This window comes from Allobosea sp., assembly GCF_017308075.1.
Lineage (GTDB): Bacteria > Pseudomonadota > Alphaproteobacteria > Rhizobiales > Beijerinckiaceae > Allobosea.
The window spans coordinates 393234-450904 of the sequence record NZ_JAFKFX010000024.1; the positions used below are offsets into that span (position 1 = coordinate 393234).

Sequence of the window (57671 nt, forward strand, 5' to 3'; positions counted from 1 at the left end):
CGTTCGGACGCTCGGACCGGACGATCATCAAGCCGAACCCCGCGGGAAGGCGGGCGCCGCCACCCTCGCGCCCCGACCCGCAGCCCGTCAGGCCTGGCTACCCCGTGCCCCCGGCCTCGCCCCATGGCTATGGCCCGTCGACCGCGCCGCAATATCCATCCGGCGCGGCCGGCTCCCCGGGCGTGCCCGGCACCGGCGAGGAATGGCTCTCGGCGCCGCCGCCCCGGCCCAGCGCGGCATCGCCGCCCGGCCATATCCCGCAGGCCCTGCCGCGGCGCGAACAGATGCTCACGCCCAATGCCAATCCGATGCTCAAGGCGGCCGGCCCGCTTCTCCTGCTGCTCGGGCGCCTGCGCGCCTCGCTGAGCAGCGCCCCGGCCACCCAGATGATCGGCCAGGTCGGCGAGACGATCGAGGCCTTCGAGCACGAGGTCCGGGCCGCCGGCGCCTCGCCCGAGCAGACGCGCACCGCCAAATACATCCTCTGCGCCTTCGCCGACGACATCGTCCAGAACATCCCCGGCGAGGATCGCCATGTCTGGACACAGTACAGCATGCTCTCGCGCTTCTTCGGCGAACGCACCGGCGGCGTGCGCTTCTTCGAGGAGCTGGAGCGCGCCAAGCGGGACCCGTCGGTCAATTACGACCTGCTCGAATTGATGCATGCCTGCCTGGCACTCGGCTTCGAGGGCATCCACCGCACCTCGGCCGGCGGCGCCGCCAATCTGCAGATGATCCAGCGCAGCCTTTTCGAGACGCTGCGGCGGGTGAAGCAACCCGATCCGGAATTGTCGCCGCGCTGGCAAGGGCAGGCGCTGGTCTCGCGTCTGGCCGGGTTCAGGATCCCGGTCTGGTCGGTCGCCGCCGTCGCCGCCGTCGCGGTGCTCGGCCTCTATTTCATCTTCCGGGCCCTGCTCGGCGGCAATGCCGAGGCCTCGGCCTCCGCCTTGCTCGCCGTCCATCCCAAGGGCGAGCTTTCGATTGTCCGGAAAGTCTTCGCCAAACCGCCGCCGCCATTACCGCCGCCGGCGCAGCAGCCCAAGATCTGCGCCACGGTGCGCCCGCCGATCACCTGCCAGGTCACGCCCAATCTGATCATCGTCCGGCTCGTCGACATCACCCTGTTCGAGCCCGGGCAGGCGGTGGTGCGCGACGAGTTCCGCCCGCTGATCGAGCGCATCGCCGCAGTGCTGAACGAGGAAGGCGGGGCGATCAAGGTCGTCGGCCACACCGACAGCCAGCCGATCCGCACCGCGCGCTTCCCCTCCAACCAGCAATTGTCGCTGGAGCGCGCCAAGGCCGTCGGCGAGCTCCTCAAGACCAGGCTGAACCGGAAGGAGCGGATCAGCATCGAGGGCAAGGGCCCCGACGCGCCGATCGCCAGCAATGCCACGCCTGAAGGACGCGCCAAGAACCGCCGGGTCGAGATCCTGATCCAGCGCGAAAGCTAGAGACCGAACGAGCACCGCGAGACCTGCCAAGAGGGAGATCGACACGAAATGAGCGTCGCGATCTGGCTCAGGATCGTCGCAATCGCAGTGGGCACGCTGGCGCTCGCCCTGCTGATCTGGTTCGGCGGCCCCTTCGTCGCGATCGGCGAAGTGCGTCCGTTCGAGCCGCTCTTCGTGCGCCTGCCGCTCGTCCTGCTTCTCGCGATCGGCGCCGGCGTCTGGATCGCCATGATCCTCATCCGGCGGCGCAAGGCAGTGGCTGCGCTGAGCGAGGCGCTGGCCAAGGAGGAGAGCGCGGCCGGCGATGGCCCGGCGCTCGGCTCGGCGATGCGCGATGCGCTCGCGACGCTGAAGCGGGCTCGCGGCAAGGATGGCGGCGACTATCTCTACGACCTGCCCTGGTATGTGATGATCGGCCCGCCCGGCGCCGGCAAGACGACGGCGCTGGTCAATTCCGGCCTGAAATTCCCGCTGGCGCGCGGCGGCCAGGCCCCGGCGGCGGTCGCCGGCAATGGCGGTACGCGCTATTGCGACTGGTGGTTCGCCGAGGAAGCGGTGCTGATCGACACCGCCGGGCGCTACACCACCCAGGACACCGACGCCAAGGCCGAACGCGCGGGCTGGCTCGCCTTCCTCGACCTGTTGAAGCACAACCGCCCGCGTCAGCCGATCAACGGCGTCATGGTCGCGATCAGCGTCGAGGATCTGCTGACCTCGACGCCCGAACAGGTTGCCGCCCATGCCGAGGCGATCCGCGCCCGCCTGCTCGAGCTGAACGAGCGCCTGAAGATCGATTTCCCGGTCTATGCGGTCTTCACCAAGGCCGATCTGATCGCCGGCTTCAACGAGTTCTTCGGCGGGCTCTCCGAGCCGCAGCGCCGCATGGTCTGGGGCCACACCTTCCAGACCCTCGACAAGACCCGCAACATGATCGGCGACGTTCCACCGGAGTTCGACGCGCTGATCGAGCGCCTGAACCAGCGCCTCTCCGACCGCCTGCAGGACGAGCCCAACCCGACCGCACGCGCCCAGCTCTTCGGCCTGCCGAGCCAGATGGCGGCGCTGAAGCCGATCATGGTCGACTTCCTCGGCCGCGTCTTCGAACCGACGCGCTACCAGCAGAGCGCGACGCTGCGCGGCTTCTACTTCACTTCGGGCACACAGGAAGGCACGCCGATCGACCAGTTGATCGGCGCGCTCTCGCGCAATTTCGGCAGCGAGCATGCCGGCGCCGGCAGCTTCTCGGGCCGTGGCAAGAGCTATTTCCTGACCGATCTGATCCAGAAGGTGATCATCGGCGAGTCCGGCTGGGTCTCGACCGATCTGCGCGCCATCAGGCGCTCGGCCCTGTTGCGTGCCGCCGGCTTCACCGCGGTGGCGCTCGCCGCAGTGACCCTCACCGGACTGTGGTGGACGAGCTATGCGCGCAACAGCGAGCTGATCAACCAGACCAATTACGCCCTTGCCGACTACCGTTCGAACGCCGCCCCGGTGCTGCAGGAAACGACGATCTCGGAACGGAATTTCAGCCTTGTCCTGCCGCTGCTGCACAAATTGCGGCACATGCCGGCCGGCTACGCCAACAAGGACGAGCCGACCCCCATCGCCGCGACCTTCGGTCTGAGCCAGCGCGAGCGCCTGCAATCGGCGACACAGATCAGCTATCAGGAGGCGCTGGAGCGGATGCTGCGCTCGCGCATCATCTTCCGGCTCGAAGAGCAGCTCGAGGCCAATGCCAACAATCCCGGCTTCCTCTACGAGGCGCTCAAGGTCTATCTGATGATCGGCGGCCGGGCGAAGCTCGACCGCGATCTCGTCCTCGCCTGGATGCGGCTCGACTGGGCCGAGAACCTGTTCCCGGGCGCCGCCAACGCCAAGGGCCGCGAGGCGCTGGAAGAGCATCTCACCGCGCTGCTCGATCTCGACGAGGGCGCCGAGCCGCTGGTCAAGCTCAACCAGACGCTGATCGAGAGCAGCCAGCAGACACTGCGGCGGATGAGCATCGCCGAGCGCGCCTATGAGTTGCTGCGCACGCAAGGGCGCAACGCCAACCGCGACTGGGTCGCGGCGCAGCGCGGCGGCTCGGATGTCCGGCTCGTCTTCGAGGGGGTCTCAGGCGAGGATCTCGATACGATCCGGGTGCCCTATTTCTACACCTATGACGGTTTCCAGAACGCCTTCGTCGACCGTCTCGGCGATATCGGCGAGCGTATCGAGAAGGAGCGCTGGGTCCTCGGCGAGAATGTCGACCAGGCCGCGATCAATTCGCAATATTCCAGTCTTTTCCAAGATCTTATGAAGCTTTATTCACGCGATTTCATAGCGTCGTGGCAGCGCGCGCTGCGCCGGTTGAAGCTGCGCCCGCTCAATGCCGACAAGCCGAAATACGTGGCGCTCTCGGCGATCGCCGCGCCGACCTCGCCCTTCAAGCAAGTGCTGGAATCGGTTCGCGACGAGACGCAGCTGACCAAGGAGCGCGCCGCCCGCCGACCGACCGCCGCGCAGGCGGCGGCGCAAGCCGGCAAGGAGGCCGCAGCCAAGACGCTGGAGGAGCGGGCCAATGCGGCGCTCGGCCGACTCGGCACTTCCCTGCCGCTGAGCGCGCCGGGCGTCGACCGGGTGCTCTCGGCCGGCAGCGAGGCGCTCGGCGCCAATATCGAGGCCGGCTTCAAACAATACCATGTCCTGGTCGACGGCGATCTCGGCCGCCGGCCGGTCGACCAGGCGCTGCAGATCTTCGCCGAGATCAACCAGAACCTCGCCATGGCGGCGACCACCCCGGCCCAGTCGGCGGCGGCGAACGCGGCGATGGTGCCATTGATCGCCTCGCTGCGCGGCAACTCCTCGCGCTACCCTGCCCCGTTCGATGCGATGATCGTCTCGGCGGTCAATGATTTCGAGGGCGACGCCACCAGCGCCACCATCTCTCTGCTGCGCCAGGCGCTCGGCGACGAGGTCAGCCGCACCTGCACCAATCTTCTCGCCAATCGCTACCCCTTCACCAAGGGCAGCACCCGCGACATCGCCCTCTCCGACTTCGCGCAGCTCTTCGCGCCCGGCACCGGCGCCATGGACAAGTTCCTGAAGGAGCGGCTCGACCCCTATATCGACAAGTCCGGCGCGCAATGGAGCTGGCGCGCCGACAGCCGCGTCGCCCGCTCGCTCTCGCCGACGACCTTGCGCGAATTCCAGCGCGCCAGCGACATTCGTGAAGCCTTCTTCCCGACCGGCGGCAACCTGCCCTCCTTCCAGATGGTGGCGGTCCCAACCGCCCTGTCCTCCGACGCTTCGGGCGCCAAGCTCGAGATCAACGGCTTCACAGTGGCGAGCCAGCAGGGCGTCAACACGCCGACCCCGGTGATGTGGCCGGGCGCCGGGCTGGCGCGGACCTCGATCACCCTGACGCTCGGTGGCGGCGCCGGCAGCAACAATGCCGGCGGCATCTTCGGTGGCGGCTTCTTCTCGAACAGTCCGACCCCGGCCGCGCCGAGCGAGGTCAAGCTGTTCGAGCGCGATGGCGTCTGGTCGTTCTTCCGGCTGCTCGATGCCGGCTCGGTGCTGCGCCAGGGCGACAATGTCGTGTTCACGCTCGCCTCCGGCGGCCGACAGGTCGGCTACCAGTTCGGCGTCGGCTCGCTGAAGAACCCGCTGGTGCTGCCGGCGCTGCGCGAAATCCGCTGTCCGACGGGGATTTGAGCCATGGCGTGCGGGCTGTTCGGAAAACTGCCGGGCAAGCGCGACTTCATCGCCCTGGGGGCGCCCACGGCCTTTCTCTCGGTCTACGAGCCCTGGCTCCAGGGCGGGCTGACCGCGAGCCGGCTCGATCTCGGCGCCGGCTGGCAGGACGCCTTCCTCAACGCGCCGATCTGGCGCTTCTGGCTCGGCTCGGCCTATGGCGGCAACACCGTCGCCGGGGCCTTCATGCCCTCGGTCGACGGCATCGGCCGCTATTTCCCGCTCACGGTCTTCGCGGTCGCGGGTCCGGGCACGGCGATCCCGCCGCCCGAGACCGACCCGCAGGATGCCTGGTTCGACCACGCCGAGGATTTCCTGCTGAATGCGCTGGAGCCCGAAGCGAGCTTCGAGGCCGTTGCCGAGGCATTGGCCCGGTTGCCGGTTCCGAACGACGAGCTGAAGGCCGCCCCGCCGGCCGACATGGTCAGGCTGTCCGACGGCACGATCGTCAGCGCGCTCGACCCGGCGACCTTCCCGGCCCGCCTGGCGGCACTGCGGGTCGAGGACCATACGCGCTCCTATGCCCATGCCTGCTATCTCTGGACCGTCGGCGGCGAGAATTTCGAGCCGCTCGCCTTGGTCGGCCAGGCTCTGCCGAGCCCTTATCTGTTCAGCGGCCTGCTGACCGGCCGCTTCGACGCCTTTCTCGGTGCGGGAGCAGCGTCATGAACCATGCCGGCCCAGCCCCTCCCTTCGAGACCGGCGCGATCAGCCATCCAGGCCGTGTGCGCAGCCATAACGAGGACAATCTCGTGACGCGGCCCGAATTCGGGCTCTGGGCCGTCGCCGACGGCATGGGAGGACACGAGAACGGCGCCATGGCGAGCGCGACGGTCGCCGCCGCGCTCGACGGCATCGGCCCCGCCATCTCAGCCGCCGACCTTCTGGCACGGCTGGAACGGAGCGTGCTCGCCGCCAATGCCGAGCTGCGCCGCCGGGCCCACGAACAGGCGGGCGCGACCATGGGCTCGACCCTCGCCGTACTGCTGGTTCACGGCAGTCATTTCGCCTGCCTCTGGTCGGGCGACAGCCGAATCTACCTCGTCCGCCACGGCTACATCACCCAGATCTCGCGCGACCATACCGAGGTGCAGGACATGATGGATCGCGGCCTGCTCAGCGCCGAGGAGGCGCGCAACTGGCCGCGCCGGCATGTGATCACCCGCGCCATCGGCGTGCACGATCTGCCCTCCCTCGACATCGACCATGGCGAACTCGAAGGCGGCGACACCTTCGTGCTCTGCTCCGACGGCCTGACCGGACATGTCGAGGATGACGAGATCCTGCGCGCCGCATCCGGCGCTGATGCCCAGGGCGCTTGCGACGCACTGCTCGCGCTGACGCTGGAGCGCGGCGCGACCGATAATGTCACCGTCGTGATTGTCCGCTATCATCAGGATCGCCGCGTACAGACGCGCTGGATGCCGAACATGCGTCAGCCGAAGAACGAGGCCACATGACCGATTCCGAGCGCACGATCATCATGCCGCGCAACGGGCTTTCGGTCGGCACGCGGCTGAACGGCATCTATGAGATCGAGCGCCTGATCGCGGTCGGCGGCATGGGCGAAATCTACAAGGGCCGCGCCATCCAGACCGGCGACGCGGTGGCGATCAAGATGGTCCGCCCCGACATGGCGCAGGACGAGGCGGTCGTCACCCTGTTCCGCAAGGAAGCGGCGGCGCTGCACAATGTCTACAACGAGGCGATCGTCCGCTATTACGTCTTCACCGTCGATCCCGCGACGCAGGCGACCTATCTCGCCATGGAGTTCGTCGACGGGCAGTCGCTGTCGGAGCGGCTCAGGCAGGGAGCGCTGCCACCGGAGGAGGTCGACCTGCTGCGCCGGCGCATCGCCAGCGGCCTGCATGCCGCGCATATGCTGGGGATCACCCATCGCGACGTCTCGCCCGACAACATCATCCTGCCCGGCGGCCAGGTCGCGCGCGCCAAGATCATCGATTTCGGCATCGCCAAGTCCAGCCTGCTGGGCGAAAAGACCGTCATCGGCACCGGTTTCGCCGGCAAATACAACTATGTCTCGCCCGAGCAGCTCGGCCTGTTCGGCGGCGAGGTCACCGGCAGATCGGACATTTACAGCCTCGGCCTCGTCCTCGCCGAGGCACTTGGCGGCCGGCCCCTAGACATGGGCGGCACCCAGATGCAGATTCTGGAGAAACGTCGGCGCGTGCCGGACCTAGCCGCGGTCGACAAGAGCCTGCGGCCGCTGCTGGCCCGCATGCTGGCGCCCGACCCCAAGGATCGGCCCGCCGATATGGCGGAGGTCGCGTCCTGGCAGCTGAAGGGGCAGCGGAATGCCGCCGGCGGTGTCGGAGGCGGCAGCCTTGCCTGGAAGGCGCTCGCCGGTGCGGCCGCCTTCGCCGTGCTCGCCGTTGGCGGCTTCCTCGCCTGGCAGCTGCTCGGACAAGGCGGCCGCCCGCCGACAGCCCCTGACCCGCCCGTGCTCGCCGGCCGCAGCGATGCGCCTCCCGCGCCGAGCCTGCAAGGCGTGGCTCCGGAACCGCAACAGACTAGCCCGAACGAAACGGCAGCGTCCCCGCAGCCGCCAGCCGGCAGCTTCGCCTCCGAGCGCCAGCAGCCGCAGCAACCGCCCTCGCAGCGCCCGCCAGCCCCCGCCTCCAACCCGGCGCCCACGCCTGCGCCCGCGGCACCGTCTCAAACTACGGCGCGAGCGGAAGCTCCGCCGACTCTGGGCCCGCCACCGGCAGCCCAGATCCAGGTCCCGCCTCCGGCCCGGTTGCCGCCGGTCGCCATTCCTCCTCTCACCTTTCCCCCTGCCGCCACCCCGCCGGCCGCGGAGAACAAGACGGCGACCAATATGGTCGACCAGCCCCCCGCAGAACGCGAGCCGCGCACGCCGGCGGAACGCATCGAGCGCTATATCGCGACCTACGATGGCGGCGCCTGCTTCTTCCTCTGGCCGACCTCGGTCGGCGACAGGCGCGCCGCGATCGAAGGCTTCGGCAGTTCCGCGCCGCCCTTCGTCGCCTTCGACGGCGCTTTCAAGCGGGCGCAGGGCTTCGAGGCGCAGATCAGCCTCCGGTCGATCACCACGGCGCAATGTCCGATGGTCGATTTCCTGCGTCAGCTCGGGCGCGGCATAGATCGCAGCCCTGTCATGCAGATCGGCGCCTTCACCATGAAGAGCGGCGACACGCTGAGCGGCACGGTCGAGAGCGATCCGAAGCAGAACCTCGCTGTCCTGCTCGTCGGCGATGACGGGCTTGTCTACAACCTCGCCAGCTTCACGCGCCGCGAGGGCGGCAAGGCGAGCTTCACCCTCAAGCTCGAATCGACGGCTGCTTCAGGCGCTCCGGTCCGTCCGCAAGCCGTCATCGCCCTTGTCAGCCAGGCGCCGCTGCCTTCGCTCGCTGGGCCCAATCCAGCGCCGGCCGGTGACGTTTTCCCGAGCTTGCGGCAAGATGTTTCGCGCCTCGGCGGCAGGATCGGCGTCGGCATCAAATATTTCAGGATCGAGTGAACGCAGGCGCATCAATCCCGGGCACTGCGATCTGCGACGACGACCGGAACCCTGATTCCGCGGGCCGGCCAGCCGGGGCCGGTTCCTAGCGTGATGGGCTCCGCGCCGGAGCCGGCGGGGCGGCACCGCCGCGCACCACCTTGTAGCGGTCGAGGCGCACCTTGATCATCTCGTTGAACTTCTTGTGCACCTCCGAGACCGAGAGCGTCTTGGTCTCGCCGCCGGCCTCGGCATAGAAGATCGGCCGGTTGGCCTGCGCCGGACGCGGCAGCAACTCGGCCGCGCTGGCGCCGGGCGTCTCCTCCATGGTCTCGATGAAGGTCTGCGCCGCATCCGGGCCGAGGAAGTGGATCAGGTAGATCTCGCCGCCGGTGAGGTGGCGCCCCATCGCCTTCTCCAGTCGCAGCGTGTCACGCTTCAGCATCTCGGCGGCGAGCAGGGCCGAGAGATAGGGCTCGCGCCTGAGGTCGAGGATGCGCTGACGCTCATTGGCGTCGGCGACCACGAATTGCCGGCCATTGCGCGTGACCAGCGCAGCCTCGGCCATCATGCCGTGCTTGCGGCCGAACTCGAAGACGACGCCGAGCCAGGTCTGCTCGATGAACTGGTAGAGCCCGGTCGCCGAGGAGGTCTTCGCCTGGACCGTGGTCGAGAATGAGGATTCCTTGTCGGCGACCGCCATCAGCAGGGTCGGGTCCGCCCCGACGACCCGCCCCGCCCGCACGATGATGTCGACCAGATGCCGGCGGATGCGGATCGGCCCGAAGGTCAGGATCTGGTCGGGATCGCCGCCAATGGTGATCGGCGCCCGCGGCAATTGCTGGCGCGGCACGGCTGCCGGAGCCGGCACGGCACCGGGCCTGGCAGGCAGCTTCGGCGGCACCAGCAGGATGTTCGAAGGCGGCAGCACCGGCAGCGGCAAAGCCGGCACCTGCGGCGATGCCCCGGAGGCTTCGTCCGCCGACTGTTCGGTCAGAGCCGCCAGCGAGGGATCGTTGCTGAGCGCAAACTGCGTCGCCTGCCGCGCCGCTTCAAGATCGCCCTCGACCGAGGACAGGATCAGCGAGGGGCGCATCGGCGCCTGCAGCGAAGGCGCGTCGACCGTCTCGGCGGGCGCGAAATCGGGATCGGGAGCCGGCGCCGGAACTGGTGTCAGCGTCGCAACCGCCACGCCCGCCATCACTGCCACGACGACGCTCCCGGCGCCCGCCAGCGCCAGCAGCCGGGTCCGGCCTGCGCCATCCGCCGAAATCGCCGCGCCCTGCGACGCTTTACGCGGCAAGGCACTCCGCGCGGCGCCCGCAATGCCCGGCGCCGGGACCAGGCCGGCGCCGCCCGCCACTGCCTTGTGGGCGGCCGCGAACCAGCCGGCCCCGTCCTTGGCGGCGGCTTCGAGCTCTCCGACCATCCGGCGGGCTTGCTCGCTCGAGATGCCCGCCTCGCGTTCCAGCGTCGCCGCCGCCTTGGGCCCCTGCTCCGCCAGCAGCCTGATCGCGAAGAACCAGAGCTGCAGCGAGGTCCGGCGGCTCTCCAGCGGCGTCCCGGCACAGGGCGAGACCAGGAAATTGCAGTGCCCGCAGGCATAGGCACGCAGCTTGAGCCGCGGCACGAAGGCGGAAACCCGGCCGCAGGCGGGACAGGCGATATTGATGCCGCCCCGGCTCGCCTGCATCATCGCCTCGAGGCAGGCATCCTCCCGGAACGCGGCCTGGAACTGCTTGAAGCGCTGGCTCATGCCTCGCTACCGCCGGCGATATCGGCCGCGCCCGCGAGCCCGCGGCCCGACAGCTGCCCTCTGCTCGGACAAGGCAGAAGGATACGCGTGGAACGGGCCAGCGACAATGTCAGCCCGCCAGCAGGCCGAGCCGGGCGACGTCGCGCAGATGCATTTCGACCTCCTCCGCCGTCGCGCGCCGGGGGAGGTCCGCAGCGTCACGCCCCGCAGCATGCGCCTCGGCCAGGAAGGCGTTCATCTCGGCCAGCAGCATCGGCACCGTCCGGGTGCCGTCGAGCAGGCTGACGAATTGGCGCACCACGACGCCATCCAGCGCCACGGCGCGGTGGCGCAGATCGGTGACCTCGTTGCCGGCCAGCGCCTGCCGCCGCGCCAGCAGGCTCGCCACCGGCCGCTCGCCGACGGTCGTGGTAAGCCGGTGCGGCTCCAGGCTGATCTCCAGCAGGCCGGCCCGGTAGATCGCCGTCAGCGCCTCGTTGAGCCGGCCGGTCTCGCGCTCGATGTCGGGACCGAGGCTGTCCCTGGCCTCGTCCAGAGCGCTCGCGACGAGCTCGGCATGGCCGATGCTGCCGGGCCAGGCCTGGCCGAGCACCCGCAAGGCGGCCTTTGCGCTTTCGAGGTCGACGGCAAGCCGAACGTCGCTACCGAACAGGAACCCGCCGACGCCGGGCCTGTCGTCCTGTTCCTCGGCCTCGCGGACATTCGCGGCGAGATGATAAGGGGCGAGCGTAAAGCGTGAGAAGCCGCGCCGGAGCACGATATCCGAGCGACAGAGCAGCGTCTGGCGGAAGCAGCGCCCGATCAGAAGGTCGAGCGATTGCTCCTGGCGCAGCGGCTCGTCGACCGGGATCGCGTTCAGGATCTGCTGGGCCGGCCCCTGCGCCCCGCCGAAATTATTGGGGAACGAGGCCTCGGCGAGGAATTGCAGCCCATGCGGTGCGGCGGCGTCCAGCACCTCGTGCAGGGCGAACGCCCGGGCTCCGGGGTTGAGATCGTCATGATAGAGGACGTTGTCCGGAATCTCGTCGATCTGTTGCAGGCGCTCGCGCAAGGCGGCGCCGTAGAACGAGCCAGGGTCGGTCGCCTCGGCGAAGCGCTTGATCGCGGCCCGCGCCACCCTGACCCGCTCCAGCGGCTCCTCGATGTCGCGGGTCTCGTAGAGCATGACGTCTCGGGCGAGATCGCGCAGCCGGCAGCCCGGCAGGGCATTGTAACTGACATAGGCGATGCCCTGCGGCCGCAGCAATTCGCCGAACAGCGCCAGGATGCGCTCGCGCACGAAGGGCGGCACCCAGGAATAGACGCCGTGGACCAGGATATAGTCGAAGCTGCCGAGCCCGGCATCCGCCGCCATGATGTCGAGATGGTGGAACGCGATGTTGCGCAGCCCGAGCTCGTCGGCTTCGGCCTTGGCTCGCGCGATGGCGCTGGCGCTGAGGTCGATGCCGATGAAGCTGGCGCCCGGCGATTGCAGCGCCATCGGGATCAGGTTGCCGCCGCTGCCGCAGCCGAGTTCCAGCACGCGCATCGCCGCAGTCGGTGCCGGGCTCATGCCGTGGAAATGCGCGATCGTCGCCAGATGCCCGGGATGGGTCTGCGAGAAGGCATGGCCGGGATAGGCGACGGCGTCATAGGGATTGGACTTGCTCGCGCTCATCAAGGCAATCCATCCGCCACGCTCGCATCCCGCCTGGTCACGCTCAGCAGCCGATCACCTTGAACTCGACCCTGCGGTCGAGCGCGTCGCTGGCATCGTCCTTGCCGGTCCCGATCAGGTTCTCGTTGAAACCCTTTCCGGTGGCGATCATGCGGTTGCGGCTGTCCGGAACGCCCGCCTGCAGCAGCTCCATCACATATTGCGCCCGCAGCACCGAAAGCCGCTCGTTGAGATGCTGTGTGCCGGTACGCGAGGTGTGTCCGACGATCTCGAGGCAGGCGTCCTTCTGCCTGGCGCGCGTCGCGATCTGGCTCAGCCACATCGGATAGGGTTCGGTGATCTGCGGATTGGCGATGAACTGCGTCGACCCCGGCTGGAACAGCAGCTTGACCATGAGCTGGTTACTCGCGAGGCCGCTGTCGACGAGGTCGCCGAAGGCGTCGACCGCGTCCTCGCTGCGCCCGAGCTTGCTGGCGGCGAGATAGGCGCCGACCCGCACGCGATGCTGGTCGCCACCCGGCAGCGTCCGCGCCGTACGGTAGAAGGCCAGCGCCTCGCGATAGCGCCTGGCCTCGTATTCGAGGATGCCGTCATTGATCAGCGCCGCAGCGTTCAGCCGCTCAAGATAGACGGGGTCGATCGGCTCGCTGAGCCTCGTCTCCTGGCAGACCTTGATATAGGCCTCGGTCGCCGGGTCCTTCGTCCACATCGGCGCGTCGCGGTAATAGGTCGTCGGCGTCACGTCGACGCCCTCGGGGCGCGCCCGGGCGACGCCCTTCGAGACGACGCGCTTCGACTTCAGATCGGCGAGCGTCAGGCAGATCCGATAGGCATCGCGCGCGCCCTTGGCATCGCCGGCATTGTTCACTGCCGTGAAGGTCCCGATCAGGACGACCGGCTCGCGCGCCAGGCTCTCCGTCGTGAATGGCTGCAGGCGAAAGCGTGGATAGGATGCCCCGACGATGTCGGAAAGCGTCTGCTGCATGGAGCGCGTCGAGGTCGACTGCGCCCCGGAAATGCCGTCGATCAAGGGATCGATCACCAGATCGACCCGCTCGCCAGAGAGATCGGCCTTGGCGAACAGATCGGCAGCCGCCCGCTGCAGGGCCTCGGCGAACGGGATCGGTGCAGGCGCGGCCGCAGCGGGCGCCGGCGATACTGGCGCGGGTGCCTGGGCAACGGCCACGACTGTGACGCCGAGCAAGGCAAGGAGCCCGCAACCCGCCAGGGCGGCGGGCCTCATTGCGTCATAAGCCGACGCCGGTGCCGGGGCTGCGCTCATCCAGTTTGCTCCACCATCGCCGCTCCGCGGGCGTCAGCTCAGCGGCAGCCCTTCAGCGCATTGCCACCGCCATCGCCCAGCTGGGCCCGCATCAAATCCTCGGTACAGTCACGCGCTCCGTTCGGCCGCCGGTTCTTGCTGGCGCGTGCCGGGGCTGGAGGCTCGCCGCCGCCGAGCAGGACATCCGTCGACCTGCGGTCGAGGACCGTGCGCTCCTGCGGCGGCACTGGCCGCGCCTCCTGCCGGGTCGGGCGAGCGCTCGGCAAGAGCGGCTTCTCGGGCACCGGCAGCTCCTTGACGGCGGCGCCGGCGCTGATCCGCGCCGCGACCGCCTTTTCACGGTCCTGGCGCTCCTGCGACAGCCTGGCCTTCTCGGCCTCGAGCGAAGCGAGTTCCTGCTCACGCCTGGCGAGCTCCTTGGCGAGCCGCTCGCGCTCGCCTGCATCCGAAGGCTTTGCCGCCGGCACGCTCGCGGAGGCCGGCGCCTGCGTCGGCCTATCGGCCGGCCGCGGCAGCGAGCGCTCGGCATCGGTCTTGCCCGCGTCGCGGCCGGCAAGATCGGTGGCGGCCTGCTGCCGGCTCTTCTCGGCCTGCTGGACCCGTTCCAGCAACGCCTTCTCGCGCGCCGCGAATTCGCTCTCCAGTTTCGCACGCTCGCTCGTCGCGAAATTGCGACGTTCGAGCAGATCGAGCCTCGTCTTTGCGTCGACCGCGAAGAAGCTCGCGGGGAAGCGGTGGATGAAGGCCTTGATCTCGGCGGGATTGTCGCTGCTGCGCAACCGCTTCCAGATATCGGCGTCGGTCTCCTCCCGGTTCAGGTAGAAGTCGCCGAGCAGGGAGAGCGACAATTCGGGCGTCTGCCTGCCGCCGGTCGCGTCATAGACCGCCTTCTGGACCCGGCGGAACATGGTGGCGATCTCGAGTCCCGGCTGCCTCATCTCCTGGACCAGCGCCGCCGTGAACGGGCTGTTGCGCCCGGCCCCATCGGCCGCGACGTCATTGGCCTGCGTCGCATAGGCCGTGACCATGCCTTGCGCCCGCGCGATCGGCGCAAGCCCCGAGCCGACTGAAAAGCCGCGCGTCGCCTGCTTCTTCGAGAGCTGGGCGACGAAGGGATTATTGCGGCAGGCGTCGAGCACCATGATCTTGACGCCCTTGGCGAAGCCGAGCGCAGTGATCACCTCGCTGAGCTTGAGCGTCTCGTACTGGACCGAGACCTCGTCATCGATCCTGGCCTCGAGCGGAACCAGGAAGTTCTCGCCGTTGAACTGGAAGCCGTGGCCGGCATAGTAGAACATCACCGCATCGGCATCCTGGGCCAGCCGGGCGAAGCGGGCCAATGCCTGGTCCATGCCGCGCTTGTCGAGGTCGAGCCCGTCGACGACCTCGAAGCCGAGCTTGCGCAGGGCCTCGGCGGTATCGCGCGCATCATTGACCGTGTTCGGCAAAGCGGGTGCGTTCTTATAGGTCGAGTTGCCGATCACCAGCGCGACGCGGCGATCCTGTGCCAGCGCTGGCAAGGCCAACGTCTGCAATAGAAGAGCGGCCAGTGCACAGAGCTTGAACGTGATGTTCATGGCACCATTCCCTGCGTCAACCTAAAGAAAGACGCGTCAAAAATCCAGACCTGCCCCTTGTCGCCACCCGCACTCTGCTTGCCCCTGCGACTGGGGCCTGATAGCTTTTTTCCTCCATGCCGCGCCCTCGGGAAGAGCGCCGATGCAGGGTATTCGGCTCAGGCTTGTTGTCGGCATTTCAGCGGTTCTCGCCGCGCTGGCGAGTTCGGCCATGGCGCAGGAACGAGCACGGCCGCGCAGCCCTGCGCCGGCGGCGGCCAGGGTTTCCTTCATCGATCTGCGCGACAAGGCCAAGGTTCCCGCCAAGCTCCTGGTGCGTTTTTCCGTCACCGGCATGGAGATCGCCCCCGCCGGCAGCCCGCGCCGCAACGCCGGCCATCATCACCTGCTGATCGACACGGAGCTGCCGCCGCTCGGCCAGCCGATCCCGAGCGATTTCAACCATCTGCATTTCGGCGGCGGCCAGACCGAAGCGGAGATCCTGCTTTCGCCCGGCCGCCACAGCTTGCAGCTGCTCTTCGCCGATCACGATCACGTGCCTCATGATCCGCCGGTGATGTCCGAGAAGATCACCGTCGAGGTCGAAGCCGCGCCGCTGGAGAAACCGCGCACCGCCGCGGCGCCGAACGCCCGGGTGTTCTTCGTCGGCCTGCAGGATGGCGCGACGATCCCGGCCCGCTCCATCGTCCGCTTCGGCAGCGAGAACATCGCGATCGCAGCGGCCGGCACGAAGCAGGACAATGCCGGCCACCACCATCTCCTGGTCGACACCGAGCTGCCGTCGCTCGACCGCGAGATACCCAGCGACTTCAACCATCTGCATTTCGGCCGCGGCCAGACCGAGACCGAACTCAGCCTATCGCCGGGCGAGCACACGCTGCAGCTCCTCTTCGCCGACCACGAGCACGTCCCGCACGATCCGCCGGTGATGTCGCAAAAGATCCGGGTGCGTGTCGAAGCGACCGCGGCGGCACAGCCTCTTTCCGCGGCACAGGCTGCACCGGGCAAGCCCGGGCGCACGCCCGCTCCGAACGACGCCGCGGTCTACTTCATCTACCCGCGCAATGGCGCGACGATCTACGCGACCTCGACCATCCGCTTCGGGTTGCGCAATATGGGCGTGGCTCCGGCCGGTGTCGCCAAGCCCAATACCGGCCATCACCATTTGCTGATCGACGTGCCGACGCCGCCGCTCGACGTCGCCATCCCCAGCGATCTCAATCATCTCCACTTCGGCAACGGCCAGACCGAGCGGAAGATCACCTTGCCACCCGGCCGGCACAGCCTGCAGCTCATCCTCGGCGACGATCAGCACGTGCCGCACGATCCGCCGGTCCTATCCGAGCGGATCGAGGTCTTCGTCGGCAATCCCCGGAAGCGGAGTGCGCGTCGATGAGGGCGCCTGTCCGCACCGCCGGCTCTGATGCCACCTTCCGCATGTGGCGGCTGTCCGCACTGTTCGGCCTCGCCCTGCTCTGCCCGCTGCTCGCGGCCACCAGCCCGTCGGCGCAGACGGCGCAGCGCCAGCCATCGCCGCGCGGTGCGCTGCTCTACTTCCATTATCCACTCGACGGCCTGCGCGTGCCGGAACGCTTCACGGTGCGGATGGGGCTGAAGGAAATGGGCATCGCGCCGGCCGGCATCGACAAGCCGCTGACCGGTCATCACCATCTGCTGATCGATGTCGAGCCACCGCCTGCGGATCAGCCTATCCCGGCCGACTACAACCACATCCATCTCGGCAATGGCCAGACCGAGGTCGTCGTCACCCTGCCCAAGGGCACGCATACGCTGCAATTGCTGCTCGGCGACCATCTGCACATGCCGCATCGGCCGCCGGTAATGTCTCAGAAGATCACAGTCTATGTTCGCTGAAGCTTCACGCCCGTGACGGCGCGGGCGGCCTGTCGGAGTGCTGAACCGCATGTCCTGGTACCGCCGGCTCACTCCCCTGCTTCTGGCATTGGCCACCTGGCTGGCTCAGACATGGTGGCTTTCCCCGCCGGCCCTCGCTCAGGCCGGGGCGACCCCGGCCCGGCTGGCGCTGGTCATCGGTAACGCCGCCTATCGCGAAGCGCCCCTGGCCAATCCCGTCACGGATTCCCGCGCCGTCGCCGAGGCGCTGCGGCAGGGCGATTTCGACGTCACCATGGTCGAGAACGCCGATCGGGCCGGGCTGGAGCGGGCGTTGGCCGCCTTCCGGGAGAAACTGACCCGCGGCGCCCATGTCGTGGTCTTCTATGCCGGGCATGCCGTCCAGCACCGCGGCCGCAACTTCCTGGCCGCCGTCGACGCCAACATTCGCTCGCCGGGCGATCTCGGTCGCGATGCCTCCGATTTCGACGGTCTGCTCGACGCGCTGATCGTCAGCCGGCCGGCGAGCGCTGTGGTCGTCCTCGACGCCGCCCGCGACAATCCCTGGCAGGCGGCCCTTGGCAATCGCAAGGGCCTGGCGCCGATCGAGCCGCTGGAGAACATCGCCGTGATGGCGCCGGTCGCACCGGGGCGCACCCAGGCCGAGACGCCCGGCCGCACCGACCCGGCGATTGCGGAATGGCTCAAGGCGATCCGCACGCCTGGGCTCGACATGGCTGCTGCGCTGACCCGCACCCGCGATGCGGTTGCCCGCGCCACGCGGCGCAAGCAGCAGGTCTGGATCTCGTCGCCGCCTGCGGCCGGGCTGGTCGTGACGCCGAACGGCAAGCCGGCAGCCATCGCCCAGGCGACCCGCGGCGTCATCATGGCGCCGCCGCCGCCCGGCCCGCAATCCGACCAGCTCGGCCCCTATGAGCTCTCCTTCTGGGAAACCATCCGCAACAGCGAGAACCCGGCCGAGTACCGCGCCTATCTCGACGCCTACCCGAATGGCCGCTTCGCCAGCCTGGCCCGGACGCGGGAGGAGTTCTACCGCACCCGCGGCCAGGCGCGGCCCACCAGCCCGGCTCCTGCCCAGACGGCGAGCGCCACGCAAGCCCGGCCCGGCGCGACGCCGGCACCCGCCAGGCCCCTGCGCGATTGCGAGGATTGCCCGGAACTCAGCCTGATCCCGGCCGGCACCTTCGAAATGGGCTCGAACGAGATGTTCGAGTTCGAGAAGCCGGTGCGCTCGGTCGCGATCGGCCGGCCCTTCTATATCGGCACCCGCGAAGTGACGTTCGCGGAATGGGATGCCTGCGTCGCCGAGGGCGGCTGCAGCCACCGCCCGAGCGACCGTAATCTCGGGCGCGGCCGACGGCCGGTCACCGACATCCACTGGAACGATGCCGGCGCCTATGTCGTCTGGCTCTCGCTCAAGACCGGGCGGAAATATCGCCTGCCGACCGAGGCGGAATGGGAATACGCCGCCCGTGCCGGCACCACCACCAGCTACCCCTGGGGCAACACGATCGACAAGGAAAAGGCCAATTGCGTCGGCTGCAACGCCCAGCCGCGACGCCAGGCGATCGAGGTCGGCCAGTTCCCGCCCAACGGCTTCGGCCTCTACGACATGGCCGGCAACGCCGCCGAATGGGTGGCCGATTGCTGGAGCGAGAGCTACCGCTCCTCGCCGCGCGACGGCAGCGCCTATTCGCCGCCGGGCTGCCGCGAACGCGTGCTGCGCGGCGGCTCCTTCAACAATGATCCGCGCTATCTGCGCTCGGCCGCGCGCTTCAAATACGAAAGCGATGTGCGCTTCTATACCAATGGCTTCCGCGTCGTCCGCGAGCCCTGACACATCTGCGTCCCGGCCGGAAACGAAGAAGACCGCCGCATCGGCAGCGGCCTTCTTCCTGTCCCGAGCCGAAGCCTGGCTTCACCACATATCGAGCGCGACGCGTGCCTCGTCCGACATGCGCGACTGATCCCAGGGCGGATCGAAGGTCATGTTGACCGTGACCGAGGCGACGCCGGGCACGGCACCGACGGCGTTCTCGACCCAGCCCGGCATCTCGCCCGCGACCGGGCAACCCGGTGCCGTCAGCGTCATGTCGATGGTGACCTGGCGATCATCGGCGATGTCGACGCGATAGATCAGCCCGAGTTCGTAGATGTCGGACGGGATTTCCGGATCGTAGACCGTCTTCAGGGCTGCGACGATATCGTCGGTCAGCCGGTCGATCTCCTCCGGCGGCAGGCCGGTGCTGGCACCCATCGTCGGCGCGTTCGGCTTGATTTGCTCGGCAGTGTCGCTCATGGCGCTTCCAATTCAGGCAATCGGCGGTTCAGGAGAACAGGTCTTCCGCCTTGCGCAGGGCCTCGACCAGCTTATCGACTTCTTCGAGCGTGTTGTAGAGGCCGAACGACGCACGGCAGGTCGATGTCACCCCATATCGGGCGAGCAGCGGCATCGCGCAATGGGTCCCCGCCCTGACGGCGACGCCGGCCCGGTCGATCACCGTGGCGACGTCATGCGCATGGGCGCCCTTCATCTCGAAGGCGATGATCGCGCCCTTCTCCCGGGCCTTGCCGAAAATGCGGACCGAATTCATCTCTCCGAGCCGCTGCATGGCGTAGTCATGCAGCCTCGCCTCGTGCGCGGCGATGTTCTCGCGACCGAGCGCCATCATGTAGTCGAGCGCGGCACCGAGGCCGACGGCTTCGACGATTGCGGGCGTGCCCGCCTCGAAGCGATGCGGCGGATCATTATAGGTGATCGCATCCTCGCTGACGGTGACGATCATCTCGCCGCCGCCCTCATAGGGCGGCAGCTTGGCGAGCCATTCCCGCTTGCCCCAGAGCACGCCCGAACCAGTCGGCCCATAGGTCTTGTGGCCGGTGAAGGCGTAGAAGTCGCAGCCCAGAGCCTGCACGTCGACCGGCATATGCACGGCGCTCTGGCTGCCGTCGACGACCAGCGGGATACGGTAGCTCTGGCAGATCTTGGCGATCTCGGCGATCGGCACGACGGTGCCGATCGCATTCGACATATGCGTCAGCGCCACCACCTTGGTGCGCGGCGAGATCAGCTTCTCGAACTCCTCGACGAGGAAATTGCCATCCTCGTCGACTGGCGCCCATTTGATCACGGCGCCATGGCGCTCACGCCAGTAATGCCAGGGCACGATGTTGGAATGATGCTCCAGGATCGAGAGAATGATCTCGTCGCCTTCCTGAATCTTGAGATGCCGGCCGAGCGAGGACGCGATCGCGTTCAGTGCCCCGGTCGAGGAGCGCGTGAACACGATCTCCTCGAGATGGGCGGCGTTGAGGAAGCGCCGGGCGCTTTCACGCGCCGCCTCGAAGGCCTCGGTCGAGGCATTGGCAAGGTAATGCAGGCCGCGATGGACATTGGCATAGTCCTCGCGCATCAGCCTGGTCATCGCCTCGATCACCGCCTCGGGCTTCTGTGCCGAGGCGGCATTGTCGAGATAGACCAGCTTCTTGCCATAGACCTCGCGCGAAAGGATCGCGAAATCCTTGCGGATCGCCTCGACGTCGTAGGGCTTCGCGATCGCGTTCATGGCTCAGGCCTTTCCGGGCTCGGGCTGCCGATCGGCCACCAGCATGCCGGCATGCCCCCAATCATCGCGCTCGATCTCCTGAATCACGATATGGGTGTTCTGCGGGTTCTTGCCGAGCACGCGCACCAGAGTCTGCGTGAACTCCTTGACGATCTCGGCCTTCTGCTCGCGGCTCGCGCCCTTGGTGATCTGCAGGTTGACGTAAGGCATCAGACCGTCTCCAGCTTCGGTGCCGCCTCGCGCTGCGAGAGCCAGCGGTCGATCTCGCGCATGAAGATCTCGCGCACCGTCTCGTCGCTGACGAACTCGGTGACCTCGCCGGCGAAGGCGGCGAGCACCAGCGCCTCGGCCTGCGGCCGCGGCAGGCCGCGCGCCATCAGGTAGAAGAGCTGCTCGCCGTCCATCTGCGCGACCGTCGCGCCATGGCCGCAGACCACGTCGTCGGCGAAGATCTCGAGCTCGGGCTTGTTGAACATCGTCGCGCCGTCATTGAGCAGCAGCGCATTGCTCTTCATGCCGCCATCGGTCTTCTGCGAATGCGGGCGGACGATGACCTTGCCCTGGAAGACGCCGGTGGCCTCGCCCTCGATGATGTTCTTGAACAGCTCGCGGCTTTCGCCATGGGCGGCCGCATGGTCCATCACCAGCGTGACGTCCGAGTGCTCCTGCTTGCGCAGCAGGTTGATGCCGCGCAGCGCCGCCCGGCTGTGCTCACCGGCATAGCGCACGAAGCTCTGCTGGCGCAGCACGCCGCAGCAGGTCGCGAGCGCGACCGAGGCGAAGCTGGCATGCGCGCCGACCTCCGCCAGCAGCGACTGCACCAACACCGTCTCCGGCCGCTGGCGCGTGACGAGGCGGACATGTTCGACCTCGGCCTTGTCGCCGACCACGAAGGACAGCGCGCTGTTGACCTGGTTCGGGGCCGGGCCGACGCTCTCGCATTGCTCGACGACCGTGGCCTTCGCCCCGGCGCCGACTGTGACCAGCACGCGGGAGTACTGCGCGGTCTCCTTCGCACCGGAATTGATCCCGAGCAGCAGGATCGGCCGCGCGAGTTCCACGCCCGGCGCGATCTCGATGACCATGCCGTCCCGTGCGAAGGCGGCATTGAGCATCAGGGCGCTGTCGTCGCGCGCCACTTCCGGCAGCTCCAGCGCTGCGGCCATCGCCTCCGGCGCCTCCGTCAGCGCCTCGGCGAGGCTGCGGACGGTGACGCCCTCGGGCAGCGTGTCGAGGTCGGAATCGGCCGGGCTGAAGATGCCGTCGATGCTGACCAGACGCGGACCGGGAATGGTCTGGATCGCGAGCCGGTCAGCCACCGCCTGAGGACGCTCGGAGCGGCGCGCCAACGGCATCGCCTCGCGCACGAGCGAGCGCAGATCGGTGTAGCGCCAGGATTCGAGCCGGCGATGCGGCAGGCCCTTGGCCTCGAAGCCGGCGAAAGCCTCCTCGCGCAGCTTGCGCACGGGGCCGGCGCCCGGCAATTCCGCCTTCACATTGGCGAACTGCTCGGCGAGCTGTTGCTCGGCCGCGGTCTTGAGCGGGGTGATGATCGCCATTACGCGGCCTCACCATAGGACGCATAGCCACTCTTCTCGAGCTCGAGCGCCAGCTCCTTGCCGCCGGTCCGCACGATCCTGCCATTCGACATCACATGCACCGTGTCGGGCACGATATGGTCGAGCAGGCGCTGATAGTGGGTGATGACCAGGAAGCCGCGATTCTTGGCGCGCAGCGCGTTGACGCCGTCGGCGACGATCCGCAGCGCGTCGATGTCGAGGCCGGAATCGGTCTCGTCGAGGATGCACATGGACGGCGCCAGCAGCGCCATCTGCAGGATCTCCATCCGCTTCTTCTCGCCGCCGGAGAAACCGACATTGAGCGGCCGGCGCAGCATATCGCGAGCGATACCAAGGCCATCGGCCGCAGAGTTGACCTGCTTGATGAAGTCCGGGGTCAGCAGCTCGGCTTCGCCACGCGCCTTGCGCTGCGCGTTCATCGCCGCCTTCAGGAAGGTCATGGTGGCGACGCCTGGGATCTCCAGCGGGTACTGGAAGGCGAGGAAGATACCGGCGGCGGCGCGGGCATCGGCCTCCATCTCCAGCAGGTTCTCGCCATTGAGCAGGATCTCGCCGTCGAGGACCTCATAGTCCTCCTTGCCGGCGATGACATAGGACAGCGTCGACTTGCCGGAGCCGTTCGGCCCCATGATGGCGGCGACCTCGCCGGCGTTCACGGTGAGGTTGAGGCCGTTGAGGATCTGCTTGTCCTCGTCGGCGATCTTGACGACCAGATTGCGAATTTCGAGCATTTGTTTCGTTCTTTCGTGAGCCCTCATCCTGAGGAGCGCGCGCAGCGCGCGTCTCGAAGGATGCGTTTCAAAAGCAAACCCAGCATCCTTCGAGACGCCGCCTTCGGCGGCTCCTCAGGATGAGGGCTGGTGAAAATCAGCCGACCGAGCCTTCCAGCGAGATCGTGATCAGCTTCTGCGCCTCGACGGCGAACTCCATCGGGAGCTGCTGCAGCACCTCCTTGACGAAGCCGTTGACGATCAGCGCCACCGCTTCCTCTTCCGAGAGGCCGCGCTGCTGGCAGTAGAACATCTGATCCTCGCCGATCTTCGACGTGGTCGCCTCATGCTCGAAGATCGCGGTCGCGGTCTTGGCCTCGATATAGGGGATGGTGTGCGCGCCGCACTGGTCGCCGATCAGCAGCGAGTCGCAGTTGGTGAAATTGCGCGCATTCGTCGCCTTGCGATGGGCCGAGACCATGCCGCGATAGGTCGAGTCGGATTTTCCGGCCGCGATACCCTTGGCGATGATCTTCGACGTCGTGTTCTTGCCGAGATGCAGCATCTTGGTGCCGCTATCGACCTGCTGGGCCCCGGTCGAGACCGCGATCGAGTAGAACTCGCCGCGCGAGCCGTCGCCGCGCAGGATGCAGGACGGATACTTCCAGGTGATCGCCGAGCCGGTCTCGACCTGCGTCCACGAGATCTTCGAGTTCTTGCCGCGGCAATCGCCGCGCTTGGTCACGAAGTTGTAGATGCCGCCCTTGCCCTCGGCATCGCCGGGATACCAGTTCTGGACGGTCGAGTACTTGATCTCGGCATCGTCGAGCGCGATCAGCTCGACCACCGCCGCATGCAGCTGGTTCTCGTCGCGCTTGGGCGCCGTGCAGCCTTCGAGATAGCTCACATAGGAGCCCTCGTCGGCGATGATCAGCGTCCGCTCGAACTGGCCGGTATTCTGCTCGTTGATGCGGAAATAGGTCGAGAGCTCCATCGGGCAGCGCACGCCCTTGGGGATGTAGACGAAGGAGCCGTCGGTGAAGACGGCGCTGTTCAGCGTCGCGAAGTAGTTGTCGGTCACCGGCACCACGGTGGCGAGGTACTTCTTCACCAGCTCGGGATGCTCGCGGATCGCCTCGGAGATCGAGCAGAAGATCACGCCGGCCTTGGCCAGCTCCTCCTTGAAGGTGGTGACGACCGAGACGGAATCGAACACCGCGTCGACCGCGACCCGGTTCTCCGGCGCGACGCCGGCCAGGATCTCCTGCTCGCTGAGCGGGATGCCGAGCTTCTTATAGGTCTCCAGGATCGCCGGATCGACCTCGTCGAGCGACTTCGGCGAAGCACCCGTCTTCGGCGCGGCGTAATAATACAGGTCCTGATAGTCGATCGGCGGGTACTGCACGCGCGACCAGTTCGGCTCGGTCATGGTCTTCCAGCGACGGAAGGCGTCGAGCCGCCATTCCAGCATCCATTCCGGCTCGTTCTTGCGCGCCGAGATGTAGCGGACCGTGTCCTCGGTCAGGCCCTTGGCGGGCTTGTCGACTTCGAGTTCCGTCACGAAGCCGTACTTGTATTCGGTCACGTCGATCGACTTGACCTGGTCGATGGTCTCCTGGACCGCTGCCATTTCTACTCTCCTGTCGCGGGTTCAAGGCCCGCCGGTTTAGTCTTCGTCTTGTTGGTCGTATGCGTCTTTCCGGAGGGCTCAGGCCGCCGCCTGCTCCCGCCGGTTCGGTATTGCGGCCACCGCCCTCGCATAGGCCGCGAGCAATCGATCGATATCCGCCCGGGTGGTGGTCCATCCGAGCGAGGCGCGCAAGGCCCCGGCGCTCATGGCTGGGTCTACGCCCATGGCGGCCAGCACATGCGAGCGCTTGACCTTGCCCGAGGAGCAGGCAGAGCCCGACGACAGCGCAACGCCTGCGAGATCGAGCACGATCAGCGCTGTTTCCGCCTTGAGCCCGGGCGTGGCGAAGGCGCTCGTCCCCGGAAGCCGGGCCACCTTGGCACCGAACACAACCGTCTCCGGCGCCAGTTCCGCCAGCCCTGCCTCGAGCGCATCGCGCAGCCCCGCGAGCCGCACGGCCTCGCTTGCCAGAGCGGCATCGGCCTCGGCCGCGGCAACGCCAAAGCCGACGATGCCGGGCACGTTCTCGGTCCCGGCACGCCAGCCGCGTTCCTGCCCGCCGCCACGCAGCGGCTTGTCGGCAAGTTCGAGCGCCCCGGTGCGGAAGACGATCGCACCGACACCCTGCGGACCACCGAGCTTGTGCGCCGACAGCGTCAGGATGTCGACGCCGAGGGCCTCGATGTCGATCGCGATCTTGCCGGCGGCCTGGACCGCGTCGCTGTGCATCAGCGCCCCATGGCGCCTGGCGATCGCGGCGGCCTCGGCGACCGGCTGGAGCACCCCGGTCTCGTTATTGGCGAATTGCAGCGAAACCAGCGCCCGCTCGCCCGGTCGCTCCGCGGCATGGCGCGCCAGCCGCGCCTCGAGCCAGGCGAGATCAGCCAGCCCGTCTGCATCGACCGGAATTGCCTCGGCGGCAGCGGCAGGGAAGCGGTGACCATCGCGCACGCAAGGATGCTCGGTCGCACCATGGAGCAGCAGCGTCACAGGCGCGCGCACGCAATCGCGCCCGCCGCTGCAATCGCTGAGCCCGGGCGCCAGCACCGTCGCATTCGCCTCGGTGCCGCCGCTGGTGAAAACGACATTGGCCGGCTTGGCCCGGCAGAGTGCAGCGACCTGTTCCCGCGCGGCCTCGACCGCAGCCCGGGCCATCCGTCCCTCGGCATGGATGGAGGACGGATTGCCGGTCATCTGCAGCGCCCGCAACATCGCCTCCGCCACCGCCGGACGGACCGGCGTGGTGGCGTTGTGGTCGAGATAACTGCGGATAGTCGCGTTCACCGGCGAATTTTCTCCATGTTCTGCCGAGCGCCATGCAGCGCGGCACGAAATGCTTGAAATTACACCCCTGCGCCGTGCTATAGGCGCCTCGTCCGAGCCGCGCAGACTGGAGCGGCAAGCGCTCACCCGCCTGCGTGTTCCCGTCCTGTTCACGGCTGTTAGAACCATTCTAAGCGCCTGATGTAGGGCGCGAGCAGCGGGGCCGTCAAGGGCGAGCGCGCGCATCGGTGGCATTCCTGCCGCTTTTGCGCGCTCGCTCGCGCGCCCTGCCCAGCAAGAGGCGAAACACGATGCCCGAGGTTATTTTCAACGGACCGGCTGGTCGGATCGAAGGCCGCTATCAGCCCGCCAAGAAGCGCGGCGCGCCGCTGGCCATCATCCTGCATCCGCACCCGCAATTCGGCGGGACGATGAACAACCAGATCGTCTACAACCTGTTCTACACCTTCGTGAATCGCGGCTTTTCCGCCCTGCGCTTCAATTTCCGGGGCGTCGGGCGCAGCCAGGGCAGCTTCGATCACGGCGCCGGCGAGCTGTCGGACGCCGCAGCGGCGCTCGACTGGATGCAGGCGCTGAACCCCGAAGCGAAGAGCTGCTGGATCACCGGCGTCTCCTTCGGTGCCTGGATCGGCATGCAGCTGCTGATGCGCCGCCCCGAGATCGAGGGCTTCCTGTCGATTGCTGCGATGGCGAACCGCTACGACTTCTCCTTCCTCGCCCCCTGCCCGTCCTCGGGCCTGTTCGTGCACGGCTCGGAAGACCGCGTCGCGCCGGTCAAGGAGGTGATGGCCGTGATCGAGAAGGTGAAGACCCAGAAGGGCATCCAGATCGAGCACGCCGTGGTCGAGGGCGCGAACCACTTCTTCGACGGCCGCGTCGATCAGCTGATGGAGCAGGTCGGCGCCTATCTCGACCGCAAGGTCGGGCCCGAGATCCTCAAGACCGAGCAGGAACAGGCCTGAGTCTGTCGCCGAACGACTCCGAACCGTCATGCTCGCCCTTGCGGCGAGCATCCACGTCTTGAACACGGCGCTCGATCAGTGACGTAAAGACGTGGATGGCCGGGACAAGCCCGACCATGACGGGAAAACCGTCAAACCATCGAGTCCGCCATGACCACCTTCAAGTCCGACTTCCTGCGCACGCTCGACGAACGCGGCTTCATCCACCAGATCTCCGACCCGGAAGGGCTCGACCAGGCGGCGCTGAAGGGGCCGATCTCGGCCTATATCGGCTATGACGCGACGGCGACCTCGCTGCATGTCGGCCACCTCATGCAGATCATGATGCTGCACTGGATGCAGGAGACCGGCCACAAGCCGATCGCGCTGATGGGCGGCGGCACCACCATGGTCGGCGACCCCTCCTTCAAGGACGAGGCGCGCAAGCTCCTGACCCAGGAGACGATCGAGCAGAACCTTGCAGGCATCCGATCGGTGTTCTCGAACTATCTCGACTTCTCCGGTCCGGCGACGATGATGAACAACGCCGACTGGCTGCTCGGGCTGAACTATCTCGAATTCCTGCGCGATGTCGGCCGGCATTTCTCGGTCAACCGGATGCTGTCCTTCGATAGCGTCAAGACGAGGCTGGACCGCGAGCAGTCGCTGTCCTTCCTCGAATTCAACTACATGATCCTGCAGGCTTACGACTTCGTCGAGCTGAACAAGCGCACCGGCTGCATCCTGCAGATGGGCGGCTCCGACCAGTGGGGCAACATCGTCAACGGCATCGATCTCGGCCATCGCATGTCCGATGTGCAGCTCTACGCCCTGACCTCGCCGCTGCTGACCACCGCCTCGGGCAACAAGATGGGCAAGACCGCCTCCGGCGCCGTCTGGCTCGATGCCAAGCTGCTGCCGGTCTTCGAGTTCTGGCAGTACTGGCGCAACACCGAGGACGCCGATGTCGGCCGCTTCCTGATGCTCTTCACCAAGCTGCCCCTGGCCGAGATCGCCCGGCTTGCCGCGCTCGGCGGCGCCGAGATCAACGAGGCCAAGAAGGTGCTGGCGACCGAGGTCACCGCCCTGCTTCACGGCCGCGCCGCGGCCGAGGCCGCAGCGGAGACGGCGCGCAAGACCTTCGAGGAAGGCGAGACCGCGCAGGACCTGCCGAGCGTCGATCTGCCGAAAGCGCAGTTCGAGGCCGGGCTCGGCGTGCTCAGCGCCTTCGTCAGTGCTGGCCTCGTGCCCTCGACCGGCGAAGCCCGTCGCCAGATCAAGGCCGGCGGCCTGCGCGTCAACGACCAGATCGTCACCGACGAGCGTGCCAGCCTCGGGCTCTCCGACCTGACGGACGGCGCCGCCAAGCTCTCCTTCGGCAAGAAGAAGCACATCCTGCTGCGGGCCGTCTGACGGCATAGTAAGCCCGGCCGCAGCTGCGGCCGGGAAGGAATCGAAATTCGACGGCCAGCGCCAACCGCTTGCCGCCATTTCGCTTTCGGCGGCGGCGGAACACCATGCATCAGGCTGAATCGAAAGCCGTCTTCCCGGACAAGCCGCGTCACCGGCACCGATCCGGGATCCGTGCCTGAGCTTTAGCCGATAAAGGTTCCGGCATGGGCCCCGGGCCTTCCTGCGGTCGCCCGGGATGACCCGCGATCAATCCGAAGGCGGTGTGAGCTGACAGCCGAGAGCGCCGCCGCCGCCTGCTCAGCGCTCCGCCGTATCGGGGACCTTGCCTTGCGGCCGCTGCTCGAGCGGGCCGCCGCCGAGCGGATCGATGAAGCGGCGCAGGATGCCGGGCGCGATCGCCGAGAGCGGGTTGACCGTCATGGTCGGCGCAGTCGCCGATCCCGAGACGCGGAAATTCACCGCGAACAGCCCGCCATATTGCCCGCCACCGAGGATCATGCCGACGACCGGCACCTGCGCGAAGGCATTGTTGAGCGCATAGCCCGGAACGAAAGTGCCGCCGATATCGACGCGATCGCGGCCGTAGTCGACGTTGCCTTGCAAAGTGAAGCCGACCTGCTGGCCCCAGATCACGGCTTCGCTGATGTCAATGCGGCTGGCGCTGCGGATGAACTCGGCCCGCATCTTGGTGAAGGCGACCTCGCTGACATCGATGCGCTGCGGGAGCGGCCCGCCGTTGCGGTCGAGCGCGCCCGGCGCCGTCGCGCTCTGCGCACCGACGACACGGCGCAAGGCAGGCTCGTCCCGGACGGTGAAGTTCCGCATCAGAACCTCGCCATCCTGCCGGACATCGCCCGTCCCGAGCCGCAGGACGAGATCCCCGCCATGGGCGCGGCGATAGAGGTCGAAGAAGCGCAGCGTCGCACCGCCATTCTCGGACTGCAGCACCAGGGGCCCAGCCCCCTGCCCCTGCGGCGCCTGCTTGATCGAGAGATCGGCGCGCCCGATCCTGCCGGCATAGCTGATCGAGCGGACCGCGCCGCCACGCCGCGACAGCTTGAGCTGCGAGTTGCCGAGCGCCTCGTTGTTGAAGCCGGTCAGGATCGGCACTTCGAGATCGAGATCATAGTCCGGACCGGTCGCGGCGGCACGGCCGCCACGCACGGGAGCTGCTGGCGCGTTCAGGAGATCGCGAATGAAGGGCCGGGCATCGAGCACGGCGCCGCGCACGGAGAGCCTGGTCACGCCGCCGTCACGGCTGATCTCGACCTTGTTGAGATTGTCCCCCGGCGAGAGCTTGAGCTGCGACAGGCTGGCGCTCTCGAACGCATTCTGCTTGTTCAGCGAGATTCGGCCCTTCACCAGGATCGGGGCGCTGTCGATCGTCAGGTCCTCGAAATCCGGCCCGTCGGCATCGGCGACATAGGTGAAGACGGCCCGGCCGGCACGCCCCGCCGGCTTGCTCAGGCCAGGGATCGGCGTATCGATCGCGGCGCGCGTCATGTCGATCTCGACGCGCGGCGGCGCCTCCGGCGTTTTGCCGAGCGGTTTGATCACCTTGAGCTGGAGCGGACCGTTGATCCCCGCCTCGGCGCCGATGCCGCGGCGCTGCCGGGCGGCGTTGTCGAGCGTCAGCGAGACCGTCGCTTCGCCCTGGCCCTTTGCGTTCTGTCGCAGCTCGATCGGCCCGCGATCGCCGCCGATGCGACCCTCGCCCTTGATCAGCAACTGGCCGCGATCATAGCTCAGCGTCAGATTGGCGCCGTCCAGCTTCTCGTTCCCCAGCAGCGTATCCGACGCGACGCCGGTCAGCGTGCCGTTGCTCTGGATGTTCACATCGGCAAAGCTCAGATCGTTCACCAGTGGCAGCGAGATCTGGTTCTTCAGCTCGCTCGTCCCGCGCAGCGACGCTGGGTCGATCTGCAGTGGCGAGAATTCCTTGAGCGCTGGAAAGGCGAACAAGGAGAGCAGCGCCTCGGTCGAGCCCGTCGAGCGAAAGCCGATCTGCGCGATCGGCCGGTCGCCCCAACTCTCGGCCATGGCGAAGCTGCCCTCGTCCAGCATCAGCTTGCGGCCATTGCCGAGATCGGCCGTCGCCTGCGGGACGCTGAGCTGCACCGTACGGCCGGTGATCGTGCCGGCGACGCGGGCATTGGACAGGACCGGCAGGCCGGGACTGGGCAGGAAGCTGACCTGCGAGCCCTTGAGCACCACGGTCACCGCGTCATTATCCATGCCCTGGCCGGCATGCAGCCGGGCATTCGCCTCTGCCGAGACCGAGAGATCGACTGTGATCTCTTCGACGCGGCCGCCGAGGATCTGGCGGCTCAAGGTCGCGTGCAGATCGGGCGAGGTCACCGCCGGCCAGACGGCGAGCGCCGCCCTCATGTCGGAATCGACCGCCTTGATCTTGAACTCGTGCGAATTGCGCTCGGCGACCCGCCTTGCCGCGCCGGCTCCTTCGGCATCGATCAGCGGCCCCTTGACGACGAGCTGCTGGATTCTCACCTCGCCCGCCGTCGGCTCGACCTCGAAGACGGAGCGCAGCTTGTCGACCACGACCGGCGGATCCTGATCGACGCCGGCGACCTGTCCGGTGCCCTCGAAGCCGACCTTCCAGACCCCGCCCTCCTCTCGCGCCTGACCACGCCCGAGCAGCTTGGTCGCCCCGGCCTGGATCTCGGCAGTAGCGATGCGCACCGTCTTGAGCCCGTCATCGCTGTCGAAATCCAGGCGTGCGCCCTGGATTTCCAGGGGCTCGAGCGCTGCGCTGCGCAGATTGACGACGCCGGGCGCGACATTGAGCCCGGCAGCGATCTTGCGGGCCCCGTCCGGCGTCTGGGTCAGCGAGATCTTGCCGCTTAGCGCCAGCCCGTCGAGGGCGACGGTGGCATTGCCGAAGGCGAGCGCCACCGCCTCGGAAGGTTCGAAGCGCCGGATATCGATGCTGGCGCGGCGCGTGCCGTCGGGGCTGCTCGACAGGTCGATCGACAGCTCCTTCCAGCGCGAGCCGGTGCGCCCGCGTGCCGCCAGCCGCGTCAGCCCGCCGCCCAGCCGCTCGAGCCGGACCTCGACATCTTCCAGCCCGGCCTTCTGGCGGCCCGTCGGATCGATCAGGGTGACGCGCGCGCCGCCCATGCCCGCCTGCTCCAGCGCGCCGAGCAGCCCGTCGCCCTCGGCGAGCGCGCCGATCGCGTTCATCACGCCAGTGAAGGCGTTCCAGTCGGCGGGATCACCGGCCACCGGGACATGGGGCAAGTTCACGGGCTGGGAGCCCTGCTCCAGAAGAAGAGCGCCATCCTGGGTGACGCCGAGCCGGATATTGACCCCGCGCAGCTCCAGCGAGACCAACTTGATTTCCCCGCGCAGCAGCGCGAACGGGTCATAGCCCAGAACCGCTTCCGGCGCCCGGAACGAGGCGCCGCCCGAGTGCCGGAACGAGACCTGCTGCACGCGAAGGCGCGAGCGCCCGTCGACGCGGTCGAGCCCGGCATGCTCCGCCTCGACTTTCCAGTTGGGTCCGAGCCTCTCCTCGATCGCCGTGGCGATCCGCCCCTCCAGCCCGGAGAGCGGTATGAAGCCGCTGACCAGCAGCGCGCCGGCAGCGAAGCAGAGCGTCACGACCGCGACCAGGACGGCGACGCCGATCGTCACCACCCCTTTCCAGGCGCGCTTCGCCACCGCGGCCGTCTCGCAAGACTCCGCCTGTGCCGGAGCGGGCGCCGCTGGCAACGGCGCCGGACTGTTCCCCTTGTCTTCGGTCAAGACCGTGTCGCTCTTTGTCTTGCGGGTGAAGGACGCGGCATCCGCCCTGGCGCCCTGCCGGAACATTGCGCCGAGCCGACCACCGGGTACAGCCTGCGGCAAAGTAACCGATTCTCCGGGCGCATGTTCCTGCTCTCTGGCCTAAGCCGGCTCACCGCCCTATGGCTCGCCAGCCCATGCGGCGCGATATCGACCAAAGGAAGGCAGACATGGCCCTGAACGAAGGCAGCTTCGCCCCGGACTTTACCTTGCCGAAGGATGGTGGCGGCACCTTGACGCTCTCGGCCCTCAAGGGCGGGAAGGTCGTGCTCTACGCCTATCCCAAGGACGACACACAGGGCTGCACGCTCGAGGCGACCGCCTTCAACGGCCTGCGCAAAGCTTTTGCCGCCGCCGGCGCGCGCATCATCGGCGTTTCGCCCGACTCGGTCGCCAGGCACGACCGCTTCAAGCAGAAATACGATCTGGAGATCGACCTGCTCGCGGATGAGGAGCGCAGGATGATCGAGGCCTATGGGCTCTGGGTCGAGAAGAGCATGTATGGCCGCACCTATATGGGCGTCGACCGCACCACCTTCCTGATCGATGCCGAGGGCAGGATCGCGCGGATCTGGCGCAAGGTTAAGGTGAAAGGCCACGCCGAAGAGGTGCTTTTGGCGGCTGAAACGTTGTAAATCGCCGTTCAGGCGAGGTTTCTGCCGGCAGCTTTGCGATTGATTAACCCTAACGGGCTCTAATCGGAACCATCGCAGCGTCACAGTCGGTATTGCGTATGACACTCCCCGATCACACGGATCACCCCCGTGCGCCGGCACTTGCGGTGACCGGCATCCTCGCCCGCCGCAGCTTCGCCATTCGCCGCTCGACGGCCCTGCTCGGCCTGACATTGCTCGGCCTGACCACGGCCTGGAGCGGGGCGACCACATGGTACATCCTGCGCAAGGATGATCTCGCCGCCCGGCTGATCAGCCGGGAGACCTCGCGTCAATATGCCTATGAGGACCGCATCGCCGCCCTGCGCGCCGACATCGACCGGCTCGCCAGCCGTGCCCTGCTCGATCAGGACGGCGTCGAGGCCCGTGTCGACGAAATTGCCATGCGCCAGGCCGAGCTCGAATCGAAGCAGGCGCTGGTCAACGCCGTCACCGAAACCCTGAAGGCCAACGGCATCGGCGTCAGCCAGGCCGTCAAATCAGCCTCTGGCCCGCGTCTGATCCGGCCGGAGGCATCGGTTCGGGCCTCCGGCGTCAGCAGCTATGCGCCCCTCGGGCCTGCCAAGCCGACACCGGCACCCGACATGCCGGCGTTGCGCGGCGCGGAAGAGCGCAATGGCGACGGCTGGCAATCCGGCGAGCTCGCCGAACCGGTCTCGCCGGCCAAGCGCGTCGCCGAGGCCCTGGCGCAGCTTGACCAGGCCATGGACAAGAGCGGATCGGCCCAGCTCGGCCTGCTTCGCCATATCGACCGCAGCCTCGGCGAAACCCAGAAGACGCTGCGCTCGGCCCTGTCCGAAACCGGCCTCGACACCGACCGCCTGGCCACCGGCTCGAGCATCGCCAAGGGCGTCGGCGGCCCCTTTGTTCCGATCAAGATCGACCCCGCCGCCGGCCCGTTCGAAGCGACGCTGCACAGCCTGCAACCGCGCATCGCCGCCGTCTCGCGCCTGCGCGAACTGGCGAGCCAGTTGCCGTTGCGCCGCCCGATCCAGGGCGATTTCGACATGAGCTCGAATTTCGGTTACCGCGTCGATCCGTTCACCCGCGGCCCGGCCATGCATACCGGGATCGATTTCCGCGCCGAAACTGGTTCGCCGATCCGGGCCACGGCACCCGGCAAGGTCGTCACCGCCGAATATTCCGGCGGCTATGGCAATATGGTCGAGGTCGAGCATGCCGGCGGCATCAGCACGCGCTATGCTCATATGTCGGCCATACTCGTCTCCGTCGGCCAGAGCGTCGTACCGGGCACCGTGGTCGGCCGCGTCGGCTCGACCGGCCGCTCGACCGGACCGCATCTCCATTACGAGACCCGCATCGAAGGCGACGCAATCGATCCCATCCGCTTCCTCAAGGCCGGCGACAAACTCGCCGGGCAGCTCTGAGAGCCGCGCGATCAGGCGCGCAGCCGTCCACTGCCTACAGGCCGGCAGCAATCAGAAGCCAAGATCTTCCCAGCCTCCTGAAGGAACCCCTTTCAGGAGGCTGATTTGCTTCGAGAAAGCCGCAGCCACCCCGGCGGATGATGCAGGCCGCGCTATAGCCTCTGACCGAAAAATGGAATCCATTTTTCGGAAAATTACGATTCGATAACAATGAGATAGACCACAGTGACCGCAACCGAACGGATGCGCGGCGATCTAGCGCAGCGCTTCGGCGATGGCGGCCGCGGCGACGGCGTGGCCGTACGGGTTCCAGTGGGCATCCGAAATGTACTCGAAGCGCCTCTGGTTCTTCGCCCAATCCGCCGCGAAGACCGGATGCAGGTCGAGGAAGGGGATGCCGTGCCGGCCAGCCATCTCGGCGGCGATGCGGTTCAGCCGCAGCGCCTGACTGTCGTGCCCGGCATAGATCGCCTGGCGCTCGCCATCCATGACGAGCTGCAGCCGGGCACCGATCGCCTCGGCCCGGGCCTTGATCCGCCCGAACAGGTAATCGGTGGCGACGCGGATATCGTTCTCCCGCGCCAGAACCCCGGCGAGATCGATATTGGCGGCATAGCCGCCCTCGCCTGCCGCCGTGCCTTGCGGCGCGCTCTGAGCCCGGGCTGGCCCGAGGATCGCGTCGACCAGGGTCTGCGGGCGCACCTGCCAGCGATAGAGAAGGAAACCGGCCGTCGCCGTCTGTCGCAGCTGCTCGAAGGCCCCGGGCCGCCAGGGCTCGGGCGGCACTTCACCGGTGACGCGGCCATTCTCGATACGCAGTTTCAGGAAGCTCGAGGTGTAGCGCCCCGGCTTGAAGACGAAGCTCTCGTCGAAATCATTATGGACCAGCATCACCACGATCTGGTCCGGCCGACGCTGTTCGACCTCGCGCTCGATCATCTGCAGATACTGGCTGAGCGGCGCCCCCGCGACGCCGAATCGATAGGCTTCGACCGTGCCCGCAGGCCCGAGCGCCGCCACCGTCTTTTCAGCGAAGCTGGCGTCGAAGGGGACCTGCAGGGCCTCGACGAAGCTGTCCCCGACGAAGGCGATGCGGGAGGTGCCGGGCCGGCGCGCGACCGGATAATCCGCCAGCGGCGAATTCCAGCCTTGCGCATTGATCGAGAATGGCGCGGCGATCTCGTCGCGCACGCGCCAGGTACCGGTCTGGCCCGGCTGATAGCGCACCACGCTATTGACGAACGCGTTGCGCGGCACGTCGCTGCCGGGCAGCACGAAGCGGAACAGCACCAGCTCGCAGAACAGCGCGAAGACCAGGATGCTGCCGGCCGAAACCGCGAGATTGATCAGGATCTCGCGGGCTCGGGAACGCTTCTTCGCGCTCAATCGATGTCCTCGACTTCGACCTCGGTGCCGTAGACGCGCTGCGCCAGCGAGGCCTCCATGAACGGGTCGAGTTCGCCGTCGAGCACGTCGGACGGGGCCGTCGACGAGACGCCGGTGCGCAGGTCCTTCACCAGCTGGTAGGGCTGCAGCACATAGGAGCGGATCTGGTGGCCCCAGCCGATATCGGTCTTGGAGGCCTGCTCGGAATTCGCTTTCTCCTCGCGCTTCTTCAGCTCCAGCTCGTAGAGACGGGCACGCAGCATGTCCCAGGCCTTGGCCCGGTTCTTGTGCTGCGAACGCTCCTGCTGGCAGGCCACCGCGATCCCGGTCGGGATATGGGTGATGCGCACCGCCGAGTCGGTCGTGTTGACGTGCTGGCCGCCGGCGCCGGAGGAGCGATAGGTGTCGATCCGGCAGTCGGACTCCTTGATGTCGATCTGGATGCGGTCGTCGACCACCGGATAGACCCAGACCGAAGCGAACGAGGTCTGCCTGCGGGCGTTGGAGTCAAACGGCGAGATGCGTACCAGCCGGTGCACGCCGGACTCGGTCTTCAGCCAGCCATAGGCGTTGTGCCCCTTGAACTGGAGCGTCGCCGACTTGATGCCCGCCTGCTCGCCGTCCTGATAGTCGAGAACATCGACCTTGAACTTCCGCCGCTCGCCCCAGCGCCGATACATGCGCAGCAGCATCTCGGCCCAGTCCTGGCTCTCGGTGCCGCCGGCGCCCGGATGGATTTCGACATAGGTGTCGAGCATGTCGGCCTCGCCCGACAGCAGGGTTTCGACCTGCCGGCGCGCCGCCTCAACCTCGACGGCCTTGATCGCCGCCTCGCCCTCGGAGACGGTGGCCTCGTCCTCTTCCATTTCGCCGAGCTCGATCAGCGTCAACGCGTCGTCGAGATCACGCTCGAGCTTGGTGATTCCGTTGATCTGGTCCTCGAGCGAAGTCCGCTCGCGCATCAGCTTCTGCGCGGTTTCGGCATCGTTCCAGAAATCGGGGCCTTCGGAGAGAGCGTTCAGCTCTGCGAGACGTCTTTGCGCGACATCCCAGTCAAAGATGCCTCCTCAGCAGTCCGATCGACTGCTTGGCGTTATCAAGTTGCGTCTGGATTTCTGGGCGCATGATCGATGGTCGGCTTCCGTTGGGCTTCAGTCTTTGGCGTTGGCATAGGGGCGAAGGGCGGCGCTGTAAATGGCGAGGCGCGACTGGCCGGCTCTCCTGCTCGCCTCACTTGCCGAACTGGCAGGCGAGGCACTCGCGTCCGCAACGATATTCAGCCTTCCAATAGTGGGGATCGTCGAGAGCGCGATAGCTCACACCCGGCGCGAGCACATAGTGCCGGGCGAAGGGGCGCGACAGGATCACCAGCAGGTCACAACCCGGTGGCCAGTCGCCAATCTCAGCGATCCGGTTGCCGCGGGTAAGCTCCGATTTCAGGATCGCCTGCAATGGCGGCGCCATGGTCGGCGCCGTCAACCTGCCCAGCGTCTCCCGCAAGCCGCTAGTACAGCCCGCCGGTGCCGGAGCCGACCGAGCGGCCGCCGGCCGGCGCGACGCTCAGCGCCCCGCCCGAACCATCACCGGCCGCGCCGATCACCGAATAGCTGTCCGGCGGAGCCGTTCCCGGCTTGAAGGCCTCGAGGATGCCGCCCTCGCCGCCGGCGCGCATGCCGGTGCGCGGATCGACGCGGATCAGCTTGATGCCGGCCGGAACGCGGAACGGCGTCGCCGCCTTGTCCTTCAACGCCTGCATCATGAAGTCGCGGAAGATCGGTGCGGCGTACTGGCCGGCCGTCGCCGAGTTGCCCAGCGACTTCGGCTTGTCGAAGCCCATATAGACCCCGACGGCCAGATCCGGCGAGAACCCGACGAACCAGACGTCCTTGGCGTCGTTGGTGGTGCCGGTCTTGCCGGCGAGCGGCTTGCCGACGGCCTTGACCACGGTCGCGGTACCGGCGTTGACGACGCCTTCCAGCATCGAGACCATCTGATAGGCGGTCAGCGGATCGAGCACCTGGTCGCGATTGTCGACCAGCCGCGGCTCGCGCTGATTGCTCCATTTCTCGGCGTTGCAGCCCTCGCAGACACGCTGGTCGTGCCGGTAGATCGTGGCGCCGAAACGGTCCTGGATGCGGTCGATCAGGGTCGGCCGGATGCGCTTGCCGCCATTGGCGAGCATCGAATAGGCCGCGGTCATCCGCATCACCGTGGTCTCGCCGGCGCCGAGCGACATCGAGAGCACCGGCAGCATGTCGTCATAGATGCCGAAGCGCCGCGCATATTCGGCGATCAGCGGCATGCCGACATCCTTGGCGAGACGCACCGTCATCAGGTTCTTCGAGAATTGGATGCCGTAGCGCAGCGTGCGCGGACCGGTGAACTTGCCGTCATAGTTGCTCGGCGCCCAGACGCCGAGCCCGCCGCCCTGATCGACCTCGATCGGCGCGTCGAGCACGATGCTCGACGGGGTGTAGCCATTGTCGAGCGCGGTCGCATAGACGAAGGGCTTGAAGGACGAACCGGGCTGGCGCAGCGCCTGCGTGGCGCGGTTGAACTCCGACTGGTCGTGCGAGAAGCCGCCGACCATGGCGAGGACGCGGCCGGAGAACGGGTCCATCACGGTGATCGCGCCATTCACCTCCGGCATCTGGCGCAGGCGCACCTGACCCGGCTTGCCATCGATCGGCTCGACATAGACGACATCGCCGACCGAGACCGCCTGCGAAACGCGCGTGCGCCTCGTCCAGCGGATGCCTTCGGAACCCAGGGTCGCGGTCTCGCGCTCCGGCCGGAGATGGCCGGAAGCCTCGCGGATCGGCTGCAAGCCGACACGAGCGCCGTCGCCGGCGACATCGAGCACGACGGCCAGGCGCCATGGCTTGACGTCACCCAGCACCGGCAATTCGCCGATTGCGACACCCCATTCGCGGCCCGCCAGATCGAGCTTCTGCATCGCGCCGCGCCAGCCGCGCGCCTCGTCGAAGCGCACGAGACCGTCGACCAGGGCCTTGCGCGCCATCAGCTGCATCTTCGGATCGACGGTGGCACGCACCGAAAGCCCGCCCTCGAGCAGCTTCTTCTCGCCATAGCGGTCCTGGAGCTCGCGGCGAATCTCCTCCGCGAAGAAGCCGGCAGCGATATTGTTCGGCGAAACCGTGCGCGGATTGACGCCGAGCGGCTGGTTCTTGGCAGCGTCGGCTTCGGCCCGCTTGATCACGCCGTTCTCGGCCATGCGGTCGAGCACATAGTTGCGGCGCTCGATCGCGCGCTCGCGGTTCCGGAAGGGGTGCAGGTCGGTCGGCGCCTTCGGCAGCGCCGCCAGATAGGCCGCCTCCTGCACGTTCAGCTCGTGCACGGACTTGCCGAAATAGTTCAGCGCCGCGGCGGCGACGCCATAGCTGCCCTGCCCTGGCGCGGGAGCCCCGAGATAGATCTCGTTGAGGTAGAGCTCGAGGATCTTGTCCTTCGAATAGGTCGATTCGATTCGCAGCGCGATCAGCGCCTCGCGAATCTTGCGCTCGAGGCTCTGCTCGGAACCGACGAGGAAGTTCTTCGCGACCTGCTGGGTAATCGTCGAGGCGCCCTGCGGACGCCGCCCCGAGCCGCGATTGCGGAAGTTCGAGATCGCAGCGCGCGCCAGACCTTCGGGATCGACGCCGAAATGCTTGTAGAAATTCTTGTCCTCGGCCGCGAGGAAAGCATCGATGATCAGCTTCGGCACCGCCTGGATCGGCAGATAGAGCCGGCGCTCCCGGGCGAATTCCGCGATCAGGCTGCCGTCACCGGCATGGACGCGGCTCATCACCGGCGGCTCGTAATTCCGCAGCTGAGCAGAATCGGGCAGGTCCTTCGAGTAATGCCAGACCAGCGCGGCCGCCCCCGCCACGCCGATGACGAAAAGGATCGTGCCGGCGGCGAACGCCCACCCGAAAAGGCGCAGAATGAACCGCATCGAGAACTTTGACCTCGTCTGAAGGCAGCGGCGTCGCTCGAATCGACAGCATGCCCTGCCCGGGTGATCGATCTTTCAACTTCACTCTATAACATGGCGGAAATGGCGGAACCGTGGCTGTAAGACCACAAGGTCTCATCTTCGGCCCGCTACGTCACCGCCGGCTCTCTGCTGCCTTGCCGGGCGCCTGGGTGCGCTCGAAATACTGATCGACCGCCGCCTGCACCGCCGTCACCGCCTGGGCCCGCCAGCTCTCGGAATTCAAGAGCTCGGCATCCTTCGGGCTCGACATGTAGCCGAGCTCGATCAGCACCGACGGCACATCGGGTGCAGTCAGCACCCTGAAGCCGGCCGAACGCAGCGGAACCTTGTGCATCTTGACCGAGCCGCCGAGCTTCTCGACGAGATTGCGCGCGAACATCGCCGAGAAGCCGCGCGTCTCGCGCTTGGCGAGATCCATCAGGATTCCCGCCACGTCCTGCACGTCCTCGCTGGCGTCGAGCCCGGCGACGGCGTCGGCCTGGTTTTCCTTGGCGGCGAGCCGCGCGGCTTCAGCGTCGCTGGCCCGCTCGGAGCCGGTATAGATCGTCGCGCCGCGGACCTCCTGCGCCTGCGTCAGCGAATCCGCATGGATCGAGATGAACAGATGAGCATCGACGCTGCGGGCGATGCGGACGCGGTCGCCCAGCGGCACGAAACTGTCGTCGGCGCGCGTCATGATCACACGATAGCGCCCCTGGGCCTCGAGCTGCTCCTTGAGCTTCTGCCCGAAGGCCAGGACCACTGACTTCTCGGCGATCGAGGCGACGACGGCCCCGGGATCGATGCCGCCATGGCCGGGATCGATCACCACGATCCGGCGCTGATCGCCCTCGGCCTTCGGCTCGACCGGGACATGCGGCAGCCGCGCCTCGGCGGCGGCGGCGCGCGCCAACGCCGCGAATTCCTCGCGCCCCGTCCGTTTCAGCTCGATGACGAGCTCGCCGAAACCGCCGCGGAGCGGCTTGACCGATACGCCCGCGACCGCGGCCGGTTGGGCCAGATCGAGGATCAGCCGGGCCCGGTCCGGCGTGAACAGGCCGAAACGGAAGCCGGAGACGAAGCCCGCCGACTTGCGAGCACTCGCGGCTGGAATCTGGAAATTCACTGACGGCAAGTCGACGATGACGCGATCCGGCCCGGCCATCACGAAGGCGTTCGCGGCAACCGGACGCGACAGGGTGAGTGTCAGGCGGACCGCCTCGCCATGGCTTTCGAGGCGTGCTTCGCTCGCTACCGGAAAATCGCTGGTCGGCTTTCCCTGCGGATTTGCCGAAGCATCGCCCGCCGCGAGACAGAGCATCGACAGCAGCAGCGCCGGGCACGCGAATCGCCGCGCCGCGCCGGCAAGGCGCACAGCGACCGAGGCTGCGCAGAGATGAAGGCCCTGAGACAGGGGGCGGCTCCTAAATTCCCGGCGACGATACTTAAGGATTCTTAACCATAGCGCCGCGATCCGTTGACAATCGGTTACCACGGCGAGCCTGCACCGGAAACCGGCCGATTTCTTGTCCCGGCGCGTTCTCCCTTGCCAAATATGGCAAGCTGTCTGTAATGGAGTCGGTCGCATCGTGATGGCTTCCGCCGCGCGCAGCAGGGTCGCAATAACCCGTTGACGCCCGACGAAAAAGCCAACCGGCCCGATCGCTTGAAGCGATCAGGATCGGCGCGAAGGCGGCCAGCAACAGATCGTCCGCGGACGGGCCGGCGTCAGGCAGAAATCGACGCCGGGTTCGGCATTCCGCGAGCGTGTCAACGCGGTGCGCTTCGCCTTGCGGCGGGAGCGCCGCAGGTCAAAGGTAAGATGTCGGGGCATACGACGCCGCTTCCCATTTCGGTGTTTCGTCGAGACCTTTCCGGTTGCGACGGGCTTTCTGCCCGTTCCGCCGCTCGCCTCCGCTATCCCTCCTTGGCTGATTTTTCTTCCCTGCAACATGCCGGCGCGAGCCGGCCGACGCGCGGCGCCCCTGCCCGCGGCAGCGGATTCAGTTCCGCAGCCCGGCGGGTACCAAAGGCTGCCGCGCAGATGGACCTGTCCTATGGCCAACAAGATGCTGATCGACGCCACCCACCCGGAAGAGACCCGGGTCGTGGTGTCCCGCGGTTCCCGCATTGAGGAATTCGATTTCGAATCCGCCAGCCGAAAGCCGCTGCGCGGCAATATCTATCTGGCGAAGGTGACGCGGGTCGAACCGTCGCTCCAGGCTGCCTTCGTCGAATATGGCGGCAACCGCCACGGCTTCCTCGCCTTCTCCGAAATCCATCCCGACTACTACCAGATCCCGGTCGCCGACCGGCAGGCGCTGCTCGCCGAGGAAGAGCGCGCCGAGCGCGAGGAGGAACGCGACGAGGAGCGGCGCGAGAAGCGCGGCCGTCGCGACCGCGGCCGCCGTGGCGACCGTGACGGGCGCGCCAAGCGCGCCAGCAATGGCGACGAGACCGTCAGTGCCGAGGTCCAGGCCGAGAACGGCCAGGGCGAAGCCGAGCATATCGAGACCGACGGCAAGGAAGCCGCGATGGTCAACGAAGGCGCTCCGGCCTTCGGTGAGTATTTTGCGCCCGCCGTCGCCGAATCCGACAGCGAGAGCGTCGTCGAGAACGCCGCGCCGCTGACCTTCGAGACCACCGGCGAGCCTGAGGCCCAGGAAGCGCGCGCCCCGTCCGAGAGCGGCGACGAGTCCGGCCAGGACGAGAGCCGCCAGGACGAATCCGCTCAGGACGAGAACGGCGGAGACGACAGCAGCAATGACGACAATGGTGGCGACGACCACCAGGACGAACCCGAGCAGCTCGGCGGCGGCGACGCGCTGGACGACATGCCGGAGCGCCCGCGCCATTCGCGCCGCCAGTACAAGATCCAGGAGGTGATCAAGCGCCGCCAGATCATCCTGGTCCAGGTCGTCAAGGAGGAGCGCGGCAACAAGGGCGCCGCCCTCACCACCTATCTCTCGCTCGCAGGCCGCTATTCCGTGCTGATGCCGAACACCGGCAAGGGCGGCGGCATCTCGCGCAAGATCACCAATGCCGAAGACCGCAAGCGCCTGAAGGAGATCGCCCAGGAGCTCGAGGTTCCCGAGGGGATGGGCATCATCCTGCGCACGGCCGGCGCCTCGCGCACCAAGGTCGAGATCAAGCGCGACTACGAATATCTGATGCGGATGTGGGAGAGCGTGCGCGAACTGACGCTCGGCTCCGTCGCGCCCGCGCTGGTCTATGAGGAGGGCAACCTCGTCAAGCGCTCGATCCGCGATCTCTACAACAAGGACATCGACGAGGTTCACGTCGCCGGCGAAGCGGCCTATCGCGAGGCCAAGGATTTCATGCGCATGCTCATGCCGAGCCATGCCAAGAGCGTGAAGGCCTATCGCGAGCAGACCCCGCTCTTCGCCGCCTTTGGCGTCGAGAGCCAGCTCGACGCGATGTTCTCGAACACCGTGACGCTGAAGTCGGGCGGCTACATCGTCATCAACCAGACCGAGGCGCTGGTCGCGATCGACATCAACTCCGGGCGCTCGACCCGTGAGCACAATATCGAGGACACCGCCCTCAAGACCAATCTCGAAGCGGCGGAGGAGATCTCCCGCCAGCTGCGCCTGCGCGACCTTGCCGGCCTCATCGTGATCGATTTCATCGACATGGAGGAGAACCGCAACAACCGCGCCGTCGAGAAGAAGCTCAAGGACTGCCTGAAGAACGACCGCGCCCGCATCCAGGTCGGCCGGATCTCGGCCTTCGGCCTCCTGGAGATGTCGCGCCAGCGCATCCGCACCGGCGTGCTCGAGAGCTCCTCCGTGCCCTGCCCGCACTGCGCCGGCGCCGGCCTCGTCCGCTCGACGCCTTCGATCGCGCTGCAGATCCTGCGCGCCCTCGAAGAAGCCCTGATCAAGAGCGCTTCGCATAATCTCGAGGTCCGCACCCGGCCCGAGGTCGCGCTCTATGTGCTCAACCAGAAGCGCGCCCATCTGCGCGATCTGGAGGAGCGCTTCAACATCGCGATCATCGTCTCGGCCGATGCCGCCCTGCTCGGCACGCGCTATTTCGAGGTCGAGCGCGGCGAATTCGTCGGCAACGAGAATCGCGTGATCCCGGTCAGCAGCATGCGCGCCGAGGCGATCGTCGAGGAGCCCGAGGAGGACGAGGTCCTCGATCTCGAGGCGGAAAGCGAGGAAAGCGGCGAGGCCGAGGCCGGCCCGCGTTCGGCCAATGGCGAAGGCGAGGATGGCCGTGGCGAGGGTGGCCGCAAGCGCCGCCGCCGCCGCCGCCGCCGCCGTGGCGGCGAGCGTGACGGCGAGGGCCAGCACCTCGAGGGCGGTGACGACGAGGCCGGCGATAGTCAGGGCGATGACGACGAGGCCAGCGAAGAAGCCGAAGGCTCCTCCGAGCCTGCCGTCGAAATCGTCGAGACCATCGAAACCATCGCGGAGCCCCCGGCGCCCATCGTCGAAGCCGTGGCCGAAGAACCGGTCGAGGCCGAAGCCAAGCCGCGTCGCGGCCGTCGCGGCGGACGCAGCAAGAAGGCCGAGACCGAGACTGTCGCAGCCGAGGCTCCCGTGACCGAGACGGCGGAAGCCGCCGAGGCCATCAAGGCCGAGAGCGCCCCCGAGGCTGCGGCCGAGCCGGTGGCCGAGAAGCCCAAGCGCAGCCGCGCCCGCAAGAAGGTGGTTCCGATCACCGAGGACGGCGCCGCCCCGGAAGCAGCCGCTGCGCCAGAAGCACCTGCAGCCCCGGCTGCGGAGCCCGAAGCCCCGGTCCCGGCCGCAGCCGAACCGGTTGTCGAAGCCGTGGCCGAGGAGCCCGCGCCAGAACCGCGCGTCGCAGAGGAGCCGGTCGCGGTGGTCCTGACCCCGCCCGATCCGGATCGCCCGAAGCGCGGTGGCTGGTGGAACCGCCTCGCCGGCCGCAAGTGACCAGGAGCCCGCTGCAACCGCAGCGGGCTTTTTTCATGACCGTCGGGAGAGCAGGCCCGACACACCCGAAACCGGGCCGCCATCGGAGGGCGCCGATGGGACAATTCGCCGCCGGGATAAGCGTTAATAATCTGCAACGGCCACAAAGTCGCCGAACTCGATCCCCATAGCGAGGGTAGATCATCATGAAAAATGAGACGAAGAAGGAAAAGTAGTATTGACGTAAAGTAACGATCAAAGAAGCCGCTACAAGGAATTTCGGGTTTACATTTGACTACTCTGGATTGCGCACCGCTAGCGCAGCCGCTTCTCTGACGACCTGCTTTCCGCTTATCGCGAGAGAGATGGTCGCCCCCGCCTACGTCACCGTACTGCTTGCGAGTGACGACGCGCGAGAGCGCACTGCCTACCCCGGTCCAGCCGCGATGAACCATCTGCGACCCATCGCAGATCCGCGGCGCTCCTGAGTGTCAGTCGGCAAGAACGCAGAACGGCCGCGCGGCAAGGCGCGTGGTCGCTCGTCTCATCGCGGTCGGTGAAGCGCCAGACGCCCCGGCCCAAGCCTCGAACAGACCAGGTCAAGAGAGCCGCTGATCCTGCCGCCGTCCTTGGGCGCGGCAAAGGCTCGGCCTGTCCCCGATCCCGGAGTTCCCCATGAAGCGCCTCGCCCCGGCGGCGTCGCTCGCGCTCGCGGCTTTTGTCGCGCTGCCCGCGAAGACCGCCACGGCCACGCTGCCTGCCGTCCCCGCAATGCCGCTCGGCATCGACCGCGACCTGCTTCCCTTTCCCGGTAGGCCGATTCATCTGATCGGTGTCGATGCCGGCGAGACCGGTCTGTTCGGCAAGCCCGATCTAACGACTGCGCTGACCACCGCGAGCCTATCCTTCGACGCGCTCAAGGGCGAAGAGCATCGGAGCCCGTTGCACGACATTCTCCCGCAGCCACGAGGCGAGCAAAGAACCGAATCCGATCCGCCGGCCCCCTTGCCGCCCCCGACGATAGCGCCACCGACCGGCGACGGAGCGACTCCGATGGTGGCTCAAGCCGCGGCGCAAGGCTCGGCGACGCCGATGGACGAGCGCACCGCCCATGCTGCCGCGTCGTCGACCCCGACGGGCGGAAAGGAGCAGGAACCGCGACGGCTCTATGCCGGGCTGATCAACGCCGAGGATATGGCGCGCGAGCAGCGCTGCCTCGCCGAAGCGGTCTATTTCGAGGCGCGCTCGGAACCGGAAGAGGGTCGCGCCGCCGTCGCCCAGGTCGTGCTCAACCGTGTCAAGAGCGGGATCTATCCGACCTCAGTCTGCGGCGTCGTCTACCAGAACCGCCACCGCAAGCTCGCCTGCCAGTTCACTTTCGCCTGCGAGGGCAAGTCGCTGAGGATCACGGAGCCCGCATCCTGGCAGGCGGCCGAGCGCATCGCACGCGACGTCTACGAAGGCCGGGTCTATCTCACGGACGTCGCCGCGGCGACGCATTACCATGCCGATTATGTGTCGCCCCGCTGGGCGGCGAAAATGAAGAAAATGGACAGGATCGGCCGGCACATCTTCTACAGCGAGCAGCGGAGCAAGGTTGCACGGGCGTCATGACGCGACGGCCCCGACGGCACCGATCTTGACCTGATGGCGCCGGAATGCGGAACTGGCCGCGGACTCCCTCAGCATGCGGAGCCGCTATGCCGCCCCCACGCAGTCCCGAACGCCTGATCCTCTCGGCTCTGTGCCTCGCCGGCCTTGTCGGGCTCGCATGGCTCGCCTTGCAGGCGATCGGCTGGTTCGGCGTCGGCCTGCTCGGCCTCTTCGTGCTGTTCGTCGCGGTGCGCTTCGAGCTAGAAGGCAATCTGCCGATCGGCCCGCAGATGACGCCGGATCTCTATGCCAGCCAGTTCCGCAAGCACGGTCCCGAGCACGCCAGCGAGCGGGCCGAGCAGCGCACGCTCCTCAGCCGCCAGCTTTCGGCAGCACGGCTGGCTGCCGGCTTCGGCGTACTGCTGACGGTGATCGGCTTCGGTTTCTTCTTCCTGCTCGAGATCGGCCGCTGATCCGGCCGAGCTCTATTCCGCCGCCGGCGCGAGGGGGGATGGCGGCGGCACCGCCGTGATCGCAGCCGCCCCAGCGGCCCCCTTGCCGCCGCCCTCGCGTACCGTCACCGCGGTCGAGGCGAAGGGCACCTCCGCCTCGAGCAGGCCGCGATAGACCCGCTTCAGGGCCTCGCGCTGCAGCATCGAAGCCTGGGTCGGCTTGGAGGTGAACTTCAGCCGGATCACGATCGCCGCATCCGTGATGTCGGCGACGCCCTGCATCTTGAGCTGGGCGATGAAATGCGGCCCGAATTCCGGGTCCTCCAGCAGAGCGAGACCGACCTTCTTGATCGTCTTGCGCGCCTTCTCGATATCGGCGGAGTGATCGAGCCGGACATTGAACTTCACCGTCGCCCAGTCGCGGCTGGCATTGGTCAGCGACTGCACCTGCCCGAACGGAACGGTGTGGATCTGCCCGCTCTGATGGCGCAACTGCATCGAGCGCAGTGAAATCTTCTCGACCGTGCCCTTGAGGCGCCCGGTATCGACATATTCGCCGACGCGGAAGGCATCCTCCAGCATGAAGAAGAAGCCGGAGACGATGTCGCGCACCAGCGCCTGCGAGCCGAAGGAAATGGCGAGACCGAGAATGCCGAAACCGGCCAGCAGCGGCCCGATATCGACACCGAGGCGCGACAGGAGCACCAGGATGGTCAGGCCGATCACCGCCGTCAGCACGACGCCGCGCAGCACCGGCATCACCGTCGCCAGCCGCGACGGCGTATTGTCCTCCGGCATCACGTCCTCGTCGACGGGACCGGTGGAGCGCGGACGCGGCGCATAGGCGTCGAAGAAGCCGCGCAGGAAGACCATCACGACCCAGCCGACGAACGCCAGCACGGCGATGCTGGCGAACTGGCGGGAGACCTGGCCGAACTGGCCGGAGCTCATGCCGAAAAGCAGGCCAACCCAGATGCGTGCCACCAGATAGAAGCCGCCAGCCCACATCACGCCGCCGGCGGCCGCGCGCACGGCATGGCCGAGGGCCTGTGCCAGCGGCGTCGGCTTGGCGATGGCGGCGCGGCGCGCCTGCCGGCAGGTCAAGAGGCTGTTGACCCCGACCGAGAGGATCGGCGCCAGCACGACGATGATCTGCGTCAGCTCGGCCGCCTCGGTCCAACGGCCGCCATTCGGCATCATCGCCGCCGCGCGGCCGATCATCCAGAGCACGACCGCGATCGCGACATAGATCCAGGGCATCGCCTGCGCCAACAGCCTGCGACCGTGACTGGGCTCCGCGCTGCCGCTGAGGACGAGCGCGGTCAGGTCGTACCGCGCGTCGACGAACCACCAGACCTTGTAGGCGGCGAGCACGAAGCCGCTGAGCGTCACCAGCCCGGCGACCGGCTCAGGCCCACCGGAAACCCGCTGCGCCAGCAGCGCGGCGACGATGAAGATCGGCACGATCACGGCATAGACGCAGAGCAGGCGGAAATGCCGCTCCGCCCGTGGCAACGGCATCAGCCGGCGCTCGGGCTCGCCCGGAGCGAGCAGGAATCGGCCGGTGGCGATATAGGCTGCCCCGACAGCCGTACCATTGGTGATCCCGCGCAGGGCATGGGCTGCAAGATCGTCCGAAGGCAGCCAGTAGCTGCCGGCGAGCCGCGCCACCACCAGACCGAGCGCGATCGTCAGCAGATCCTGCAGCAGGCCGAAGCCGGAAGCGATCAGCCTGGCCGTGAAATACTCTGCCCGGGGCCGCATGCGGGCTGCGAACCATCTTGCCGTGGCAAAGCGGAACAGCAGGGCGATGCCAAGCGCCAGGGCGAGCGAAACGAAGAGACGCGTCGTCGGCGAAGCATTGCGGTTCAGCGACCAGCTCCGCAGCCAGTCCCCCGGCAGGAAGCGGACGCTCGGAATCGCGGCGCGGCCATAGTCGAGACCCGAGACGAAATAGTCGACCAGGGCCTCGGCCTGGGTGTCCGTCGTCTCGGCAAGCGACGGTGCGGGAGGCGGCTTGGGCGCTTTGGCTGCCTTCCCCGCCGGTTCGGCGGGCACCGGCGCCTCGGCCGGCACCCCACCGACCCGGACCTCGACCCGGCGTCCGCCAGCCGAAAGCGCATCGACGAGCTTGCGGACCGTCTCGGGGGCCTCGTCGCCGCGCAGCGTCAGGGTCAGCGGCTCCGCCGGCGCGTCCTTTGTCTGCGCCGCCGCCGGCCCGGCCAGCGCCAGGGCCGTCATCGCCAGCAGGAACCAGCGCATTGCGGCCAATCCCGGACCGATCCACTTCCGACGCATTCCGTCCCCCTGGCTCGCAAGCGCAGATTGCTGCCGCTCGCCCCGCATTGGCAAGCATCTAGGCGAGCGCGATCAGCGTGTCTTCAGCCACCGCCCGAGCCGGGCCACCGCATCCTCGCACTCCGCCAGCGATCCCGCGAAGGACAGCCGCACCGTGCGCGCGCCGCGCCCTTCGTCGAAATCGAGTCCCGGCGTAATCGCGACCCCGGCCTGTTCGAGAGCATCGCGACAGAAACTCATGGAATCGTTCGAGTATTTTCCGATGTCGAGATAGATGTAGAAGGCGCCGTCGACCGGCAGGAAGTCGCCGAGCCCGATTTCCGGCAGCGCCTTGAGCAGATAGGCGCGGTTGGCGGCATAGCCTTCCTTGATCGCCTCGCATTCGGCGGTCGCGTCGAAGGCCGCCTCGCCCGCGACCTGGCTCAACATCGGCACCGAGATCGAGAGATTCTGCTGCAATCGCTCGATCGTCCGCACCAGCCGCTCCGGCACCACCAGCCAGCCGACGCGCCAGCCGGTCATGCAGTAGTACTTGGAGAAGGAGTTGACGACGATCGCATCCTGATCGGCGGCAAGCGCCGTCGTCGCCGGCTGGTCATAGGTCAGACCGTGATAGATCTCGTCGGAGATGTACCAGAGCCCGAGCCGCCGGCATTCGGCCGCGACCGCAGCGATCGCCTCCGGCGTCATCACCACGCCGGTCGGATTGGCCGGGCTCATGGTCAGCACGCCGGCGAGCGGCGCCTCGGCATGAGCCTTGGCGATCAGCTCGGGCGTCAGCGCATAGCGCGTCTCCGGCCCGACCGGAATCGCGACCGGCTCCAGCCCGAGCGCAATCAGAATGTTGCGATAGGCCGGATAGCCCGGCGCCGTGATCGCGATACGCGCGCCCGGCTCGAAACAGGCGAGGAAGGAAAGGATGAAGCCGCCGGACGACCCCGTGGTGACGATCACGCGCTCGGCCGGGACCTCGACGTCATAGGCCTCGCGATAATGCCGGGCGATGCGGGCGCGCAGCGAGCCGATGCCGAGCGCCTGCGTATAGCCGATGCGCCCGTCGTCGAGCGCCCGCGCCGCGGCCGCCCTGATGCTCGCCGGCGTCGGCGCCGAAGGCTGGCCGACTTCCATGTGCACCACCGAGCCGCCCCGCCGCTCGATCGCCTCGGCGGCATTCATCACGTCCATGACGATGAAGGGGGCGACGGCTTCCGCCCGCGCGGCGGGCTTCGGCGCCGGCGGCGCGCCGGATGCGACAATGGTCATGCGTGGCCTCGAAGAGATTGGCGTTGCGCCGAGCCATGCCCCGCCAGCGCGCGGATCGCAAGCGGCTCAGCCTGCCGCCCCGCCCGGCCGCGAAGACGAAACAGTGGCACTCTCGCCCGAGCGCAACTCGCTGTGCCGGACGATCGCGGCGCTCATGCTGACATGGTAGCGCCGGCTCAGCCCCGTCGCGTCGAGGGTCCGCACAGCCGGCGTATCGGGGATCAGGAAGGCGGCGGCGTAGCGCCGGGCCTGATATTCCATCGACCGCAGCTTCGGCGAGAAGCGCTCCGCTGGGCTGCCGGAGGGGCCGCGATTGAAAGTGCCTTCATGGCCGAGCAGAGCGTGTCCGACGGCGTGCGCCACCGCCATCAGCGCCCTGCCCTCGCCGCGATCCGCGCCCTCGAACACGGTGTCCGCTATCAGCAGGCGCTTGGCCTGCGAATCCCATTGCGCCTCGGCCTCGCCGAGGCTGTCATCGCCAACGCGCTCATAGGTGAAATTCGGATAGCGCGCCTTCAGCCGCGCCATCAGCTTGGCGAAGTCGATGGCCCTGTCGTCGCGAAAGCCGAGCCCGCGTCGATGCGCCAGGGCGCGCGCGTCGATCTGCTCGTCGGTCAGGAAGGCATGGCGCATGGACGAGCCTCCGGATGCCGGCCCATCATAGCGCTCGTGCCGCGACGGCTCAACGAACCCTGCGGAACGCCTCAGCTCGCCAGAATAGCCTCGACGATCTCCTGTACGTCGAGTGCCTCCCGAAGGGTCGCGAGCTGGTGCGGTTCGCCGCGGGTCAGCCGGGCGACGCCTTCGAGCTGGCGCTTCAGCGCGACCGGCCTCGCCTCGAGCTGCGACAGCGCGTCGGGGGCGCGCTGCCAGGAGCCGTCCGGCAGGCGCCGCTCGGCCAGCGACCAGTCGCAGAGCCGTACCGCCCCCTTGTCGCCTTCCAGTAGCCAGATATTGTGGTCGTCCTTGGCCGTCGTGCCGACGCCGCCCGTCAGCGTCAGCGGCAGGTCGCCCGCTAGCATCGTCGCCGCGATGGCGCGCTCCGAGCGGCCGGCTTCCGGGAAACTCGCGCTCGCTTTCAGCCCGTGCAGCGGACCGAGCAGACGTCGGCTCAGGAACAGGAAATGCGAGACGACCTCGCGGGTGAAGCCGCCCTGCTCGCGCCGATCGAGCCAGCCGGCGGCATCGGCCTGCCAGGGGCGCGGCCAGCGCGCGAAGGCGACCTCGATCGAGACTTTGCGGAGCGTGCCGAGTTCGCTCTTCGCGATCCAGTCCGCCAGGGTCGCTACGGCCGGCGAAGAGGCGAAGGGGAAGTTCACCGCACCGCGCCCGCCAGCCTCGGCGACGAAGGCGCGGGCATCGTCAAGGTCGACGGCGAGCGGCTTCTCGCAGAACACGCTGCGCCCGGCATCGAGCGCCGCGCGGGCATGGCCGAGATGGGAGGAAGGCGGCGAGGCGATATAGACGCAGTCGCTGGCGGCGATCACCGAATCAGCGCCGTCCAGCATCGCCACCTGCGGCAGCTCCTTGCCAATTCGCCCCATCGCCTCGGCCGCCGGGTCCCAGATGCCGGCGGCGCGGACGAGATCGGGCGACTGGTCGAGCACGGCGCGCAGCATGCGCTCGCCCATGATGCCGGCGCCGATGATGCCGATGGAAACAGGAGCTGACATGGAAGGCCTCATTGATCGCGGGCGCTCCGCATAGCAGCCTCAGGCGCTGCGAGACAGGCGCATCCGCGCAAGACCGGCGCAAGACGGGCCCTCAGGCCCTGCGACGCCGCTCCGCGACCAGCGCTTCCGCCCCATCGGCGGGAATGTACTCGCCGCGATTGCGCCCGAGCGCCTTGGCGGCATAGAGCGCCGCATCGGCGCGTCGGTACAGGTCGGACGAGCTTTCGCGCCCATCGAACAGGGTTGCGCCGAGGCTCACCGTGACATGGTCGGCGGTCGGCGACGCCGCATGCTCGATCCCGAGTTGCGCGATCGCCGCGACGAGTTCCTGGAGACGCGGAACGCTCTCTTCCGGCACGGCGTCATAGAGCAGCAGGCCGAACTCCTCGCCGCCGAGTCGCCCGGCTATGTCCAGCGGCCGCCAACCGGCCTCGGCGATGGTGCGCGCGATCAGCCGGAGCGTCTCGTCGCCGGCATGATGGCCATAATGGTCGTTGTAGCGCTTGAAATGGTCGACATCCAGGATGGCGAACATCACCGCGACCTGGTCGAGCCGTGCCTGCTCCAGTGCCATGGCGGCCTGCTGCTCGAAGCCGCGGCGATTGGCGATACCGGTGAGCGGGTCCGACATGGCATGGTCCTGCAGCAGGCGCCGCAGCAGGAACTGGTCGCGCTGGGCGCGCTCGCGCAGCCAGGCACCGACACCCCCGACGAAGACGGCGAAGAACAAGAGGATCGAAAGCCGGAAATGCTCGCTCAGATGAGCCGGCACGCTCAGCATCACGAAGCCGAGCGCCGTGGTGAACAGGGCGATGAAGAGCGCGACACCGGAGCTCTGGAGGAAGGTCAGACCGACCGGCAGGAAGACCGCCGCGATGATGACGAGCTGCGCGATGTCCGCCTGGGGCAGCCCGCGCAGCTTGAACATGTTGGCGATGAAGGTGCTGGTCGCCCCGATCAGAGCGAGGGCCAGCATCGAAAGCCGGTGATAGGCGCGCGGCAGGCGCTGCGTCGCCAGCATGCTGATCTGGATCAGCAGCACCCCGAGCGTCGCCAACCGCAGCAGGATGGCGAGCGCGACCTCGTGGTCGCCCTCGGCCAGCGCGGCCCAGCCGTCGAGCCGCGAGAGATCGAGGCCGATGAAGATCAGCCAGATACCCAGCGCCGTGATCAGGCAGACCAGCGTGCTGGTACGCTGATCGGCGCGCATATGCAGCCGGTATTCGCGCTCCAGCCTGGGCTCGAAATGCAGGCCGTCGATGCGCCGCCCCTGGGCGGGCCGCTCCGCCGTCGCCCCCTCCGCAGCCGGGGGGCCTGCCTCAAAATCGGGATTTTTTCGCAAGCTGGACACCTGCGCGATCCTGGCGACGACAAGCTAAAGGGACCTTGACGACGGCCGGGCGAACGGGCTGCCCCCCGCGATTTCGGCTCGGAAGGTTTCGGAGCGCTTGCGCATTTGCCGCGCATTCGAACCATTGCACGGCGAGTGATGCGCAGCGCTTGACCCTCCATCAGATGGAGACGCTACGACATCGCCATGACTGACGAACGCTACACGATCGGCGAACTCTCCCGGCTCAGCGGCGTGCCGGTGCGACGCATCCGCTTCTATTCCGACAAGGGGCTGCTGCCGCCGGCCAGCCGGACCATGGCGAACTACCGCGTTTATTCGGATGCCGATGCGGCGCGGCTCGAACTGATCCAGGCGCTGCGTGCCATGGGCGCCAGTCTCGCCGCGATCCGCGGCATGCTCGCGCGCAAGACCTCGCTCGTCGAACTGCTGGCGCTGCGCCTGTCGGCCCTCGAAGCAGAAATCGCCGGCAAGCGGCGCATCGCTGCGACCCTGCGCGCCGCGCTGCGCCACCCCGAGCCCTCCCCGGACGACATCAGGAGATTATGGACCATGACCTTGCTGTCCAATGCCGATATGCGCGCCCTGACCGAGCGCTTCTTCGAGGAGGTCACCGGGGACAGGATCAGCCCCGAATGGAAGCGCGAAGCCCTGGCTGCCGGAACCCCGGAGCTGCCGGAAGACCCTTCGCCGGAGCAGATCGACGCCTTCGCCGAACTGCGGGCAATGTTGAGCGACCCGGCCCTCATCGCCAGCGCCAGAACGGATTCCGCCTCGATGTGGGCGGCGGATTTCGATCCGGCCGCCTATCATGCCGCCGCCGGGCGGATCCTTGCCAGCATCCGCCTGGCGATGGCGAAGGACGAGGCTCCAAGCTCCGTGACCGGCCTGTGCATTGCGCGCGATTGGCTGGACGCCTCGGCCAAGGCGATGAAGCGCCAGCCGGACGAAGCCTTCCGCGCCTGGCATCTCGACCAGTACCGTCGCCACCATGACCGATCGCTGCGCTACCAGCAGCTGCTCGCGATCCTGCGCGGCGAGGCGGCGCCCGGGCGCGAATGGTGGTGGATCAACGAGGCGCTGACCGCGCTCAGGCTGTAGTCGCGCAAGGCGGCCCGTCCGGCGCAGCGCTTCCGTGGCGCCCGCGCGCTGGCTATGACTGCGCGCGATTCCGTCTCCGGAAACGAGGTGCCGACATGGATATTTTCGACAGGCTGAAAGTTGCCGCCGCCGCAGACTGGGCAACTTATGTCGAGCATGATTTCGTGCGGCAGATGGGCGAAGGCTCGCTGCCGCAGGCGGCGTTCCGGACCTATCTTACCCAGGACTATCTCTTCCTGATCCAGTTCGCGCGCGCCTATGCGCTCGCCACCTATAAGAGCCGGACGCTCGCCGACATGAGGGCGGCCAAGGCCGGCCTCTCGGCAATCCTCGACCTCGAAATGGAGCTGCATGTCCGGCTCTGCGGCCGCTGGGGCCTGTCGCCGGAGGAGCTCGAAGCGGCGCCGGAGCACCAGGCGACGGTCGCCTACACCCGCTATGTGCTCGATTGTGGCCAGTCCGGCGACCTGCTCGACCTGCATGTCGCGCTCGCCCCCTGTGTCATCGGCTATGCCGAAATCGGCGCCCGGCTCGCCGCCGAGATCGGCCCGGCGCTCGAAAACCACCCCTATCGCGAATGGATCGGCGAATATGCCGGCGAGGCCTTCCAGAGCATCGCCCGCGATGCCCGCCGCCATCTCGACGAGCTCGCCGCCCGTGCCATGACCGAACGCCGCTTCGCCGACCTCGCGGCGCTGTTCGGCAAGGCCTCGCGGCTGGAAGCCGATTTCTGGCAGATGGGGCTGGACGGGGCGAGGTGACATTCTCGGCCGGGGGTCCCCTGCCCGGCCGCGCGTCACGCCAAGGGCGAGCCCCGGACCACCGCTGCGCTCGCTCTTCCGCAAACGCGTCCGACAAGGAAGATCGCACGCCCGCCGACACCGCCCGCGAGCTGTAAGGTGCCTGTAAGCGCAGGGCGGTCAAATGCCTCATCAGGCCGGACGAAGCAGTCGCCGGCCGGAAGCGAGAGGAAACTGACCATGACCGCCACCAATGCCTTCGACACCGCCCGCGACACCTCCATCGCCCTGACCGATGACGAGCTCGACACCGTGGCCGGCGCCGGCATCGGCCAGAAGATCCTGGGCATCGCCCTCACCACGGGCGGCGTCCTGACCACCGCGACGGGCGTCGTCACCCGCCAGTGGGGCCTCGCCAGCCGCGGCTGCAACATGCTGGTGGACGGCATCGGCCATCTCGAGGCCGCCTGACCTCCCCATAGAGCGAGCACCGGCCCCTTCCGGGGCCGGCGCTGCCGGAACGAGAGCAAATCCGCGGCCGCGCGGCAGAAATACTGCCGGCATTTGCGAATACTCAACGTTTGGCCAGCTTATCTGGCCGGGATACGGAGAGTTCAGGATCGCTGCGGATGTCAGAGGTTCATTCAGCCCCGACGCCGCAGCGAGCCGGCGGAACCCTGTTCCGGCAGCAATCCCTGCAACAGCTCGACCGGCCGGAGGATTTCCACGCACCATTGCGCGTGGTCGGCCGCGTCGAATGGGTCGCCGGCCTGCTCTGCCTGGCGCTCTGCATCGGCATCGTCGTCTGGGCCTGCTTCGCGCGCTATCGCGAGACGGTCGAGGGGCCGGGCATCTTCGTGCGCGGCGGCGGCGTCTTCATCGGCCTCAACGCCCCGAAATCGGGCTGGGTCGACGGGCTCGTTCCGACCGGCCAGAAGGTCGCCGCGGGCCAGATCGTGGCTTCGCTGACCACCCCTGAAGAGGATGCGCGCATCGCTGATCTGGAGCGACGCATCGGCCAGGCCGAAGACCATCGCACCGCCATCACCCAGCGCTACGAGGTTCGCGTCACCGCCGAAACCGTCGCGCAGCAGCGCCGCCGCGCGGAACTCGACGAGGCCGTCGACCTCTCCCGCCGCCGGATCGCCGAGGCGGAGGAAACGCTCGCCAATCGCGAAATGCTGTTCTCGCGCGGCGCCGGCACCACCGACCGCGTGCAGGAGGCTCGCGAGCGGCTGTTCGGCGCGCGCTCCAGCCTGTCACGCACCCAGTCGGAACTGGCCGCACTGAACGGTGCCATCCTCGCTTTGGGCGGCGCGCGCGATCAGGAGCTGGAGGCCAGCCAGCGCCAGATCCTCGACCTCAGGGGACAGCTCGAACAGGCGAGATTGAGCCGCAGGCTCGCCGACGAGATCCGTGCCCCGCGCGACGGCACCGTAGCTCTGGTGCCGGTGACGATGAACGCCCTGGTCACCGCCGGTCAAAGGATCATGACGCTGGAGACCGGCGGCGAGCAGCTGGAGGCCCTGTTCTTCGTGCCGGGCGACATGGGCAAGCGCCTCGCGCCGGGCATGGAGGTGCGGATCTCGCCCTCGATCGCGCCGCGCGAGGAATACGGCATGGCCGTCGGCAAGGTCGTGTCGATCTCGCCGCAGCCGGAGGGCCAGGCCGAGATCGCCGAGAGGCTCGGCAATCCGGATCTCGCACGGCAGATGGCGCGCAACGGCGCCCCGTTCGAGGTGCGGGCGACGCTCGAAACCGTGCCCGGCGAGACAGGCGGCTATGCCTGGACCTCGCAGCGCGGCCAGGAAATCCCGCTCAGCAGCGGCCTGCTCCTCACGGCGAACGTCACGGTGCGGCGCGCGCCGCCGATCACCCTGATCATTCCGGCATTGCGCCGCTGGACCGGGCTGTGAGGGCACCCGGCCATGACTGAGAGCGCGACCATCGCCGCGGCCGTGCCGCCCCTGCCGAATGCAGGCCGGCCCCGCCGCGTGCCGACCATGCTGCAGATGGAAGCGGTCGAGTGCGGCGCTGCTGCGCTCGGCATGGTGCTGGCCTATCACGGTCTCTGGCTGCCGCTGGAGCGACTGCGCGAGGCCTGCCAGGTGACGCGCGACGGTGCCACCGCGGCCTCGCTGCTGCGCGCCGCACGCAGCTTCGGCATGGAGGCCAAGGGCTGGCGCGTCGAGCCGGTGGCGCTGGCACAGCATCGTTTTCCGGCGATCGCCTTCTGGCAGATGAACCATTTCGTCGTGATCGAGGGCGTCTCGCGCGGGCGCGTCCAGATCAACGATCCCGCCCATGGTCGGCGCAGCGTCGATGCGGCCGAGTTCGACGGTGCCTTCACCGGCATCCTCTTGACCTTCGCGCCCACGCCCGCCTTCAAGCCGGCTGGCGAGCGGCCGCGCTTGCTGCGCGCGTTGTTGCCCAAGGGCGGCGAGACCCGCGCCGCGCTCGGCTTCCTCGGCATCATCGCGCTCTGCAACGTGCTGCCGCCGATCTTCGTACCCGCCGCCGGCAAGATCTTCGCCGACAACATCATGGTCCAGCACGCGACGAGCTGGCTGCGCCCGCTGCTGGTCGCGCTGATCGGCTCGGCTCTGCTCTCAATGCTGCTGTCCTGGCTGCACGGGCTGGTGCTGGCCCGGCTGCAGCGGCGGCTCGGCACGCAATCGGCCATAGGCCTGATGGCGCATATGCTGCGGCTGCCGATCGGCTTCTTCGTGCAGCGCCATGTCGGCGACATCGCCTCGCGCATGGAGGCGGCGCGCCGCCTGTCGCACAGCGCCGTGGTCTCGATCTCCTCGGCGCTCTTCAGCATCATGGGCGCGCTGATCAGCGCCGCCATCATGATGGTCTACGACGTGCCGATGGCGCTCGCCTGCTTCGCCTTCGCGACGGCGGACATCGCGGCGATCGCCTTCATCACCCGCGTCCGGGTCGAGGGCGTCAGGCGCGTGGTGGTCCAGCGTTCGCGTCTGGCCAGCGTCGCGCTCGGCGGCATTCAGTCTATAGAGACGATCAAGGCGTCGGGCGCCGAGGACGCCTTCTTCGCCCGGCTGATGGGCGCGCAGGCACAATTGCTCAACATGATGCAGGCGCTGGAGCGTTCGACGCTCCTCCTCAC

42 protein-coding genes (2 of these 42 cut by a window edge) are annotated in these 57671 nt (G+C 67.7%); 20 read left to right on the plus strand and 22 right to left on the minus strand.

The features are described 5' to 3' along the window. The 5 genes in view from tssL to J0J10_RS05190 are tightly spaced (at most 48 nt apart) and all read left to right on the plus strand, a layout consistent with a single transcriptional unit that may run on beyond the window. Positions 1 to 1451: the 3' portion of a type VI secretion system protein TssL, long form gene (gene tssL / locus J0J10_RS05170; RefSeq protein ID WP_291642066.1), read on the plus strand. The gene continues 28 nt to the left of window position 1, outside the view; only the last 1451 of its 1479 coding nucleotides appear in the window; its start codon lies beyond the left edge, outside the window; the stop codon is at positions 1449 to 1451. 48 nt (positions 1452 to 1499) lie between these two features. Beyond that, on the plus strand, positions 1500 to 5147 hold the full coding sequence (gene tssM, locus J0J10_RS05175) for a type VI secretion system membrane subunit TssM (RefSeq protein ID WP_291645555.1): 3648 nt from the start codon (positions 1500 to 1502) through the stop codon (positions 5145 to 5147). Between the two features lie 3 nt (positions 5148 to 5150). Further along, positions 5151 to 5855, plus strand: a complete 705-nt coding sequence (tagF, locus tag J0J10_RS05180; protein ID WP_291645556.1) for a type VI secretion system-associated protein TagF — start codon at positions 5151 to 5153, stop codon at positions 5853 to 5855. Beyond that, on the plus strand, positions 5852 to 6646 hold the full coding sequence (locus J0J10_RS05185; protein ID WP_291645557.1) for a PP2C family protein-serine/threonine phosphatase: 795 nt from the start codon (positions 5852 to 5854) through the stop codon (positions 6644 to 6646). The genes tagF and J0J10_RS05185 overlap by 4 nt, the downstream gene beginning before the upstream one ends. Then, on the plus strand, positions 6643 to 8688 hold the full coding sequence (locus tag J0J10_RS05190; protein WP_291645558.1) for a serine/threonine-protein kinase: 2046 nt from the start codon (positions 6643 to 6645) through the stop codon (positions 8686 to 8688). Before J0J10_RS05185 ends, J0J10_RS05190 begins: the two co-directional genes overlap by 4 nt. An 85-nt stretch (positions 8689 to 8773) precedes the next feature. Here J0J10_RS05190 and J0J10_RS05195 read toward each other — a convergent pair whose 3' ends face one another. The 4 genes from J0J10_RS05195 to J0J10_RS05210 form a co-directional block, all read right to left on the minus strand. Next, positions 8774 to 10423: a transglycosylase SLT domain-containing protein gene (locus J0J10_RS05195; protein ID WP_291645559.1), complete on the minus strand. Its 1650-nt coding sequence runs from the start codon at positions 10421 to 10423 to the stop codon at positions 8774 to 8776. Between the two features lie 109 nt (positions 10424 to 10532). Then, a complete protein-coding gene (locus J0J10_RS05200) occupies positions 10533 to 12080 on the minus strand; it encodes a methyltransferase domain-containing protein (RefSeq protein WP_291645560.1) in 1548 nt (515 codons plus the stop codon). A 43-nt stretch (positions 12081 to 12123) separates the two neighbouring features. Then, the gene (locus tag J0J10_RS05205) at positions 12124 to 13362 is read right to left on the minus strand and encodes an OmpA family protein (RefSeq protein WP_291645561.1); all 1239 of its coding nucleotides are present in this window, start codon (positions 13360 to 13362) and stop codon (positions 12124 to 12126) included. 38 nt (positions 13363 to 13400) lie between these two features. Beyond that, complete coding sequence (locus J0J10_RS05210) at positions 13401 to 14939, minus strand: caspase family protein (RefSeq protein WP_291645562.1); 1539 nt, start codon at positions 14937 to 14939, stop codon at positions 13401 to 13403. 142 nt (positions 14940 to 15081) lie between these two features. Between J0J10_RS05210 and J0J10_RS05215 the strand changes: the two genes are divergently transcribed. From J0J10_RS05215 to J0J10_RS05225, 3 genes are read left to right on the plus strand one after another with little or no spacing between them, the layout of a single operon-like run. Continuing rightward, positions 15082 to 16335: a DUF4399 domain-containing protein gene (locus J0J10_RS05215; protein ID WP_291645563.1), complete on the plus strand. Its 1254-nt coding sequence runs from the start codon at positions 15082 to 15084 to the stop codon at positions 16333 to 16335. After that, the gene (locus tag J0J10_RS05220; RefSeq protein ID WP_291645564.1) at positions 16332 to 16814 is read left to right on the plus strand and encodes a DUF4399 domain-containing protein; all 483 of its coding nucleotides are present in this window, start codon (positions 16332 to 16334) and stop codon (positions 16812 to 16814) included. Before J0J10_RS05215 ends, J0J10_RS05220 begins: the two co-directional genes overlap by 4 nt. Before the next feature lie 49 nt (positions 16815 to 16863). Further along, complete coding sequence (locus J0J10_RS05225; RefSeq protein WP_291645565.1) at positions 16864 to 18651, plus strand: SUMF1/EgtB/PvdO family nonheme iron enzyme; 1788 nt, start codon at positions 16864 to 16866, stop codon at positions 18649 to 18651. Positions 18652 to 18732: 81 nt separating this feature from the next. On the opposite strand, the gene J0J10_RS05230 is transcribed toward J0J10_RS05225, so the two are convergent. From J0J10_RS05230 to J0J10_RS05260, 7 genes are all read right to left on the minus strand, one after another. Next, positions 18733 to 19071 (minus strand): SUF system Fe-S cluster assembly protein, encoded by a 339-nt coding sequence (locus J0J10_RS05230; RefSeq protein ID WP_291633100.1) that lies wholly within the window; start codon positions 19069 to 19071, stop codon positions 18733 to 18735. A gap of 70 nt (positions 19072 to 19141) precedes the next feature. Further along, positions 19142 to 20380: a cysteine desulfurase gene (locus J0J10_RS05235; protein WP_291645566.1), complete on the minus strand. Its 1239-nt coding sequence runs from the start codon at positions 20378 to 20380 to the stop codon at positions 19142 to 19144. 3 nt (positions 20381 to 20383) lie between these two features. Then, positions 20384 to 20590: a tautomerase family protein gene (locus J0J10_RS05240; protein ID WP_291645567.1), complete on the minus strand. Its 207-nt coding sequence runs from the start codon at positions 20588 to 20590 to the stop codon at positions 20384 to 20386. After that, on the minus strand, positions 20590 to 21939 hold the full coding sequence (gene sufD / locus J0J10_RS05245) for a Fe-S cluster assembly protein SufD (protein WP_291645568.1): 1350 nt from the start codon (positions 21937 to 21939) through the stop codon (positions 20590 to 20592). Before sufD ends, J0J10_RS05240 begins: the two co-directional genes overlap by 1 nt. After that, positions 21939 to 22691: a Fe-S cluster assembly ATPase SufC gene (gene sufC / locus J0J10_RS05250; RefSeq protein ID WP_291645569.1), complete on the minus strand. Its 753-nt coding sequence runs from the start codon at positions 22689 to 22691 to the stop codon at positions 21939 to 21941. The genes sufD and sufC overlap by 1 nt, the downstream gene beginning before the upstream one ends. Before the next feature lie 136 nt (positions 22692 to 22827). Then, positions 22828 to 24300: a Fe-S cluster assembly protein SufB gene (sufB, locus tag J0J10_RS05255; RefSeq protein ID WP_291639676.1), complete on the minus strand. Its 1473-nt coding sequence runs from the start codon at positions 24298 to 24300 to the stop codon at positions 22828 to 22830. A 78-nt stretch (positions 24301 to 24378) separates the two neighbouring features. Further along, on the minus strand, positions 24379 to 25584 hold the full coding sequence (locus J0J10_RS05260; RefSeq protein ID WP_291645570.1) for a cysteine desulfurase family protein: 1206 nt from the start codon (positions 25582 to 25584) through the stop codon (positions 24379 to 24381). 290 nt (positions 25585 to 25874) lie between these two features. On the opposite strand from J0J10_RS05260, the gene J0J10_RS05265 reads away from it, so the two are divergent. Both J0J10_RS05265 and tyrS read left to right on the plus strand, forming a co-directional pair. Next, positions 25875 to 26546: an alpha/beta hydrolase gene (locus J0J10_RS05265; RefSeq protein ID WP_291639672.1), complete on the plus strand. Its 672-nt coding sequence runs from the start codon at positions 25875 to 25877 to the stop codon at positions 26544 to 26546. Between the two features lie 150 nt (positions 26547 to 26696). Next, the gene (gene tyrS, locus J0J10_RS05270) at positions 26697 to 27938 is read left to right on the plus strand and encodes a tyrosine--tRNA ligase (protein WP_291645571.1); all 1242 of its coding nucleotides are present in this window, start codon (positions 26697 to 26699) and stop codon (positions 27936 to 27938) included. A gap of 297 nt (positions 27939 to 28235) precedes the next feature. On the opposite strand, the gene J0J10_RS05275 is transcribed toward tyrS, so the two are convergent. Next, on the minus strand, positions 28236 to 31619 hold the full coding sequence (locus J0J10_RS05275; RefSeq protein WP_291645572.1) for a hypothetical protein: 3384 nt from the start codon (positions 31617 to 31619) through the stop codon (positions 28236 to 28238). Between the two features lie 293 nt (positions 31620 to 31912). On the opposite strand from J0J10_RS05275, the gene J0J10_RS05280 reads away from it, so the two are divergent. Together J0J10_RS05280 and J0J10_RS05285 are read left to right on the plus strand one after the other, a co-directional pair. Beyond that, the gene (locus J0J10_RS05280) at positions 31913 to 32377 is read left to right on the plus strand and encodes a peroxiredoxin (RefSeq protein ID WP_291645573.1); all 465 of its coding nucleotides are present in this window, start codon (positions 31913 to 31915) and stop codon (positions 32375 to 32377) included. A gap of 98 nt (positions 32378 to 32475) precedes the next feature. Continuing rightward, complete coding sequence (locus J0J10_RS05285) at positions 32476 to 33804, plus strand: M23 family metallopeptidase (protein WP_291645574.1); 1329 nt, start codon at positions 32476 to 32478, stop codon at positions 33802 to 33804. A 255-nt stretch (positions 33805 to 34059) separates the two neighbouring features. Here the strand turns inward: J0J10_RS05285 and J0J10_RS05290 are convergent, their stop codons facing one another. The 5 genes from J0J10_RS05290 to J0J10_RS05310 form a co-directional block, all read right to left on the minus strand. Beyond that, complete coding sequence (locus J0J10_RS05290; RefSeq protein WP_291645575.1) at positions 34060 to 35190, minus strand: SGNH/GDSL hydrolase family protein; 1131 nt, start codon at positions 35188 to 35190, stop codon at positions 34060 to 34062. Further along, positions 35187 to 36315, minus strand: a protein-coding gene (prfB, locus tag J0J10_RS05295) for a peptide chain release factor 2 (RefSeq protein ID WP_291639661.1) whose coding sequence is annotated in 2 segments (ribosomal slippage) — positions 35187 to 36245 and positions 36247 to 36315 — 1128 coding nt in all. Because the reading frame shifts where the segments join, the coding sequence is not laid out codon by codon here. Before prfB ends, J0J10_RS05290 begins: the two co-directional genes overlap by 4 nt. Before the next feature lie 105 nt (positions 36316 to 36420). After that, positions 36421 to 36669: a hypothetical protein gene (locus J0J10_RS05300; protein WP_291645576.1), complete on the minus strand. Its 249-nt coding sequence runs from the start codon at positions 36667 to 36669 to the stop codon at positions 36421 to 36423. Between the two features lie 25 nt (positions 36670 to 36694). Next, on the minus strand, positions 36695 to 39145 hold the full coding sequence (locus tag J0J10_RS05305) for a penicillin-binding protein 1A (RefSeq protein WP_291645577.1): 2451 nt from the start codon (positions 39143 to 39145) through the stop codon (positions 36695 to 36697). A gap of 154 nt (positions 39146 to 39299) precedes the next feature. Next, positions 39300 to 40487, minus strand: coding sequence for an N-acetylmuramoyl-L-alanine amidase (locus J0J10_RS05310; RefSeq protein WP_291645578.1), 1188 nt, complete (start codon positions 40485 to 40487; stop codon positions 39300 to 39302). 736 nt (positions 40488 to 41223) lie between these two features. Here J0J10_RS05310 and J0J10_RS05315 point away from each other — a divergent pair. The 3 genes from J0J10_RS05315 to J0J10_RS05325 all read left to right on the plus strand — a co-directional run bounded on the left by J0J10_RS05315 (position 41224) and on the right by J0J10_RS05325 (position 46136). Continuing rightward, positions 41224 to 44091: an Rne/Rng family ribonuclease gene (locus J0J10_RS05315; protein WP_291645579.1), complete on the plus strand. Its 2868-nt coding sequence runs from the start codon at positions 41224 to 41226 to the stop codon at positions 44089 to 44091. Between the two features lie 654 nt (positions 44092 to 44745). Beyond that, a complete protein-coding gene (locus J0J10_RS05320; protein ID WP_291645580.1) occupies positions 44746 to 45684 on the plus strand; it encodes a cell wall hydrolase in 939 nt (312 codons plus the stop codon). Positions 45685 to 45770: 86 nt separating this feature from the next. Continuing rightward, positions 45771 to 46136, plus strand: a complete 366-nt coding sequence (locus J0J10_RS05325; protein WP_291645581.1) for a hypothetical protein — start codon at positions 45771 to 45773, stop codon at positions 46134 to 46136. Between the two features lie 12 nt (positions 46137 to 46148). Here the strand turns inward: J0J10_RS05325 and J0J10_RS05330 are convergent, their stop codons facing one another. From J0J10_RS05330 to J0J10_RS05350, 5 genes are all read right to left on the minus strand, one after another. Continuing rightward, positions 46149 to 48377 carry a mechanosensitive ion channel family protein gene (locus J0J10_RS05330; protein ID WP_291645582.1) on the minus strand — a complete coding sequence of 743 codons (2229 nt, stop codon included), beginning with the start codon at positions 48375 to 48377 and terminating at the stop codon, positions 46149 to 46151. A 108-nt stretch (positions 48378 to 48485) separates the two neighbouring features. Further along, positions 48486 to 49676, minus strand: coding sequence for a pyridoxal phosphate-dependent aminotransferase (locus J0J10_RS05335; RefSeq protein ID WP_291645583.1), 1191 nt, complete (start codon positions 49674 to 49676; stop codon positions 48486 to 48488). Positions 49677 to 49742: 66 nt separating this feature from the next. Continuing rightward, complete coding sequence (locus J0J10_RS05340; RefSeq protein ID WP_291645584.1) at positions 49743 to 50309, minus strand: ImmA/IrrE family metallo-endopeptidase; 567 nt, start codon at positions 50307 to 50309, stop codon at positions 49743 to 49745. 71 nt (positions 50310 to 50380) lie between these two features. Next, entirely contained in the window at positions 50381 to 51349 is a 969-nt protein-coding gene (locus tag J0J10_RS05345; protein ID WP_291645585.1) for a Gfo/Idh/MocA family protein, read from the minus strand. Between the two features lie 91 nt (positions 51350 to 51440). Beyond that, positions 51441 to 52700: a GGDEF domain-containing protein gene (locus J0J10_RS05350; protein ID WP_291645586.1), complete on the minus strand. Its 1260-nt coding sequence runs from the start codon at positions 52698 to 52700 to the stop codon at positions 51441 to 51443. A 186-nt stretch (positions 52701 to 52886) separates the two neighbouring features. Between J0J10_RS05350 and J0J10_RS05355 the strand changes: the two genes are divergently transcribed. From J0J10_RS05355 to J0J10_RS05375, 5 genes are all read left to right on the plus strand, one after another. Continuing rightward, positions 52887 to 53801: a MerR family transcriptional regulator gene (locus tag J0J10_RS05355; protein ID WP_291645587.1), complete on the plus strand. Its 915-nt coding sequence runs from the start codon at positions 52887 to 52889 to the stop codon at positions 53799 to 53801. 95 nt (positions 53802 to 53896) lie between these two features. After that, on the plus strand, positions 53897 to 54562 hold the full coding sequence (gene tenA, locus J0J10_RS05360) for a thiaminase II (RefSeq protein WP_291645588.1): 666 nt from the start codon (positions 53897 to 53899) through the stop codon (positions 54560 to 54562). Positions 54563 to 54781: 219 nt separating this feature from the next. After that, the gene (locus J0J10_RS05365) at positions 54782 to 55012 is read left to right on the plus strand and encodes a hypothetical protein (protein ID WP_291639579.1); all 231 of its coding nucleotides are present in this window, start codon (positions 54782 to 54784) and stop codon (positions 55010 to 55012) included. A gap of 158 nt (positions 55013 to 55170) precedes the next feature. Then, complete coding sequence (locus tag J0J10_RS05370; RefSeq protein WP_291645589.1) at positions 55171 to 56457, plus strand: NHLP bacteriocin system secretion protein; 1287 nt, start codon at positions 55171 to 55173, stop codon at positions 56455 to 56457. A 12-nt stretch (positions 56458 to 56469) separates the two neighbouring features. Next, positions 56470 to 57671: the 5' portion of an NHLP family bacteriocin export ABC transporter peptidase/permease/ATPase subunit gene (locus J0J10_RS05375; protein ID WP_291645590.1), read on the plus strand. The gene runs 1000 nt beyond the window's last position; 1202 of the gene's 2202 nt are visible here — the first part of the coding sequence; the start codon lies at positions 56470 to 56472; the stop codon falls past the right edge of the window.

Bases quoted from the DNA above. Each gene is read 5' to 3' on its own strand.
- tssM (WP_291645555.1), top strand. From the start codon at position 1,500: ATGAGCGTCGCGATCTGGCTCAGGATCGTCGCAATCGCAGTGGGCACG.
- tagF (WP_291645556.1), top strand. From the start codon at position 5,151: ATGGCGTGCGGGCTGTTCGGAAAACTGCCGGGCAAGCGCGACTTCATC.
- J0J10_RS05185 (WP_291645557.1), top strand. From the start codon at position 5,852: ATGAACCATGCCGGCCCAGCCCCTCCCTTCGAGACCGGCGCGATCAGC.
- J0J10_RS05190 (WP_291645558.1), top strand. From the start codon at position 6,643: ATGACCGATTCCGAGCGCACGATCATCATGCCGCGCAACGGGCTTTCG.
- J0J10_RS05195 (WP_291645559.1), bottom strand. From the start codon at position 10,423: ATGAGCCAGCGCTTCAAGCAGTTCCAGGCCGCGTTCCGGGAGGATGCC.
- J0J10_RS05200 (WP_291645560.1), bottom strand. From the start codon at position 12,080: ATGAGCGCGAGCAAGTCCAATCCCTATGACGCCGTCGCCTATCCCGGC.
- J0J10_RS05205 (WP_291645561.1), bottom strand. From the start codon at position 13,362: ATGAGCGCAGCCCCGGCACCGGCGTCGGCTTATGACGCAATGAGGCCC.
- J0J10_RS05210 (WP_291645562.1), bottom strand. From the start codon at position 14,939: ATGAACATCACGTTCAAGCTCTGTGCACTGGCCGCTCTTCTATTGCAG.
- J0J10_RS05215 (WP_291645563.1), top strand. From the start codon at position 15,082: ATGCAGGGTATTCGGCTCAGGCTTGTTGTCGGCATTTCAGCGGTTCTC.
- J0J10_RS05220 (WP_291645564.1), top strand. From the start codon at position 16,332: ATGAGGGCGCCTGTCCGCACCGCCGGCTCTGATGCCACCTTCCGCATG.
- J0J10_RS05225 (WP_291645565.1), top strand. From the start codon at position 16,864: ATGTCCTGGTACCGCCGGCTCACTCCCCTGCTTCTGGCATTGGCCACC.
- J0J10_RS05230 (WP_291633100.1), bottom strand. From the start codon at position 19,071: ATGGGTGCCAGCACCGGCCTGCCGCCGGAGGAGATCGACCGGCTGACC.
- J0J10_RS05235 (WP_291645566.1), bottom strand. From the start codon at position 20,380: ATGAACGCGATCGCGAAGCCCTACGACGTCGAGGCGATCCGCAAGGAT.
- J0J10_RS05240 (WP_291645567.1), bottom strand. From the start codon at position 20,590: ATGCCTTACGTCAACCTGCAGATCACCAAGGGCGCGAGCCGCGAGCAG.
- sufD (WP_291645568.1), bottom strand. From the start codon at position 21,939: ATGGCGATCATCACCCCGCTCAAGACCGCGGCCGAGCAACAGCTCGCC.
- sufC (WP_291645569.1), bottom strand. From the start codon at position 22,691: ATGCTCGAAATTCGCAATCTGGTCGTCAAGATCGCCGACGAGGACAAG.
- sufB (WP_291639676.1), bottom strand. From the start codon at position 24,300: ATGGCAGCGGTCCAGGAGACCATCGACCAGGTCAAGTCGATCGACGTG.
- J0J10_RS05265 (WP_291639672.1), top strand. From the start codon at position 25,875: ATGCCCGAGGTTATTTTCAACGGACCGGCTGGTCGGATCGAAGGCCGC.
- tyrS (WP_291645571.1), top strand. From the start codon at position 26,697: ATGACCACCTTCAAGTCCGACTTCCTGCGCACGCTCGACGAACGCGGC.
- J0J10_RS05280 (WP_291645573.1), top strand. From the start codon at position 31,913: ATGGCCCTGAACGAAGGCAGCTTCGCCCCGGACTTTACCTTGCCGAAG.
- J0J10_RS05285 (WP_291645574.1), top strand. From the start codon at position 32,476: ATGACACTCCCCGATCACACGGATCACCCCCGTGCGCCGGCACTTGCG.
- J0J10_RS05305 (WP_291645577.1), bottom strand. From the start codon at position 39,145: ATGCGGTTCATTCTGCGCCTTTTCGGGTGGGCGTTCGCCGCCGGCACG.
- J0J10_RS05310 (WP_291645578.1), bottom strand. From the start codon at position 40,487: ATGCTCTGTCTCGCGGCGGGCGATGCTTCGGCAAATCCGCAGGGAAAG.
- J0J10_RS05315 (WP_291645579.1), top strand. From the start codon at position 41,224: ATGGCCAACAAGATGCTGATCGACGCCACCCACCCGGAAGAGACCCGG.
- J0J10_RS05320 (WP_291645580.1), top strand. From the start codon at position 44,746: ATGAAGCGCCTCGCCCCGGCGGCGTCGCTCGCGCTCGCGGCTTTTGTC.
- J0J10_RS05325 (WP_291645581.1), top strand. From the start codon at position 45,771: ATGCCGCCCCCACGCAGTCCCGAACGCCTGATCCTCTCGGCTCTGTGC.
- J0J10_RS05330 (WP_291645582.1), bottom strand. From the start codon at position 48,377: ATGCGCTGGTTCCTGCTGGCGATGACGGCCCTGGCGCTGGCCGGGCCG.
- J0J10_RS05335 (WP_291645583.1), bottom strand. From the start codon at position 49,676: ATGACCATTGTCGCATCCGGCGCGCCGCCGGCGCCGAAGCCCGCCGCG.
- J0J10_RS05340 (WP_291645584.1), bottom strand. From the start codon at position 50,309: ATGCGCCATGCCTTCCTGACCGACGAGCAGATCGACGCGCGCGCCCTG.
- J0J10_RS05345 (WP_291645585.1), bottom strand. From the start codon at position 51,349: ATGTCAGCTCCTGTTTCCATCGGCATCATCGGCGCCGGCATCATGGGC.
- J0J10_RS05355 (WP_291645587.1), top strand. From the start codon at position 52,887: ATGACTGACGAACGCTACACGATCGGCGAACTCTCCCGGCTCAGCGGC.
- tenA (WP_291645588.1), top strand. From the start codon at position 53,897: ATGGATATTTTCGACAGGCTGAAAGTTGCCGCCGCCGCAGACTGGGCA.
- J0J10_RS05365 (WP_291639579.1), top strand. From the start codon at position 54,782: ATGACCGCCACCAATGCCTTCGACACCGCCCGCGACACCTCCATCGCC.
- J0J10_RS05370 (WP_291645589.1), top strand. From the start codon at position 55,171: ATGTCAGAGGTTCATTCAGCCCCGACGCCGCAGCGAGCCGGCGGAACC.